60 protein-coding genes and 2 other annotated features (2 of these 62 only partly in view) are annotated in these 57,671 nt (G+C 47.5%); of the genes, 54 read left to right on the top strand and 6 right to left on the bottom strand.

Going from position 1 to position 57,671, the window contains the following annotated elements; genetic code table 11:
- The 5 genes from tig to yihA form a co-directional block, all read left to right on the top strand.
- A protein-coding gene (gene tig, locus ACKTRM_RS12910) for a trigger factor (RefSeq protein WP_003152618.1) crosses the window boundary here: on the top strand, positions 1-105 show its end. Its footprint begins 1,170 nt before the window's first position; the window shows 105 of its 1,275 coding nt (coding positions 1,171-1,275); its start codon lies off the left edge, out of view; the stop codon is at positions 103-105.
- 271 nt (positions 106-376) lie between these two features.
- Complete coding sequence (clpX, locus tag ACKTRM_RS12905) at positions 377-1,639, top strand: ATP-dependent protease ATP-binding subunit ClpX (RefSeq protein ID WP_007408149.1); 1,263 nt, start codon at positions 377-379, stop codon at positions 1,637-1,639.
- Between the two features lie 149 nt (positions 1,640-1,788).
- Entirely contained in the window at positions 1,789-3,447 is a 1,659-nt protein-coding gene (gene lonB, locus ACKTRM_RS12900) for an ATP-dependent protease LonB (protein WP_012118116.1), read from the top strand.
- Positions 3,448-3,646: 199 nt separating this feature from the next.
- A complete protein-coding gene (gene lon, locus ACKTRM_RS12895; RefSeq protein ID WP_007612896.1) occupies positions 3,647-5,971 on the top strand; it encodes an endopeptidase La in 2,325 nt (774 codons plus the stop codon).
- The gene (yihA, locus tag ACKTRM_RS12890) at positions 5,968-6,555 is read left to right on the top strand and encodes a ribosome biogenesis GTP-binding protein YihA/YsxC (protein WP_003152626.1); all 588 of its coding nucleotides are present in this window, start codon (positions 5,968-5,970) and stop codon (positions 6,553-6,555) included. The genes lon and yihA overlap by 4 nt, the downstream gene beginning before the upstream one ends.
- Positions 6,556-6,587: 32 nt before the next feature.
- Here the strand turns inward: yihA and ACKTRM_RS12885 are convergent, their stop codons facing one another.
- Positions 6,588-7,079 carry a hypothetical protein gene (locus tag ACKTRM_RS12885; protein ID WP_007612894.1) on the bottom strand — a complete coding sequence of 164 codons (492 nt, stop codon included), beginning with the start codon at positions 7,077-7,079 and terminating at the stop codon, positions 6,588-6,590.
- 194 nt (positions 7,080-7,273) lie between these two features.
- Here ACKTRM_RS12885 and hemA point away from each other — a divergent pair, with 194 nt between their 5' ends.
- The 8 genes from hemA (at position 7,274) to ysxE (ending at position 16,552) form a co-directional block, all read left to right on the top strand.
- A complete protein-coding gene (gene hemA, locus ACKTRM_RS12880) occupies positions 7,274-8,641 on the top strand; it encodes a glutamyl-tRNA reductase (RefSeq protein ID WP_041482263.1) in 1,368 nt (455 codons plus the stop codon).
- 7 nt (positions 8,642-8,648) lie between these two features.
- Positions 8,649-9,479, top strand: a complete 831-nt coding sequence (locus ACKTRM_RS12875; RefSeq protein WP_007408154.1) for a cytochrome c biogenesis protein — start codon at positions 8,649-8,651, stop codon at positions 9,477-9,479.
- Positions 9,480-9,513: 34 nt separating this feature from the next.
- On the top strand, positions 9,514-10,455 hold the full coding sequence (gene hemC / locus ACKTRM_RS12870; RefSeq protein WP_012118114.1) for a hydroxymethylbilane synthase: 942 nt from the start codon (positions 9,514-9,516) through the stop codon (positions 10,453-10,455).
- Positions 10,445-11,224, top strand: coding sequence for a uroporphyrinogen-III synthase (locus tag ACKTRM_RS12865; RefSeq protein WP_012118113.1), 780 nt, complete (start codon positions 10,445-10,447; stop codon positions 11,222-11,224). Before hemC ends, ACKTRM_RS12865 begins: the two co-directional genes overlap by 11 nt.
- Before the next feature lie 5 nt (positions 11,225-11,229).
- The gene (gene hemB, locus ACKTRM_RS12860) at positions 11,230-12,204 is read left to right on the top strand and encodes a porphobilinogen synthase (RefSeq protein WP_015240312.1); all 975 of its coding nucleotides are present in this window, start codon (positions 11,230-11,232) and stop codon (positions 12,202-12,204) included.
- Between the two features lie 28 nt (positions 12,205-12,232).
- Entirely contained in the window at positions 12,233-13,522 is a 1,290-nt protein-coding gene (gene hemL / locus ACKTRM_RS12855) for a glutamate-1-semialdehyde 2,1-aminomutase (RefSeq protein WP_012118112.1), read from the top strand.
- Between the two features lie 132 nt (positions 13,523-13,654).
- Positions 13,655-15,496, top strand: a complete 1,842-nt coding sequence (locus ACKTRM_RS12850; RefSeq protein WP_012118111.1) for a LysM peptidoglycan-binding domain-containing protein — start codon at positions 13,655-13,657, stop codon at positions 15,494-15,496.
- Between the two features lie 33 nt (positions 15,497-15,529).
- Positions 15,530-16,552, top strand: coding sequence for a spore coat protein YsxE (ysxE, locus tag ACKTRM_RS12845; RefSeq protein ID WP_012118110.1), 1,023 nt, complete (start codon positions 15,530-15,532; stop codon positions 16,550-16,552).
- Between the two features lie 14 nt (positions 16,553-16,566).
- On the opposite strand, the gene ACKTRM_RS12840 is transcribed toward ysxE, so the two are convergent.
- Entirely contained in the window at positions 16,567-16,758 is a 192-nt protein-coding gene (locus ACKTRM_RS12840; RefSeq protein WP_003152639.1) for a hypothetical protein, read from the bottom strand.
- Between the two features lie 172 nt (positions 16,759-16,930).
- Positions 16,931-17,152, top strand: a binding site (T-box leader).
- Between the two features lie 58 nt (positions 17,153-17,210).
- On the opposite strand from ACKTRM_RS12840, the gene ACKTRM_RS12835 reads away from it, so the two are divergent.
- The 20 genes from ACKTRM_RS12835 (at position 17,211) to pheA (ending at position 35,182) form a co-directional block, all read left to right on the top strand.
- Entirely contained in the window at positions 17,211-19,853 is a 2,643-nt protein-coding gene (locus ACKTRM_RS12835; protein WP_012118109.1) for a valine--tRNA ligase, read from the top strand.
- 58 nt (positions 19,854-19,911) lie between these two features.
- Positions 19,912-21,204, top strand: coding sequence for a bifunctional folylpolyglutamate synthase/dihydrofolate synthase (locus tag ACKTRM_RS12830; protein ID WP_012118108.1), 1,293 nt, complete (start codon positions 19,912-19,914; stop codon positions 21,202-21,204).
- Between the two features lie 139 nt (positions 21,205-21,343).
- Positions 21,344-22,096, top strand: coding sequence for a prepilin peptidase (locus tag ACKTRM_RS12825; RefSeq protein ID WP_012118107.1), 753 nt, complete (start codon positions 21,344-21,346; stop codon positions 22,094-22,096).
- A gap of 126 nt (positions 22,097-22,222) precedes the next feature.
- Positions 22,223-23,224: an SPOR domain-containing protein gene (locus tag ACKTRM_RS12820; RefSeq protein WP_012118106.1), complete on the top strand. Its 1,002-nt coding sequence runs from the start codon at positions 22,223-22,225 to the stop codon at positions 23,222-23,224.
- A gap of 140 nt (positions 23,225-23,364) precedes the next feature.
- Complete coding sequence (locus tag ACKTRM_RS12815) at positions 23,365-23,934, top strand: Maf family protein (protein ID WP_012118105.1); 570 nt, start codon at positions 23,365-23,367, stop codon at positions 23,932-23,934.
- 31 nt (positions 23,935-23,965) lie between these two features.
- Positions 23,966-24,661 carry a RadC family protein gene (gene radC, locus ACKTRM_RS12810; protein WP_007408165.1) on the top strand — a complete coding sequence of 232 codons (696 nt, stop codon included), beginning with the start codon at positions 23,966-23,968 and terminating at the stop codon, positions 24,659-24,661.
- Between the two features lie 91 nt (positions 24,662-24,752).
- The gene (mreB, locus tag ACKTRM_RS12805) at positions 24,753-25,766 is read left to right on the top strand and encodes a cell shape-determining protein MreB (protein ID WP_003152647.1); all 1,014 of its coding nucleotides are present in this window, start codon (positions 24,753-24,755) and stop codon (positions 25,764-25,766) included.
- A 30-nt stretch (positions 25,767-25,796) separates the two neighbouring features.
- Positions 25,797-26,660 carry a rod shape-determining protein MreC gene (gene mreC / locus ACKTRM_RS12800; RefSeq protein WP_007408166.1) on the top strand — a complete coding sequence of 288 codons (864 nt, stop codon included), beginning with the start codon at positions 25,797-25,799 and terminating at the stop codon, positions 26,658-26,660.
- Positions 26,657-27,175 carry a rod shape-determining protein MreD gene (gene mreD, locus ACKTRM_RS12795; RefSeq protein ID WP_007408167.1) on the top strand — a complete coding sequence of 173 codons (519 nt, stop codon included), beginning with the start codon at positions 26,657-26,659 and terminating at the stop codon, positions 27,173-27,175. The genes mreC and mreD overlap by 4 nt, the downstream gene beginning before the upstream one ends.
- A gap of 53 nt (positions 27,176-27,228) precedes the next feature.
- Entirely contained in the window at positions 27,229-27,909 is a 681-nt protein-coding gene (gene minC, locus ACKTRM_RS12790) for a septum site-determining protein MinC (RefSeq protein ID WP_012118104.1), read from the top strand.
- Positions 27,910-27,911: 2 nt separating this feature from the next.
- Complete coding sequence (gene minD, locus ACKTRM_RS12785) at positions 27,912-28,715, top strand: septum site-determining protein MinD (RefSeq protein ID WP_016938784.1); 804 nt, start codon at positions 27,912-27,914, stop codon at positions 28,713-28,715.
- A gap of 127 nt (positions 28,716-28,842) precedes the next feature.
- Complete coding sequence (locus ACKTRM_RS12780; protein ID WP_007408168.1) at positions 28,843-29,646, top strand: M23 family metallopeptidase; 804 nt, start codon at positions 28,843-28,845, stop codon at positions 29,644-29,646.
- A complete protein-coding gene (locus ACKTRM_RS12775) occupies positions 29,639-30,505 on the top strand; it encodes a M50 family metallopeptidase (RefSeq protein WP_007408169.1) in 867 nt (288 codons plus the stop codon). The genes ACKTRM_RS12780 and ACKTRM_RS12775 overlap by 8 nt, the downstream gene beginning before the upstream one ends.
- 58 nt (positions 30,506-30,563) lie before the next feature.
- Positions 30,564-30,637, top strand: a sequence feature (ribosomal protein L21 leader region).
- Between the two features lie 13 nt (positions 30,638-30,650).
- Complete coding sequence (rplU, locus tag ACKTRM_RS12770) at positions 30,651-30,959, top strand: 50S ribosomal protein L21 (RefSeq protein WP_003152660.1); 309 nt, start codon at positions 30,651-30,653, stop codon at positions 30,957-30,959.
- Positions 30,960-30,961: 2 nt separating this feature from the next.
- The gene (locus tag ACKTRM_RS12765) at positions 30,962-31,303 is read left to right on the top strand and encodes a ribosomal-processing cysteine protease Prp (protein WP_012118103.1); all 342 of its coding nucleotides are present in this window, start codon (positions 30,962-30,964) and stop codon (positions 31,301-31,303) included.
- A 12-nt stretch (positions 31,304-31,315) separates the two neighbouring features.
- Positions 31,316-31,600: a 50S ribosomal protein L27 gene (gene rpmA / locus ACKTRM_RS12760; protein WP_003152662.1), complete on the top strand. Its 285-nt coding sequence runs from the start codon at positions 31,316-31,318 to the stop codon at positions 31,598-31,600.
- Between the two features lie 317 nt (positions 31,601-31,917).
- Positions 31,918-32,496 (top strand): sporulation initiation phosphotransferase B, encoded by a 579-nt coding sequence (locus ACKTRM_RS12755; RefSeq protein WP_007408171.1) that lies wholly within the window; start codon positions 31,918-31,920, stop codon positions 32,494-32,496.
- Positions 32,497-32,527: 31 nt separating this feature from the next.
- Complete coding sequence (gene obgE, locus ACKTRM_RS12750; RefSeq protein ID WP_007408172.1) at positions 32,528-33,814, top strand: GTPase ObgE; 1,287 nt, start codon at positions 32,528-32,530, stop codon at positions 33,812-33,814.
- Positions 33,815-33,867: 53 nt separating this feature from the next.
- A complete protein-coding gene (gene thrR / locus ACKTRM_RS12745) occupies positions 33,868-34,311 on the top strand; it encodes a transcriptional regulator ThrR (RefSeq protein WP_007408173.1) in 444 nt (147 codons plus the stop codon).
- A gap of 13 nt (positions 34,312-34,324) precedes the next feature.
- Positions 34,325-35,182, top strand: a complete 858-nt coding sequence (pheA, locus tag ACKTRM_RS12740) for a prephenate dehydratase (RefSeq protein ID WP_003152668.1) — start codon at positions 34,325-34,327, stop codon at positions 35,180-35,182.
- 26 nt (positions 35,183-35,208) lie between these two features.
- On the opposite strand, the gene ACKTRM_RS12735 is transcribed toward pheA, so the two are convergent.
- Both ACKTRM_RS12735 and ACKTRM_RS12730 read right to left on the bottom strand, forming a co-directional pair.
- On the bottom strand, positions 35,209-35,751 hold the full coding sequence (locus tag ACKTRM_RS12735; protein WP_012118101.1) for a transcription repressor NadR: 543 nt from the start codon (positions 35,749-35,751) through the stop codon (positions 35,209-35,211).
- Positions 35,748-36,899, bottom strand: coding sequence for an IscS subfamily cysteine desulfurase (locus ACKTRM_RS12730; RefSeq protein WP_012118100.1), 1,152 nt, complete (start codon positions 36,897-36,899; stop codon positions 35,748-35,750). The genes ACKTRM_RS12735 and ACKTRM_RS12730 overlap by 4 nt, the downstream gene beginning before the upstream one ends.
- Positions 36,900-37,004: 105 nt before the next feature.
- On the opposite strand from ACKTRM_RS12730, the gene nadB reads away from it, so the two are divergent.
- The 13 genes from nadB (at position 37,005) to yajC (ending at position 47,953) form a co-directional block, all read left to right on the top strand.
- The gene (gene nadB, locus ACKTRM_RS12725) at positions 37,005-38,570 is read left to right on the top strand and encodes an L-aspartate oxidase (RefSeq protein WP_012118099.1); all 1,566 of its coding nucleotides are present in this window, start codon (positions 37,005-37,007) and stop codon (positions 38,568-38,570) included.
- Positions 38,552-39,400 carry a carboxylating nicotinate-nucleotide diphosphorylase gene (gene nadC / locus ACKTRM_RS12720; protein WP_012118098.1) on the top strand — a complete coding sequence of 283 codons (849 nt, stop codon included), beginning with the start codon at positions 38,552-38,554 and terminating at the stop codon, positions 39,398-39,400. Before nadB ends, nadC begins: the two co-directional genes overlap by 19 nt.
- Before the next feature lies 1 nt (position 39,401).
- A complete protein-coding gene (nadA, locus tag ACKTRM_RS12715; RefSeq protein ID WP_012118097.1) occupies positions 39,402-40,505 on the top strand; it encodes a quinolinate synthase NadA in 1,104 nt (367 codons plus the stop codon).
- A 126-nt stretch (positions 40,506-40,631) separates the two neighbouring features.
- On the top strand, positions 40,632-41,852 hold the full coding sequence (safA, locus tag ACKTRM_RS12710; RefSeq protein WP_012118096.1) for a SafA/ExsA family spore coat assembly protein: 1,221 nt from the start codon (positions 40,632-40,634) through the stop codon (positions 41,850-41,852).
- Positions 41,853-41,999: 147 nt separating this feature from the next.
- Positions 42,000-42,593: a YhcN/YlaJ family sporulation lipoprotein gene (locus tag ACKTRM_RS12705; protein ID WP_014721606.1), complete on the top strand. Its 594-nt coding sequence runs from the start codon at positions 42,000-42,002 to the stop codon at positions 42,591-42,593.
- Between the two features lie 133 nt (positions 42,594-42,726).
- Positions 42,727-42,846 (top strand): hypothetical protein, encoded by a 120-nt coding sequence (locus ACKTRM_RS12700; RefSeq protein ID WP_023357063.1) that lies wholly within the window; start codon positions 42,727-42,729, stop codon positions 42,844-42,846.
- Positions 42,847-42,977: 131 nt separating this feature from the next.
- Positions 42,978-43,487: an intercompartmental signaling factor BofC gene (locus ACKTRM_RS12695; protein WP_012118093.1), complete on the top strand. Its 510-nt coding sequence runs from the start codon at positions 42,978-42,980 to the stop codon at positions 43,485-43,487.
- 134 nt (positions 43,488-43,621) lie between these two features.
- On the top strand, positions 43,622-44,227 hold the full coding sequence (gene ruvA / locus ACKTRM_RS12690) for a Holliday junction branch migration protein RuvA (protein ID WP_003152683.1): 606 nt from the start codon (positions 43,622-43,624) through the stop codon (positions 44,225-44,227).
- 10 nt (positions 44,228-44,237) lie between these two features.
- A complete protein-coding gene (gene ruvB / locus ACKTRM_RS12685; protein ID WP_007408185.1) occupies positions 44,238-45,242 on the top strand; it encodes a Holliday junction branch migration DNA helicase RuvB in 1,005 nt (334 codons plus the stop codon).
- Positions 45,235-45,435, top strand: coding sequence for a DUF2905 domain-containing protein (locus tag ACKTRM_RS12680; protein ID WP_023357061.1), 201 nt, complete (start codon positions 45,235-45,237; stop codon positions 45,433-45,435). The genes ruvB and ACKTRM_RS12680 overlap by 8 nt, the downstream gene beginning before the upstream one ends.
- 25 nt (positions 45,436-45,460) lie before the next feature.
- The gene (queA, locus tag ACKTRM_RS12675; protein ID WP_012118092.1) at positions 45,461-46,489 is read left to right on the top strand and encodes a tRNA preQ1(34) S-adenosylmethionine ribosyltransferase-isomerase QueA; all 1,029 of its coding nucleotides are present in this window, start codon (positions 45,461-45,463) and stop codon (positions 46,487-46,489) included.
- Between the two features lie 27 nt (positions 46,490-46,516).
- The gene (tgt, locus tag ACKTRM_RS12670; RefSeq protein WP_007408186.1) at positions 46,517-47,662 is read left to right on the top strand and encodes a tRNA guanosine(34) transglycosylase Tgt; all 1,146 of its coding nucleotides are present in this window, start codon (positions 46,517-46,519) and stop codon (positions 47,660-47,662) included.
- A gap of 12 nt (positions 47,663-47,674) precedes the next feature.
- Entirely contained in the window at positions 47,675-47,953 is a 279-nt protein-coding gene (yajC, locus tag ACKTRM_RS12665; RefSeq protein WP_041482206.1) for a preprotein translocase subunit YajC, read from the top strand.
- A gap of 51 nt (positions 47,954-48,004) precedes the next feature.
- Here the strand turns inward: yajC and ACKTRM_RS12660 are convergent, their stop codons facing one another.
- Positions 48,005-48,391, bottom strand: a complete 387-nt coding sequence (locus ACKTRM_RS12660; RefSeq protein WP_003152697.1) for a TIGR04086 family membrane protein — start codon at positions 48,389-48,391, stop codon at positions 48,005-48,007.
- Positions 48,392-48,557: 166 nt separating this feature from the next.
- On the opposite strand from ACKTRM_RS12660, the gene ACKTRM_RS12655 reads away from it, so the two are divergent.
- A complete protein-coding gene (locus tag ACKTRM_RS12655) occupies positions 48,558-49,214 on the top strand; it encodes a DUF421 domain-containing protein (protein WP_003152699.1) in 657 nt (218 codons plus the stop codon).
- 7 nt (positions 49,215-49,221) lie between these two features.
- Here the strand turns inward: ACKTRM_RS12655 and spoVB are convergent, their stop codons facing one another.
- Positions 49,222-50,778 carry a stage V sporulation protein B gene (gene spoVB / locus ACKTRM_RS12650; RefSeq protein ID WP_007408188.1) on the bottom strand — a complete coding sequence of 519 codons (1,557 nt, stop codon included), beginning with the start codon at positions 50,776-50,778 and terminating at the stop codon, positions 49,222-49,224.
- Between the two features lie 115 nt (positions 50,779-50,893).
- Here spoVB and ACKTRM_RS12645 point away from each other — a divergent pair, with 115 nt between their 5' ends.
- The 7 genes from ACKTRM_RS12645 to relA form a co-directional block, all read left to right on the top strand.
- Complete coding sequence (locus tag ACKTRM_RS12645; RefSeq protein WP_007408189.1) at positions 50,894-51,190, top strand: post-transcriptional regulator; 297 nt, start codon at positions 50,894-50,896, stop codon at positions 51,188-51,190.
- A gap of 36 nt (positions 51,191-51,226) precedes the next feature.
- On the top strand, positions 51,227-53,446 hold the full coding sequence (gene secDF / locus ACKTRM_RS12640) for a protein translocase subunit SecDF (RefSeq protein ID WP_012118089.1): 2,220 nt from the start codon (positions 51,227-51,229) through the stop codon (positions 53,444-53,446).
- A gap of 131 nt (positions 53,447-53,577) precedes the next feature.
- Positions 53,578-54,075 (top strand): cation:proton antiporter regulatory subunit, encoded by a 498-nt coding sequence (locus ACKTRM_RS12635; protein WP_012118088.1) that lies wholly within the window; start codon positions 53,578-53,580, stop codon positions 54,073-54,075.
- A 63-nt stretch (positions 54,076-54,138) separates the two neighbouring features.
- The gene (locus ACKTRM_RS12630; RefSeq protein ID WP_012118087.1) at positions 54,139-54,465 is read left to right on the top strand and encodes a LapA family protein; all 327 of its coding nucleotides are present in this window, start codon (positions 54,139-54,141) and stop codon (positions 54,463-54,465) included.
- Positions 54,466-54,520: 55 nt separating this feature from the next.
- Positions 54,521-56,881 (top strand): single-stranded-DNA-specific exonuclease RecJ, encoded by a 2,361-nt coding sequence (gene recJ, locus ACKTRM_RS12625; RefSeq protein ID WP_023357060.1) that lies wholly within the window; start codon positions 54,521-54,523, stop codon positions 56,879-56,881.
- A 5-nt stretch (positions 56,882-56,886) separates the two neighbouring features.
- On the top strand, positions 56,887-57,399 hold the full coding sequence (locus tag ACKTRM_RS12620; protein ID WP_003152714.1) for an adenine phosphoribosyltransferase: 513 nt from the start codon (positions 56,887-56,889) through the stop codon (positions 57,397-57,399).
- Between the two features lie 157 nt (positions 57,400-57,556).
- Positions 57,557-57,671: the beginning of a GTP diphosphokinase gene (gene relA / locus ACKTRM_RS12615; RefSeq protein WP_003152716.1), read on the top strand. It continues 2,090 nt past the right edge of the window; the window shows 115 of its 2,205 coding nt (coding positions 1-115); it begins with the start codon at positions 57,557-57,559; its stop codon lies off the right edge, out of view.

Raw genomic sequence — 57,671 nt, 5'->3', positions numbered from 1 at the left:
AACATGCCGGTTGAAAACATCAAGCAGGCAATCGGTTCAACTGACGCGATGAAAGAAGATTTAAAAGTTCGAAAAGCAATTGATTTTCTTGTAGAAAACCGTTAATATGGTTCATAATAATAGACATAATAAAACAGGGCGCGATTAATTCGTGCCTTGTTTTGTACAATTATGATATAACTCTTTTTCTTGGGGCAAGATAGTCATTGCCGGGCTGTTTTTCGTCATACATATAGAATGTGCAAGTGCGAAACACATTGTTACCGTCTTACTGGAAAGTATGGTAAAATGCAATACATACTCGATCGTAGCAAGAACCGTTTTCTTTTGCCCTTCAGGTAAAAGAAAAAGTGAGACAAGATTAAGGGGTGAAAGAATGTTTAAATTCAACGAGGAAAAAGGACAATTGAAATGCTCGTTCTGCGGAAAAACGCAAGATCAGGTTCGTAAGCTGGTTGCAGGACCGGGTGTATATATATGCGACGAATGTATTGAGCTCTGTACAGAAATCGTAGAGGAAGAGCTCGGTACAGAAGAAGAAGTCGAATTTAAAGACGTTCCGAAGCCGCAGGAAATCCGTGAGATTCTGAATGAATATGTCATCGGACAGGATCAGGCGAAGAAATCACTTGCGGTTGCGGTATACAACCATTACAAACGCATCAACTCCAACAGTAAAGTGGATGATGTCGAGCTTTCTAAAAGTAATATTTCTTTAATCGGACCGACTGGAAGCGGGAAAACACTTCTTGCCCAGACGCTTGCGCGTATTCTGAACGTGCCGTTTGCGATCGCGGACGCTACATCTCTGACTGAAGCCGGATATGTCGGTGAGGACGTAGAAAACATCCTCCTCAAGCTGATTCAGGCAGCAGACTATGATGTGGAAAAAGCAGAAAAAGGCATTATTTATATCGATGAAATCGATAAAGTAGCGCGAAAATCTGAAAACCCATCCATTACACGCGACGTATCAGGCGAAGGCGTTCAGCAGGCGTTGCTGAAAATTCTTGAAGGAACGGTTGCAAGCGTGCCGCCTCAAGGAGGACGCAAACATCCTCATCAGGAATTCATCCAGATCGATACGACGAATATTCTGTTCATTTGCGGCGGTGCATTTGACGGCATTGAACAAATTATCAAACGCCGTCTCGGACAAAAAGTCATCGGTTTCGGCTCAGATAATAAAGCGGCAGACCTTGAAAAAGAAGAACTGCTTTCTAAAGTTCTTCCGGAAGACTTGCTCCGTTTCGGTCTGATTCCTGAATTCATCGGCCGTCTTCCTGTCATTGCAAGCCTTGAGCAGCTTGACGAAACGGCACTGGTTGAAATTCTGACTAAACCGAAAAACGCACTCGTCAAACAATACAAGAAAATGTTAGAACTTGATGATGTCGAGCTTGAATTTGAAGACGAGGCATTATCTGAAATTGCGAAAAAAGCGATCGAGCGTAAAACAGGCGCACGCGGCCTGCGTTCTATCATTGAAGGCATCATGCTTGACGTCATGTTTGATCTGCCGTCCCGCGATGATATTGAAAAATGTGTCATTACCGGAGCGACAGTCGCAGACGGTGAAGCACCGCGTCTTGTATTAAAAGACGGCACAGTTGTCGGCCAAGATAAAACATCAGCATAACATGACAAAACCTCCTGACTCGAATCGATCAGGAGGTTTTTTTCTTGTCCTGACCCTTCTGAAAATGTTTATTCCGGGCTTTGCTGGGAGATACTAGCGGACAGAGGAATGAATTGGATACATAAATCGTTTTTTCAGGAGGGACCAGCATGAGTTGGACAGGGATCGCATTATTTGTACAGCTGTTTTTCGGGATAGTCATCGGATTATATTTTTGGAATCTGCTCAAAAACCAGCGTACACAAAAAGTGACGATAGATAAAGAATCAAAAAAAGAAATGGAACAGCTGCGCAAAATGCGCGCCATCAGTTTATCAGAACCTTTATCAGAAAAGGTGCGGCCGAAAAGCTTTCAGGACATTGTCGGCCAGGAAGACGGAATTAAAGCGTTAAAAGCAGCGCTTTGCGGACCGAACCCGCAGCACGTCATTATTTACGGTCCTCCGGGAGTCGGTAAAACGGCTGCGGCGCGGCTGGTATTGGAAGAAGCGAAAAAACATAAACAGTCACCGTTTCAAAAGCAGGCTGTTTTTGTTGAACTTGATGCGACGACCGCGCGGTTTGATGAACGGGGGATTGCCGATCCGCTTATCGGTTCAGTGCATGATCCGATTTATCAGGGAGCGGGTGCGATGGGCCAAGCAGGCATTCCGCAGCCGAAACAGGGGGCTGTGACCCATGCTCACGGCGGGGTATTGTTTATTGATGAAATCGGCGAGCTTCATCCGATTCAGATGAATAAAATGCTGAAGGTGCTTGAAGATCGAAAAGTATTTTTAGACAGTGCGTATTACAGTGAAGAAAATACGCAAATACCGAATCACATTCATGATATTTTTCAAAATGGGCTTCCGGCAGATTTCCGTTTGATCGGAGCGACAACGAGAATGCCGAATGAAATTCCGCCGGCCATCCGTTCGCGCTGTCTTGAAGTATTTTTCCGCGAGCTGGAAAAGGATGAACTTAAAATCGTTGCGAAAAAAGCAGCCGACAAAATTCAGAAAGAGATTTCTGACGAAGCTCTCAGTGTGCTGACCACATATACGAGAAACGGACGTGAAGCCGTCAATATGATCCAGATCGCCGCCGGCATGGCGGTGACTGAGGACAGAAAAGAAATTACGACAGAAGATATAGAATGGGTTGTTCATTCCAGTCAGCTTACACCTAAAAATGAGCAGAAAATCGCCGATGAACCGCAAGTCGGCATCGTGAACGGACTTGCCGTCTACGGGCCGAACAGCGGCGCATTGCTGGAAATCGAAGTGAATGTCACACCTGCGCAGGACAAAGGAAGCCTGAATATCACGGGAATTGCAGAGGAAGAAAGCATCGGCAGCCAATCGAAGTCGATCCGCCGCAAAAGTATGGCGAAGGGATCTGTAGAAAATGTTCTGACGGTTCTGCGCACAATGGGCATCAAACCTTCAGACTATGACATTCACGTCAATTTTCCGGGCGGAGGCCCGATTGACGGACCTTCAGCAGGTATCGCGATGGCCGCGGGGATTTTTTCCGCGATTCACCGCATCCCGATCGACCATACGGTGGCGATGACGGGAGAAATCAGCCTGACGGGGCTTGTCAAACCGATCGGCGGCGTCATTCCGAAAATTAAAGCCGCAAAACAGGCCGGAGCAAAAACGGTCATTATCCCATATGAAAATCAGCAGTCCATTCTGAAACGAATAGACGGAATCACCATTAAAGCGGTAAAAACGTTCCAGGAAGTGCTTGACGTCATATTGGTTGATCCTCCTTCAGAACAAAAACCGTTTGATATCCAAATGAATAAAGAATCCGTATAAACCCCATTTTTATAATGGGGTTTTTTTATGGAGGACATCTTTTCCTTTTTCAGAACAGAAAGAAAGGGTATACTACGAAGAGACTGTTTTATATACAGGGCAGACGGATAAGCCGATTAAAGCCCGATCCCGGAATTGTACAACGATGAAAAAGTTGTATTATAATGGTTCATACTAAAGTCACGGAGGTGTCAGTCACATGGCAGAAGATACAAAACGCAGCATCCCGCTCCTCCCTTTAAGAGGCTTATTGGTATACCCGACAATGGTTTTACATTTAGATGTAGGCCGTGACAAGTCGGTTCAGGCTCTTGAACAGGCAATGATGCATGATCATATGATTTTTTTAGCCACTCAGCAGGATATTTCGATAGACGAACCGGGTGAAGAGGATATTTTCGCCGTCGGCACTTATACAAAAATTAAACAGATGCTGAAGCTGCCCAACGGTACGATCAGAGTGCTTGTAGAAGGAATTCAGCGGGCGCAGATCCTTGAATACACCGAGCTCGAAGATTATACTTCGGTCGATATACAGCTGATGCATGAGGATGATTCAAAAGACGTGGAAGACGAAGCGCTTATGCGGACGCTGCTGGACCATTTTGACCAGTACATAAAAATTTCTAAAAAAATCTCCGCAGAAACGTATGCGGCTGTGACTGATATTGAAGAGCCCGGCAGAATGGCGGATATCGTTGCTTCTCATCTCCCGCTGAAATTAAAGGACAAGCAGGACATTTTAGAAACGGCGGATATTAAAGAACGTCTGAATAAGGTCATCCGTTCCATTCATAATGAAAAAGAAGTGCTGGAGATTGAGAAAAAAATCGGTCAGCGCGTCAAACGTTCGATGGAACGCACTCAAAAGGAATACTACTTGCGTGAACAGATGAAAGCCATTCAGAAGGAGCTTGGCGACAAAGAAGGAAAAACCGGCGAAGTTCAGTCGCTCACGGAAAAGATAGAAGAAGCAGGCATGCCTGAGCGTGTCAAAGAAACGGCGCTTAAGGAATTAAGCCGTTACGAAAAAGTGCCGTCAAGCTCAGCGGAAAGCTCTGTTATCCGCAACTATATTGACTGGCTCATCGCCCTTCCGTGGTCGGATGAAACAGAAGATAAACTTGATATTAAAAAAGCCGGGGAAATCTTAGATAAAGAGCACCACGGCTTAGAGAAAGTGAAAGAGCGGATTTTGGAGTATTTGGCCGTGAAACAGCTGACGAAAACGCTGAAAGGGCCGATTCTTTGTCTGGCCGGACCTCCGGGAGTCGGTAAAACATCTCTTGCAAAATCAATCAGTACGAGCATGGGGCGCCGTTTTGTGAGAATTTCACTGGGCGGAGTGCGCGATGAGTCTGAAATCCGCGGGCACCGGCGTACATACGTCGGAGCGATGCCTGGCCGTATTATACAGGGGATGAAAAAAGCCGGCAAACAAAATCCGGTTTTTCTCCTGGATGAGATCGATAAAATGTCGTCTGATTTCAGAGGCGATCCGTCTTCAGCGATGCTTGAGGTGCTGGATCCGGAACAAAACAGCACATTCAGCGACCACTATATTGAAGAGACATTCGATTTATCGAAAGTGCTGTTTATCGCGACTGCGAATAACCTTGCTTCCATACCGGGACCTCTCAGAGACAGAATGGAGATTATCAGCCTGTCAGGCTACACTGAAAACGAAAAGCTGGAGATCGTGAAGGACCACCTGCTTCCGAAACAAATCAAAGAGCACGGGCTCACAAAGAGCAACCTGCAGATTCGGGATCAGGCGATTACGGACATCATCCGCTACTACACGAGGGAAGCCGGCGTGAGAACGCTTGAACGCCAGATTGCCGCCATTTGCCGAAAGGCTGCAAAAGCCATTGTGTCTGAGGAGAGAAAACGCATTACCGTTACAGAGAAAAATCTGGCCGACTATCTCGGAAAACGGATATTCAGATACGGACAGGCGGAAACCGAAGATCAAATCGGGGTTGTCACGGGGCTCGCGTATACGACGGTCGGCGGAGATACGCTGTCAATCGAAGTGTCATTGTCACCGGGAAAAGGAAAGCTGATTCTGACCGGGAAGCTTGGAGATGTCATGCGGGAATCAGCGCAGGCCGCTTTCAGTTATGTCCGCTCGAAAGCGGAACAGTTCGGAATCGATCCGAAATTCCATGAGAAGTATGACATTCATATCCATGTCCCTGAAGGAGCGGTGCCGAAAGACGGCCCTTCTGCCGGAATTACGATGGCCACGGCGCTCGTTTCAGCATTAACGGACCGTGCGGTAAAACGCGAAGTCGGTATGACGGGAGAAATCACGCTGCGGGGCCGCGTGCTTCCGATCGGCGGACTGAAAGAAAAGGCGCTCGGCGCGCACAGAGCGGGCCTGACCACTATTATTGCGCCTAAAGATAACGAAAAAGATATAGAGGATATTCCAGAAAGCGTCAGAGAAGGACTGAAGTTTATATTCGTTTCTCACCTGGATGACGTTTTGGAACATGCCTTAGTAGGAGAGAAGAAATGAAAGTCACAAAGTCAGAAATCGTGATCAGCGCGGTCAAACCCGAACAGTACCCTGATGGGGGGCTTCCGGAAATCGCGCTGGCGGGAAGATCAAATGTAGGAAAGTCATCTTTTATCAATTCATTAATCAATCGGAAAAACTTGGCCAGAACGTCATCAAAACCGGGGAAAACACAGACCCTAAACTTTTACATCATCAATGATGAATTGCATTTTGTCGACGTTCCCGGGTACGGATTTGCGAAAGTTTCCAAAAGCGAGCGGGAAGCATGGGGGAGAATGATTGAAACCTATATGACGACCCGCGAAGAGCTGAAAGCCTGCGTGCAGATTGTCGACCTCAGGCACGCGCCGTCTGCTGAAGACGTGAACATGTATGAATTCCTGAAGTATTACGGCATTCCCGTCATCGTTATCGCGACAAAAGCGGATAAGATTCCAAAAGGAAAATGGGACAAGCACTTAAAGGTTGTCAAACAGACGCTTGATATGGATCCTGAAGATGAGCTGATTTTATTTTCCTCTGAAACGAAAAAAGGCAAAGATGAAGCATGGGGAGCCATAAAAAAAATGATCAGCCGGTAATGAAAAACCCAAAACGCAGTGCGTTTTGGGTTTTATCGTATAGTTTTGTTCCGCTTGATAAACAATAATAAAAGGCTGATTCCGATGAAAACATACGGCCAGTATGTTTTGAAGTGTTCCGTCGGAATATGGACGGACTCCAGCCACGCCGTAATTTGTTTAAAGAAGTATAAAAAGAGGGAAAAACCAATCATGGCAACCGCTTCGTATACATATTCTTTTCTGGCTGCCGCAAATAAGGAGAATCCGAAGACGAAGAGAATCATTTCAAAATCTCCCGGCCACCATGAGAGCTCAGGTTTGGCGAAAAAGTGTAAACCTATGCCAAAAAGAAGCATGCCGATCAGGACGTGAGGCCCGGCCGCTTCCTTTTTGCCCTGATACAAGAGCACAGCGCCCAAAAGCATAAGGAGCACCGGCCATTCCCCCTGATTCTCAAACAGGTGAACCTGTCCGCTCTGAAGCCATGCGAATAATGAAGCGGCAAGCAGAAGTCCCGGTAATAAAATTGATGTTTTTTTCATCCTGTCACCTACCCGCAGTAAAGGATTTTTAGTATGATGATTACAGTGGAAACGAGCTTTTTATACTATAGCATAACATTTTTGAAATCTGTTCACATTTTCCCGAAGAAACTATGTTATAATCATTATAAATAATAAATTCTATGTTAGAATGATTATAAATAAATTGCGATGTACGGGGGTGCATGAAAGCGATGCATATTCTTGTTGTGGGAGTAGATTATAAATCCGCCCCTATTGAAATACGCGAAAAAATAAGTTTTCAGCCGGATGAGCTTGCAGAAGCGATGCTCCGTTTAAAAGGAGAAAAAAGTGTTCTTGAAAACATTATCGTGTCAACCTGCAACCGCACCGAAATATATGCGGTGGTCGACCAGCTTCATACCGGCCGTTATTATATAAAGACATTTTTATCCGAATGGTTCTCGCTGCCGAAAGAAGAGCTGTCTCCGTTTCTGAAATTTTATGAGAGCGACGCGGCGATCGAGCATTTATTCCGTGTGGCGTGCGGCTTGGATTCCATGGTCATCGGAGAAACGCAAATACTCGGCCAGGTCCGCTCAAGCTTTAAAACGGCGCAGGCAGAAAAGACGATCGGCACCATTTTCAATGAGCTGTTTAAACAGGCGGTGACCGTCGGCAAACGCACGCATGCCGAAACCGATATCGGCGCCAATGCCGTTTCCGTCAGTTACGCCGCCGTTGAACTCGCGAAAAAAATCTTCGGCTCATTGTCAAATAAGCACATTTTGATTCTCGGTGCGGGAAAAATGGGCGAGCTCGCCGCAGAAAACCTGCACGGTCAGGGCATCGGCAAAGTAACGGTCATCAACAGAACGTTTTTGAAGGCAAAAGCGCTTGCTGACCGTTTCTCCGGAGAAGCGCGCAGCTTAAACCAGCTTGAACATGCACTTGCTGAAGCTGATATTTTAATCAGTTCGACAGGCGCAAGTGATTTCGTCGTGTCTAAAGAAATGATGGAGAGAGCGGGCAGACAGCGGAAAGGCCGCCCGTTATTTATGGTGGATATCGCTGTGCCGAGGGACCTCGATCCGGCGCTGAACGATCTTGAAGGTGTTTTTCTGTACGATATTGATGACCTTGAAGGAATCGTTGAAGCCAACTTACAAGAACGCCGTGAAACCGCTGAAAAAGTCGAGCTGTTTATTGAAGCGGCAATTGTTGAGTTTAAGCAGTGGCTTAATACGCTCGGCGTCGTGCCGGTCATTTCGGCGCTGCGTGAAAAGGCGCTGTCCATCCAGTCCGATACGATGCAGAGCATTGAGCGCAAGCTGCCTCATCTGACGGTAAGAGAGAAAAAACTTCTCAGCAAACATACGAAAAGCATCATTAACCAAATGCTGCGCGACCCGATTCTGAAAGCGAAAGAGCTTGCGGCTGAAGCGGATTCGGAAGAAAAGCTGAAGCTGTTTATGCAAATATTCGATATTGAGGAAGAGGCCGGCCGCCAGCTGGACAAAAGCCTGGATAACCGCCAGACGGTTCATTCGTTTCAAAAGGCAGAAGCAAAAACGGGCTTACGTCCGCTTGTAAGTGAGTGAGGGCTGTATGATTGATACAGCAATGGCAAGACTTAATGAAGCGACAATTGTTATTTATGCAGTAAGCGTCCTTTTTTACTTTATAGATTTTCTTCAACACAACCGGAAGGCTGGGAAAATGGCCTTCTGGTTGCTTTCTATTGTCTGGACTCTGCAAACCGTCTATCTTTCTTATTTCATGTGGCAGACGGGCAGATTTCCGGTCTTGAATATTACAGAGGCCCTTTACTTTTATGCGTGGGTGCTTGTCACGCTCTCACTTGTGGTCACGCAGATTCTGCGCGTTGATTTTATCGTGTTTTTCACGAATGTCATCGGTTTCTCGATGATTGCGATCCATACGTTTTCACCGACGGATCAGCATTCGGCCGCTTTTTCCGGCCAGCTGGTCTCAGAGCTTTTGGTCATTCATATTACAATGGCGATTCTGTCTTACGGCGCTTTTTCCCTTTCTTTTGTCTTTTCGCTTCTTTATCAGTTTCAATATTCTTTATTAAAGAAGAAAAAGTGGGGAAAATGGCTGTTGAGAATTGAAGATTTGTCAAAACTTGATTATATGGCTTACGTTTTAAATGTCATCGGGGTTCCGATGCTGCTGTTGAGCCTGATATTAGGCGTGATCTGGGCGTATGTGTCGCTGGAAACGCTGTACTGGTTTGATTCAAAAGTGCTCGGTTCGTTTATTGTGCTGCTTTTATACAGCTACTATTTATATATCAGAATGATTAAGGAACTGCAGGGAAAAGTGGCGGCGTTATGGAATTCAGCATGTTTTCTCGTGCTGATGATTAATTACTTCCTGCTCGGAAGCCTGTCGCAATTCCATTGGTTCAGTTAACGCACGCGCCCAAACAGATTCGGGAGGAAAGAAAATGAGAACGATTAAGGTAGGTTCCAGACGGAGCAAACTGGCTATGACCCAGACAAAATGGGTGATTAACAAATTGAAGGAATTGAACCCTTCCTATAACTTTGAAATCCGGGAGATTGTCACAAAAGGCGACCGCATCCTTGATGTTACACTGTCAAAAGTGGGCGGCAAAGGTTTGTTTGTCAAAGAGATTGAACAGGCGCTGCTGCATCAGGAGATTGATATGGCGGTTCACAGCATGAAAGACATGCCCGCCGTTTTGCCTGAGGGTCTTGTCATAGGCTGCATACCGAAACGTGAGGATCCGCGTGATGCGCTGATTTCAAAGGGGCATCAAAAGCTGGACGGCATAAAAGAAGGAGGCATCATCGGCACCAGCAGTTTAAGAAGAAGCGCCCAGATTCTTGCTGAACGCCCTGATCTTACAATTAAGTGGATCAGAGGCAATATTGATACGAGACTTCAAAAGCTTGAAACGGAAGATTACGATGCTATTATTTTAGCGGCTGCGGGACTTTCGAGAATGGGCTGGAAAGATGATGTTGTATCTGAATTTCTCGAACCGGACCGCTGTCTGCCTGCGGTCGGCCAAGGCGCTCTTGCCATTGAATGCAGAGAGTCGGATGAGGAGCTTTTGAAGCTGTTTGCGCAATTTACCGATGAGTATACGCAGCGCACGGTGGCAGCCGAACGGGCTTTCTTACACGCGATGGAAGGCGGCTGCCAAGTGCCGATAGCCGGGTATGCGTCCGTCAATGACCGGGATGAGGTTGAATTGGTCGGTCTTGTCGCGTCTCCGGACGGAAAGACGATTTATAAAGAAACAGCGGCGGGACATGATCCGGAAGAAATCGGAAAACGCTGTGCGGCGATGATGTCTGAAAAAGGAGCCAAAGCATTAATCGACAGTGTAAAACAGGAGCTCGATCAGGATGGCAAATGACCTTCCTTTACAAGGAAAGACCGTGCTCGTCACCCGGAACAAAAGACAGGCCGCACCGTTCCGAAAAAAAGTGGAGGCGCTCGGCGGAACGGCTGTTTCCGCTTCGCTGATCGCTTTTCAGGAAGCGCTCCCGGATGAATGTGCGGACAGTCTCCGGGAAGACCTTTCTGAGCCGGGATGGCTTGTGTTTACAAGCGTAAACGGTGTCCGGTTCTTTTTTTCCTATCTTGATCGTCACGGTCTTGCGCTTTCGGGACGGAAAAAAATCGCAGCCGTCGGTGAAAAGACTGCGCGCGCCCTGAAAGAGCGGGGAGCCCGGACGGATGCGATGCCTGACGAGTATGTGGCGGAATGTCTGGCTGATACTTTAAAACGGTACGCATCAGCTGCCGAACCCATTTCAGTGATAAAGGGCAATTTATCACGCGATGTCATAAAAGCGGAGCTTGAGCCGCTTGGCTATCAAATAAGGGAATGGGTGTTATACAATACCATTCAGGATGAAAAAGGCATGGACGAGCTGAGACGGGCTGCATCCCGCTCTCATTTTGATTTTATTACGTTTACCAGCTCATCGGCGGTCCATACGTTTATGCACGCGGTCGGAGACGGAGAAAAAGCGTGGGAAAACAGCGGTGCGAGCTATATCAGCATCGGCCCTTTGACAGAGAAAGCGCTCTTGGAATACGGGATCTCATCCCATGTGCCTGACACTTATACGATTGAAGGCATGCTGGACGTCATGTGCAGCATGTCGGGAAAGGATTGATAATGATGAATCAAACATTTAACAGACACCGCCGTTTGCGCGCGAACGCTGCGATGAGAGATTTAGTAAAAGAAACACGTCTTCACCCCTCAGATTTTATTTACCCGTTATTTGTCGTTGAAGGACTCGAAGGAAAAAAAGAAGTTCCTTCCATGCCGGGGGTTTATCATGTATCACTCGATTTGTTAAAGGATGAAATGGCTGAGCTGATATCGCTCGGCATTAAGTCGGTCATCGTTTTCGGCGTGCCGGAAGAAAAAGACGCCTGCGGAACCCAGGCTTTTCACGATCACGGCATTGTGCAGAAAGGGATTGCTGAAATTAAAAAGCATTATCCTGAAATGATCGTCATCGCTGATACGTGTCTCTGTGAATACACGGATCACGGCCATTGCGGGGTCGTGAAAGACGGAGAAATCCTCAATGACGAGTCGCTTGAACTGCTGGCGCAGACAGCCGTCAGCCAGGCCAAAGCCGGCGCTGACATCATCGCTCCTTCAAATATGATGGACGGTTTTGTCACAGTGATCAGGGAAGCGCTCGATAAAGAAGGATTCACGAATATTCCGATCATGTCTTATGCCGTGAAATATTCAAGTGAATTTTACGGTCCGTTCCGCGACGCGGCTGACAGCACGCCGCAGTTCGGAGACCGAAAAACATATCAGATGGATCCGGCCAACCGCTTGGAAGCGCTCCGTGAGGCTGAATCAGACGCGGCAGAAGGCGCTGACTTTTTAATCGTCAAACCGTCTATGTCATACTTAGATATTATGCGTGATGTGAAAAACCGCCATCACCTGCCGCTGGTCGCATATAATGTGAGCGGGGAGTATTCCATGGTGAAAGCGGCAGCCCAAAACGGCTGGATTAAAGAAAAAGAAATGGTGCTGGAAATTTTAACGAGCATGAAACGTGCAGGAGCCGATCTGATTATGACGTATCATGCAAAAGACGCAGCAAAATGGCTTGCTGAGTAACGATTTCATTTGACGGGAGCTGAGGCAGATGAGAAGCTATGAAAAATCAAAAGCCGCTTTTAAAGAAGCGCAGAAACTGATGCCGGGCGGAGTGAACAGCCCAGTGCGCGCGTTTAAATCAGTCGATATGGACCCGATCTTTATGCAGCGCGGAAAAGGATCGAAAATTTTTGATATTGACGGCAATGAATATATCGACTACGTCCTGAGCTGGGGGCCGCTCATTTTGGGCCACACGAACGACCGGGTCGTTGAAAGCCTGAAAAAAGTAGCCGAGAACGGGACAAGTTTCGGGGCATCTACTGAAGTGGAAAACGAACTGGCCAAATTGGTCATTGACCGTGTGCCGTCTGTTGAAATCGTGCGGATGGTCAGCTCCGGCACAGAGGCGACAATGAGCGCCCTGCGTCTGGCAAGAGGATATACCGGCCGAAACAAAATTTTGAAATTCGAAGGCTGTTACCACGGCCATGGTGATTCACTGCTGATCAAAGCGGGATCCGGAGTGGCGACACTCGGCCTTCCGGACAGCCCGGGCGTGCCGGAAGGAATAGCAATGAATACGATTACCGTTCCATACAACGACTTGGAAAGCGTTGCACTCGCATTCCGGGAGTACGGTGAAGATATTGCCGGGGTCATTGTTGAACCGGTAGCAGGCAATATGGGCGTTGTTCCGCCGCAGGAAGGCTTTTTACAAGGACTTCGCGACATGACGGAACAGTATGGCGCGCTGCTCATTTTTGATGAGGTCATGACCGGTTTTCGCGTGGATTATAACTGTGCGCAAGGGTATTTCGGCGTGACGCCTGACTTAACGTGTCTCGGCAAAGTCATCGGCGGCGGTCTTCCTGTCGGTGCGTATGGCGGAAAAGCTGACATTATGGAACGAATCGCGCCGAGCGGTCCGATCTATCAGGCTGGAACATTGTCAGGAAATCCGCTTGCCATGACAGCGGGACTTGAGACGTTACAGCAGCTCACACCTGAATCTTACCAAGAATTTGTGAAAAAAGGCGATATGCTTGAAGAAGGCATTTCAAAAGCAGCTGCAGCACATGGCATTCCGCACACGTTTAACCGGGCGGGTTCAATGATCGGCTTCTTTTTCACAAATGAGCCTGTCATTAACTATGAAGCAGCCAAATCATCTGATTTAAAGCTGTTCGCTAAATATTATAAAGGGATGGCTGACGCAGGCGTATTTCTGCCGCCGTCTCAATTTGAAGGATTGTTTCTCTCCACTGCGCATACAATGGAGGATATTGAAAATACCATTCAAGCCGCTGAGAAAGTGTTCCAGGCGATCAGCCGCTGATACAGAAAAGCCGATGCAAGCAAGACTTGTATCGGCTTTTTTCAATGCCTCCATTATCATATTTTTCCGGATTGCGGCATACACCTTTAGTGACATCTAATTGTATGGATTAGATGAAAGGAGGATATGAACTTGCCGCATAATCACCGATTGCAATTTTCTGTTGAAGAATCAATCTGTTTCCAAAAAGGACAGGAAGTTTCTGAATTACTTTCGATTTCATTAGACCCTGACATCAGGGTGCAGGAAGTAAATGATTATGTCTCAATTAAAGGATCATTAGAACTTACTGGCGAGTACAACATAGATCACAGCAGTCATTTTGAAGAGCTTGATAGGGAGCTGAGGCATGTAGAGGAAGTGAGGGCGAGGGAGGATGGCACGGCCGAGCTCATTCATTGTTTCCCGGTGGACATCACGATTCCGAAAAATAAAGTGAGCCACCTCAATGATGTTTTCGTATTTATCGATGCCTTTGATTATCAGCTGACGGATTCAAGGATCTTAACCATTCAAGCTGATTTGGCAATTGAAGGGCTGCTTGAGGAATCCGAGCCAAAAGAGCCGGAGATCCCTTTGTACGTGGCGCCTGAATTTGCCAGAGAAGAAATGATCAATCTTGCCGGACATCATTCTGAGGACGAAAACGAACCAGAATTAATGATACGCCATGAGCCTGAAATACCTTTGACTGTATCAGAAGAAGCAGCACAAGAAACCAAGAAGAACGAGGAAGAAATCCCGCCTTTAATCAGGCTGGAGGAAGAAGAGCAGGAAGCAGCCCCGATTTTGAGGGAGCGGGAAGAAGAGCAGGAAACTGCCCCGATTTTGAGGGAACGGGAAGAAGAAGAGCAGGAGACTGCCCCGATTCTGAGGGAACGGGAAGAAGAAGAGCAGGAGACTGCCCCGATTTTGAGGGAACGGGAAGAAGAAGAGCAGGAAGCTGCCCCGATTTTGAGGGAGCACAAAGAAGAAGAGGAAGAAACTGCCCCGATTCTGAGAGAGCAGGAAGAAGAAGAGCAGGAAGCAGCCCCGATTCTGAGGGAGCGGGAAGAAGAAGAGCAGGAAACTGCCCCGATTCTGCGGGAGCGGAAAGAAGAAGAGCAGGAGACTGCCCCGATTCTGAGGGAGCAGGAAGAGGTGCCGAAACCTGTTTCCTTTACTGAGCCTCCTCCTCCCGTTTCCTTCCAACACGAAGAAAAGCCGGAAGAAGCTGAGGAGCCTGCAATCATGTCGGCTGTGAGGAATGGACCTGTATTTGAGGATGATTCAGCAGAAGTGCAGGAAGAGCCAAAAGATGATAACGAGCCGGTTTTCCCTGCGTTCACTCTGACTCCGCATGCAGAAAAACCAAAAATTGCGGAACAGCCCTTCCTTCAAAAAGAAGAGCAGCCAGAGGCCGAGCCGCTTCTCCGTCAGAGCGATCATGAGGCGGCAGAAGACGAAGATGAGCCTGCGGTTTTTCAAGAAGAGCAGGCGCCCGTTTATCGCGAGTTCGTTCCGGAACAGCAGGAAGAGGAGTTTTACAGCGCTCCTAAGCTGCTTGAAGAAGAGGCTCAGGATGAAGTAGGGTTCGAAATTGAGGTAAGGAAGATGGCGCCGCCGGAGGAGGAAACCGGGAAGCCTCTCGATTTGTCTTTTCAGTTTTCCAAACTGCCGCCTGAGGAGCCGGCGCAAGCTGAACAGCCTGAGCCGCTTAAGCCTGAAAGAAAGAATGAAGAAGCGGCACCGGGAACCGAGCAGAAGGAAAATGACAACTCTCATTACTTGACAAAATTATTTACAAGGGAAGAAGAAAAGTTTTCAAGAATGAAAATTTGTATCGTACAGCAGCAAGATACTATCGACCGGGTGTGTGAACGATATGACATAACATCCCAGCAGCTCATCAGAACGAATGCTTTATCGTTTGATGACGAGCTTGAAGAAGGTCAGCTTCTGTATATACCTGAATATAATAACAGCCATGCGTAAGCACAAAGAGGCCGTAAAAATGTGGTGAATGGAATGGAAGCAGTCCAATCAGTGCTTCAGGAATACGGGCTGGCGGCTGAGTATATTGAGCCTGTCAGCCCGCATGTTTGGAAGGTCTACTCAAACTACGGCATTTTTGCTTTGAAACAGCTCAAGCCGGCCCGCAGCAGTGAATTTACGGATCTTATGATTGAGATTGAGGAGAAAGGGTACCGATCATTTGTGCCGATCTGCCGCACGTATGCCGGCGATTTTTTTGCGGGAAGACAGACGGAGAATTCTTATTATTTAATGCCTTGGCTTCAGTACGATCAGGAAGAGGAACGGGATCAAAAACATGTTTACCTTTTTAAAGAGGTCGCGAAGCTCCATTCTGCGACTGTGCGGGACATCCAAATCCGGACTGAAGATATCAGCGGCTTTTATGAAGCAACGAAAAGAGATTGGGAAAATGATAAGCTTGTCTATGAACAATTCGCCGACCGGGCGGAAAAAGAGTGGTATCTTTCACCTTTTGAACTGCAGGCTGTTACGTATCTTACAGAAACGGTTTCCGCCGTCAATTTCGCTCTGGAACGTCTGGAAGAATGGTTTGACGCGGCAAAGGATCATGACAAGACGAGAGCGGTGATCAACCACGGCAGCTTATCGAGCCGCCACTTTCTGTATAATGATGCGGGATCGGGCTTTTTCACGAATTTCGAGAAAGCTGCGCTGGGCCCTCCGCAAAACGACCTGCTCGGCTTTTACTCCAGAATGTTCAGAAGCTATCCGAAAGCATGCCCGGAATGTCTGGACTGGTTTTATACGTATCACAAATCATTCCCGCTCCGTGAAGCGGAAATCAGCCTGTTTCTCAGCTATATGGCTTATCCGTCCGCCATGTACAAAGTGCTGAAACGGTATCAGACCGGCCAAAGGGGCTCTGAAAAAGAAGAGTGCACGCAATTATTAAGAGCGTTTTGGCAGATGAAAAATGTTGAGCCTTTTCTCATGAAGGTTCATCAGATTGAGCGGGAGAAAAAAATAAAAGCGGAAAACGAGTCCTCTTCATAACGGGACTCGTTTTTTTATATCCATTCCAAATGCAGGGCGCACGCTAAAAACAGCAGGATGGCAAGCAGCAGGACATCAAAAGTCGTCGGAAAGAAAATCGTCCTGATCCCCTGAAAGATCGTAATCGGGATAATGACTTGCACGGATACAAGGCGGACCTGTCTGGCCCATTGGGGGAGCGAATAAGAATTGAATTTTTTTCTCACGGGCAATTCCTCCTCACATTCGCCTTTCTATGTATCGTATGTAAGGGAAAGGGCGTGGTGCATGCCCATTTATGTATGACGGCAGCGGTTTTTGGAAAAGATGATTGACGAATCAAAAACACTTTTACTATAATAAAGAACATAATAAATAAGATCATGAGCTGATATAAATACACCTGCTTTGAACGGGAAGAGTACAAGAAAGACGCATGAAGAGAGAGAAGCTACTGTGCTGAAAGGCTTCTTATGCCGTCTCATTGGAAGGTCGCCCGGGAGCATAATTTCTTGAACATACAGTAGAGAAATTCGGGCCGCACCCGTTATCCGTTTAAGTGCATGAACAAATCTGTTCATGAAAAAAGGTGGTACCGCGAAAGAGCTTTTCGTCCTTTATCAGGATGAAGGCTCTTTTTTAGTTGCTCAGCCATTTCTAAACATGCTGGAGGGTTATCATGGATACAAATGAACAAACAATGCCGACAAAATATGATCCGTCTGCGATTGAAAAAGGCCGCTATGATTTTTGGCTGAAAGGAAAATATTTTGAAGCGGGCGGCGATCAAACGAAACAGCCGTATTCTGTCGTCATTCCGCCGCCGAACGTGACGGGCAGGCTGCACCTCGGACATGCGTGGGATACGACGCTGCAAGATATCGTTACGCGTATGAAACGCATGCAGGGCTATGACGTGCTCTGGCTTCCGGGCATGGACCACGCCGGCATCGCCACTCAGGCAAAAGTCGAAGCGAAGCTCCGCGAACAGGGCACAAGCCGTTATGACCTCGGCCGTGAAAAGTTTTTAGAAGAAACGTGGAAGTGGAAGGAAGAGTATGCTGATTTCATCCGCAGCCAATGGGCTAAGATGGGACTCGGACTCGATTATTCACGCGAACGTTTTACTCTTGATGAAGGGCTGAACAAAGCCGTGCGGGAAGTATTCGTCAAGCTGTACAAAAAAGGCTTGATTTACAGAGGCGAATATATCATCAACTGGGACCCTGCCACAAAAACGGCTTTATCCGATATTGAAGTGATTTACAAAGACGTACAGGGCGCGTTTTATCATTTGCGCTATCCGTTAGCAGACGGTTCAGGCTCAATTGAAATCGCGACCACCCGTCCGGAAACAATGCTTGGCGACACGGCTGTCGCGGTTCATCCTGAAGATGAGCGCTACAAGCACTTAATCGGCAAAACGGTGATTCTGCCGATTACAAACCGTGAAATTCCGATTGTCGGCGATGATTATGTTGATATGGAATTCGGATCAGGCGCCGTTAAAATCACGCCTGCCCATGACCCGAATGATTTTGAACTCGGAAACCGCCACAATTTAGAGCGGATTCTCGTCATGAATGAAGACGGAACAATGAATGAAAAAGCGCTGCAATATAACGGCATGGACCGGTTTGAATGCCGCAAAAAACTCGTCAAAGATCTTCAGGAATCCGGTGTTCTCTTTAAAATCGAAGACCATATGCATTCTGTCGGACATAGTGAGAGAAGCGGCGCCGTTGTTGAGCCGTACCTGTCCACACAATGGTTTGTCAAAATGCAGCCGCTGGCCGATGCTGCGGTTGACCTTCAGTCAAAAGAAGAGAAAGTTCACTTCGTTCCAGACCGTTTCGAGAAAACGTACCTGCATTGGATGGAAAATATCCGTGATTGGTGTATTTCCCGTCAGCTGTGGTGGGGCCACCGCATCCCGGCTTGGTATCATAAAGAAACAAAAGAAGTGTACGTCGGCCTTGAGGCGCCTGAGGACAGTGAGAATTGGGAACAGGATTCAGACGTGCTTGATACATGGTTCAGCTCCGCGCTTTGGCCGTTTTCTACAATGGGCTGGCCTGATGAAAACGCTGAAGACTTTAAGCGGTATTACTCAACCGATGTTCTTGTAACGGGATATGACATCATTTTCTTCTGGGTATCCCGGATGATTTTCCAAGGTCTTGAGTTTACCGGCGAGCGTCCGTTCAAAGACGTGCTGATTCACGGCTTAATCCGTGACGAGCAGGGCAGAAAAATGAGTAAATCCCTTGGGAACGGCGTGGACCCGATGGATGTCATCGACAAGTACGGAGCGGATTCCCTGCGCTATTTCCTGGCAACCGGAAGTTCACCGGGACAGGATCTCCGTTTCAGCTATGAAAAAGTGGAATCCACATGGAATTTCGCAAATAAAATTTGGAACGCCTCCCGTTTTGCATTAATGAACATGGACGGCATGACGTATGACGAGCTTGATCTGTCCGGTGAAAAATCAGTTGCTGATAAGTGGATCCTCACAAGACTGAATGAAACGATAGAAGACGTAACCCAGCTTGCGGATCGTTATGAATTCGGTGAAGTCGGACGCCACCTGTACAACTTTATCTGGGACGATGTGTGCGACTGGTATATCGAAATGGCGAAGCTTCCGCTGTACGGGGAAGATGAAGCGGCGAAGAAAACAACCCGTTCTGTTCTGGCATACGTGCTTGACCAGACGATGCGTCTTCTTCACCCGTTTATGCCATTCTTAACGGAAGAAATCTGGCAGCACCTTCCTCATGAAGGCGAGTCAATCACGATCAGCTCTTGGCCGGTTCCGGTGCCGGAGCATACGGATAAAGAGGCAGCGGCGGATATGAAACTGCTCGTTGAATTAATCCGTTCTGTCCGCAATATCCGGAGCGAAGTCAACACGCCGATGAGCAAGCAGGTTGAACTTTACATTAAAACATCTACCGAAGACATTGCCGGCCGCCTTGAGAAGAACCGTTCTTACGTTGAACGCTTTACGAATCCGAGCACGCTGAAAATCGGGACGGATATCACTGCGGCAGACAAAGCGATGACAGCGGTCGTCACCGGAGCGGAAGTCATTCTGCCGCTTGAAGGGCTGATTAACATTGATGAGGAGATCGCCCGTCTGCAAAAAGAATTCGACAAGCTGACAAAAGAGGTCGAACGCGTTCAGAAAAAACTCGGCAACGAAGGATTCATTAAAAAAGCTCCTGAGCATGTCATTGAAGAAGAACGCGGAAAAGAGAAAGACTACACGGCAAAACGCGAAGCTGTCCGGCAGCGGATTGCAGAGCTGAAAGGCTGATAAAACAGCGGGGCGGTTTCCTAAGAAACCGCCTTGTCGTATAAAAGAGGGGATTTCATTGTTTAATACGTACAAAGAAGCGATCAGCTGGATTCACGGCAGACTCAAGTTCGGCGTTAAGCCGGGCCTTCTCCGTATGGAAAAGCTGATGGAAAAACTGGAACACCCGGAAAAGAACATTCGCGCCATTCATGTGGCGGGCACAAACGGCAAAGGATCGACTGTCGCTTTTATCCGTTCCGTGCTTCAAGAATCCGGTTATACGGTCGGCACGTTCACATCGCCTTACATTATTACGTTTAATGAGCGTATCAGCGTCAACGGCACGCCGATTTCTGATGAGGAATGGAGAACGCTCGTTAATGACATAAAACCGATAGTCGATGAGCTTGATAAGACCGATGCCGGAACGGTGACAGAATTTGAAATCATTACAGCGTGTGCATTTTTATATTTTGCGAAGCGGGCTGATATCGATTTTGTCATTTTTGAAGCGGGGCTCGGCGGCACATTTGATTCAACCAATATTGTGAATCCGCTCCTGTCGGTCATTACAAGTATCGGACATGACCATATGGCGATTTTAGGCAATACCATCGAGGAGATCGCCGGGCAGAAAGCCGGTATCATTAAAAATTCCATTCCGGTTATTACGGGCGTCAATCAGCCGGAAGCACTCGGCGTTATTGAAGCGGAAGCCGAAAAAAAGCAGGCTCCGTATCAGTCACTATATAAAACGTGCAGACTGTTTAATGAAGCGGCGCTTCCGTCCGGTGAAAGCTTTTCGCTGGAAACGGAAACGAAATGCTATGAAAACATTCAAACGTCGCTGATCGGCATTCACCAAAGGCAGAATGCGGCATTGGCGATATTGGCCGCTGAATGGGTGAATCGTCTGGGAGCCGCAGCCATTTCTGAAGAAGCGATGCGAAACGGCCTGAAAAAAGCATCGTGGCCGGGCCGGTTTGAACGTCTTCAAAGCCGCCCTTTAGTGTTTGCGGACGGCGCGCATAACGAAGAGGGCGTTGAAACGCTGACAGAAACGATCCGCCAGCGCTTTGCCGGTAAAAACGTCCATGTCGTATTCAGCGCATTAAAAGACAAACCGTATCAGGAAATGATTAAAAAGCTTGAAACCGAAGCGGATTCCATTCACTTTGTATCATTTGACTTTCCGCGTGCTTCAAGCGCCGAAGCCCTTTATAACGCAAGCAGTCTAGCGGATAAGAGCTTCGATGAGAACCCGGACAGTGTGAAAGAGTGGATTGAACAAAAAGATGGTGCGGATGATGTCATCATCATTACCGGCTCCTTATACTTTATTTCAGAAATGAGAAAGCGGCTTATCTGACAGCCCCTCGGATGCCCGACGGACCATTTTCCGGTTTTGCCGGGTGTTTTTATGCTGAAAATATATTTTCAGCCATTTTAGTCATGGTGTTTTTCTTTGCTATAATCTGAGCCAGATTGATAGTAAAGGTGTGGTCTGAGTGCTTTTGATTCTGTTTTTTCTAGGCTTGATTTTCGGTTCTTTTTTTTATACAGCAGCGTGCCGTATCCCGCTGCGAATCTCGGTTATTTCGCCGCGTTCAGCCTGTTCGTTTTGCCGCTTGCCGCTCTCCTGGGGGGAGCTTGTGCCCGTCGTTTCCTATATTCTGCAAAGAGGCAGATGCAGAAACTGCCGTGCGAAGCTGTCGGTTATGTATCCGGCGGCGGAATGCTGGACGGCATGTTTATTCACGGCTGCAGGCATTCATTTCGGTTTCTCAAAAGAACTGTTAGTCGCGCTGTTATTTCTGTCTCTGCTCATGATTGTTACTATGACGGATCTGCAATATATGCTGATTCCTGACAAAGTTCTGCTGTTTTTTCTTCCGCTTTTCATCGCCGGGCGTATGTTTTCTCCGCTGGATTCATGGTATGCAGGGTTTGCCGGAGCCGTTTGCGGATTTTTTCTGCTTGTTTTTATCATGTTTGTCAGTAAAGGAGGCATCGGCGCAGGTGATGTGAAACTGTTTGGGGTGATCGGCCTGACGCTCGGCGTAAAGCTCGTGCTCATTGCATTCTTTCTTTCCGTTATGATCGGAGCCGTATACGGTATGTGCGCCGCAGCCCGGGGCAGGCTTGGTAAAAAGCAGCCATTTCCGTTTGCGCCGGCCATCTCAGCCGGGAGCGCTTTGAGTTATTTATACGGTGAAGAGCTGTTTTCGTTTTACATCAAGCTCGCTTCAGGAGGGGCTTGAAAAATTTGGCGAACGTTTTTTGGACAAGACGACAAAAGTCTTGTTCTTTTTTTTTTCGCCTATGCTAAAGTGTGAACCATGATCAGTTCAAGGTACGGCCAAGACGAATGCAAGGGGGAAGAGACGTTGAAAAAAAGGAAGAGCAAAAAGCACAGCAAAGCCAAAAACAATGCCCTTAAAGTAACCATTAACGGACAAGAAGAAACGATGTATGGACAAGAAGATGTGAAAGAAGGCGGGGAGAAAACCGTCACATTTTCAAATTGGGAAGAAACAAAAAAGGCGGAGCAGGAGACCGCCGCATCCCATGAAGATCCGAAAGAAGAAGATTTCAATTGGGATCATGAGAAGAATTCTGAGGTATTTGAAGATGACCCGAAAGTCGTTCCGCCATACCAGAAGAAAAAAAACGGCCCTCATTTTCCGAAAAAAAAGCAGCCGTCTTCTCCAGTTAAAAAAGCGGTCACGACAATTGCCGTTGCGGCTGTTTTAGGCACCGGGCTCGGCCTTGTCGCCTTAAATATGTCGGGAAGTAAAGAAGCCTCCGCTCCAGCATCAGCTGACAAAGGTTCACAAGGGCAGACGGCGAAAGCGGGAGATGTTTCTAAAGACAAATCGGAAACAGCCGGCACAGGAGATGCGGAATCTTCAGAGGGAAATTATAAAACATATGCGGTGCAGGCCGGAAAATTTTCATCAGAAAAAGGAGCGCAAACCCTTGTTGACCAGCTGACTGAAAAAGGATACTCGGCCGTCTCTCTGGCTAAAGAAGACGGATACACATACGTGATCGCCGGGCTTGCAGCGGAAAAAAGCTTATCACAGCAATTGGGTCAGACACTGATAGACCATGATTTTGAGGCTTGGGGCGGAAAAGAGCTCAGCTTTGCTGTCGATTCAGGACTGGAAGACTCTTTTAAACAAGCATCTGAGCTCTCCGCCAAAGCGATTACCGGCAAAGATCTTTCAAAAACGGAAGTGGCTGAAGCAGCAAAAGCGGCAGACGGTGCAGACGCCGCTGACAAAAAGCAGAAAGAGGCCGTGCTTCAAGCGCTGAAAGAACTGGAAACGTCGGGTTCGGAATCCGGCTGGAAAGCCCAAAAAGAGCTTTTAAGTGTTGTAAAATAGTATCTCATTTCCCGTCATCCGGCGGGATTTTTTATTTTGTCATCAAAAAGTTATTTTTCTGAAATTGTGGTTGCCCGTTTGATTTGGTAGGATAGACAAGTATCTTTTTTTCTTAAGCAAACCCTGAAAGGATGACAATCATGACAAAACGCTTAATACTCGCATCACAATCTCCGCGAAGAAAAGAACTCCTTAATCTTCTTCAGATTCCTTACAGCATTATTGCAAGCCGCACAGAAGAAAAATTAAATCGAAACCTTTCGCCGGAAGAAAACGTCCAATGTTTGGCCGAGCAAAAAGCCGGTGCTGTATTGGCCGAAAATCCCGATGCAGTCGTTATCGGGGCTGACACGATGGTGTGCATAGACGGCGAATGCCTCGGCAAACCGCATGACAGAGAAGAAGCGGCACACATGCTGCGGAGGCTTTCCGGCCGAAGCCATCAAGTCATTACGGCGGTCAGCATTCAGACGCATGACCGGAAAGAAACGTTCTGTGACACGACGGAAGTGACGTTTTGGCCGCTCAGTGAAGACGACATACAGCTCTACATTGAAACAAAAGAACCGATGGATAAAGCAGGTGCATACGGCATCCAAGGAAAAGGCGCGCTTTTAGTGAAAAAAATAGACGGTGATTTTTATTCTGTCGTCGGGCTTCCTGTCGCTAAAACAATGAGAGCCTTGAAAGAATTTAATATAAAAGCTTGATGTTCAAACCGGGAAGGGGAACAAGGAGGGGTTGATCATCCGTGATCTGCCGTTAAAATTAAGAGATTTCCCCGAAAAAGAAAAACCGAGAGAGCGGCTTCTGCACTTCGGAGCCGAACATCTCTCTAACAATGAATTGCTCGCCATCCTGCTGCGGACGGGAACGAAACATGAGTCCGTCATGAACCTCGCTCACCGGCTGCTGCGGACGTTTGACGGGCTGCGACTGTTAAAAGGCGCCTCTGCCCAGGAGCTTTCCAGCATTCCGGGAATCGGCACGGTGAAAGCCGTTCAGATTCTTGCCGCAATTGAGCTGGGGAGCCGCATTCATAAGACATCCGCCGGGGAGCATTGCGTCATCCGCTCTCCGGAAGACGGGGCGAAGTATGTGATGGAGGATATGCGCTTTTTATCCCAGGAGCATTTTGTCTGTTTATATTTAAATACCAAAAATCAAGTCATTCATAAACGCACCGTTTTTATCGGAAGTCTGAATTCATCTATTGTCCACCCGCGGGAGGTGTTTAAAGAAGCTTTCAAACGATCCGCCGCGTCCTTCATTTGTGTTCACAATCATCCTTCAGGAGATCCTACACCGAGCAGGGAAGATATAGAGGTAACCAGGCGGCTTTTTGAGTGCGGAAATTTAATCGGCATCGAGCTGCTGGATCATTTGGTCATTGGTGACAAAAAATTTGTGAGTTTAAAGGAAAAAGGATATTTGTAACACTTTTTTTTTCGTTGATTTAAGATATAATAGATTTTATGAGTTTTTCCCTTTAGGGTATTTTTGCTTTAAGAAAGGAAGATACATACATATGTTCGGAATTGGTACAAGAGACCTTGGTATAGATTTGGGAACCGCGAATACGCTTGTGTTTGTTAAAGGAAAAGGAATCGTAGTGAGAGAGCCGTCTGTCGTTGCTCTGCAAACGGATACGAAGTCCATCGTTGCGGTCGGTAACGATGCGAAAAACATGATCGGAAGAACTCCGGGCAACGTGGTCGCGCTCCGTCCGATGAAAGACGGCGTTATCGCTGACTATGAAACAACTGCGACAATGATGAAATACTACATTAATCAGGCTGTGAAAAATAAAGGATTGTTTGCGAGAAAGCCTTACGTTATGGTGTGTGTGCCGTCAGGTATTACGGCCGTTGAAGAACGGGCGGTCATCGACGCGACAAGACAAGCGGGCGCACGTGACGCTTATCCGATTGAAGAACCGTTTGCAGCAGCAATCGGCGCGAATCTTCCGGTATGGGAGCCGACGGGCAGCATGGTCGTTGATATCGGCGGCGGAACAACTGAAGTGGCGATCATTTCTTTAGGCGGCATTGTCACATCTCAGTCAATCCGCGTAGCCGGTGACGAAATGGACGACTCAATCATCAGCTATATCAGAAAAACATATAATCTGATGATCGGTGACCGTACGGCGGAAGCTATTAAAATGGAAATCGGTTCAGCAGAAACCGGTGAAGAAAATGCGTCAATGGAAATCCGCGGCCGCGATCTTCTGACAGGTCTGCCGAAAACGATCGAAATCACGGGAACGGAAATTGCAAATGCACTGCGTGATACAGTTCTCTCAATCGTTGACGCGGTGAAGAGCACGCTTGAAAAAACACCGCCTGAGCTGGCCGCTGATATTATGGACAGAGGTATTGTATTAACAGGGGGAGGCGCCCTGCTCCGCAATCTCGACAAAGTCATCAGCGACGAAACGAAAATGCCTGTTCTTATCGCTGAAGATCCGCTGGATTGTGTTGCGATCGGCACTGGAAAAGCACTGGAGCACATCCATCTTTTCAAAGGAAAAACAAGATAATCAGGAGTTAAATAGAAGAGGTGTATCACGATGCCGAACAAACGGTTAATGCTATTACTTCTGTGTATTATCATATTGGTGGCTATGATTGGATTCTCGCTGAAGAACGGCCGTAATACCACCTGGCCTGAAAAGCTGATCGGTGATACGACGGGAGTATTTCAAAACATTTTTCACACGCCTGCCGAATATTTTGCAGGGTTCTTCGGGGACATAAAAGACCTGAAAAACACGTACAAGGAAAACGAACGCTTAAGACAAAAGCTGGACGGACAGACACAATATGAAGCGAAGCTCCAAGAACTCAAAGATGAAAACAAGAAGCTGCGTGATGAACTCGGGCATGTCAAATCAATTTCCGACTATGATCCGATTTTAGCGACCGTTATCGCCAGAAACCCTGATCAATGGTACAAGCAGATCATGATCAATAAGGGAACGAAGCAGAAAGTGGCCAAAGACATGGCTGTCACGAACGAAAAGGGTGCGCTGGTCGGGAAGATCAAAAGCAGCGGACTCAACAGTTTCACATCCGCCGTTCAGCTGCTGAGCGATGTTGACCGCAATAACAGAGTGGCCACCAAAATCTCCGGCAAAAAGGGAAGCAAAGGCTACGGTTTAATTGAAGGGTATGATAAAAAGAAACAGACTCTGAAAATGACCATCCTTGAGCCGGATGAAAAACGTGAAGTGAAAAAAGGTGACCTCGTGGAGACATCCGGAACGGGCGGCGTATTTCCTCAAGGGCTGACGGTCGGGGAAGTGACCGATGTAGAATCAGATGCTTACGGCCTGACGAAAATCGCTTACGTGAAACCGGCTGCCGATCTGTACGATCTTGACCATGTCATCGTCGTGAACCGAAGCGTAGCAACAGGGGAGGAAGGATCGTGAAACGTTTCCTTCTCCCTTTGATTATGATTTTGGTCTTTTGTGCGGAAAGCATCTATACCGATCTGGTGCGTTTTCCTTTCGTTTCCGTCGAGCAGCAGGTCGTTCCGCATTTTCTTTTGCTTGCGCTGATTTTTATGTCCGCTTATATCAACCAAAAGCATGCGGTGATCTACGGTTTGATTTTCGGATTTCTTTATGACATCAATTATACGGGTGTTTTAGGCGTTTATATGTTTGGTTTTGCCGGTTTATGCTATCTGGCGGCCAAAGCGTTTAAAGTGCTGCAGACAAACGCCCTGATGGTCATTCTGGTTGCGGTGCTGAGCGTATGTGTGCTTGAATTTTACGTCTACGGCATCCAGACGTTAATCCGCAGCGGCACAATGACATTTAACGATTTTGTCATTCAGAGGTTCTTGCCGACCGCTTTGCTGAATATTGCGGGAGCCGTTATATTAGTCCTGCCCTTCAGGCTGTTTTATATAAGTCTGAAGAAAGAATTAAGAGATGAGTAAAAAGGATTTTATCTTTTTTTGACGAAAAGAGTATGTTGTTGAGGTGAACATTGATGAAGACCAAAAAGCAGCAATATGTAACAATAAAAGGAACAAAAAACGGCTTAACATTGCATCTGGATGATGCGTGTTCTTTTGATGAGCTTCTCGATGGTCTTCAAAACATGCTGTCGATTGAACAATATACTGATGGCAAAGGCCAAAAAATCAGTGTTCATATTAAACTCGGGCATCGGTATCTGTATCAGGAACAGGCAGAGAAGCTGACTGATCTGATCGCGTCAAAGAAAGATTTAGTCGTGCATTCAATTGACAGTGAAGTCATCGCCAAAGAAGAAGCGCAGCGGATGAAAGAGGAGCAGGAAATTGTTTCTGTTTCCAAAATCGTCCGTTCGGGCCAGGTGCTTCACGTGACGGGAGATTTGCTTTTAATCGGAGATGTGAATCCCGGCGGTACGATCAGAGCCGGAGGAAATATATTTGTTCTCGGTTCATTAAAAGGGATTGCCCACGCGGGTTATAACGGAAATAACCGGGCTGTGATCGCCGCATCAGAAATGATGCCGACACAATTGAGGATCAATCACGTGTTAAATCGCTCCCCAGACCACATTCAAAAAGGGAACGACATGGAATGTGCTTATTTAGATACTGACGGAAATATGGTCATTGAACGCCTTCAGCAATTGGCTCATTTAAGACCTGATCTAACAAGGCTTGAGGGAGGAATGTGAAATTGGGTGAGGCTATCGTAATAACTTCGGGAAAAGGCGGAGTAGGTAAAACAACAACATCTGCAAACCTCGGTACCGCCTTAGCCATTTTAGGGAAGCGCGTCTGTTTGGTAGACACAGATATCGGACTGCGCAACCTTGATGTCGTAATGGGTCTTGAAAACAGAATTATTTACGACTTAGTAGATGTAATTGAAGGCAGATGCAAGACGCATCAGGCGCTTGTCAAAGACAAACGTTTTGATGATCTGCTTCATTTAATGCCGGCTGCCCAGACAAGCGACAAGACGGCTGTTGTCCCTGAGCAGATCAAATCGCTTGTGCAGGAGCTTAAGCAGGAATTTGATTATGTCATTATTGATTGTCCGGCCGGAATTGAACAAGGCTATAAAAATGCCGTCTCCGGAGCTGATAAGGCGATTGTTGTGACGACGCCGGAAATATCAGCGGTGCGGGACGCTGACCGCATTATCGGACTTTTGGAGCAGGAAGATATCGAACCGCCGCGCCTTATCGTGAACCGCATCAGAAATCACCTGATGAAAAACGGTGACACGATGGATGTGGATGAAGTTGTTCATCATCTGTCTATTGATCTCCTCGGAATCGTTGCTGACGATGATGAAGTGATCAGGGCTTCAAATATCGGCGAACCGATTGCCATGAATTCCAAAAACCGCGCCAGCATTGCGTACCGCAATATCGCCCGGCGCATTTTAGGAGAATCCGTTCCTTTGCAGGTGCTTGAAGAGCAGCAAAAAGGGATGATGGCGAAAATCAAGTCATTTTTCGGCGTGCGTTCATAATATATACCAGAATACAAAGATCTGATGAAGCCCAGCTTATCAGGTCTTTTTTGTTTTTCAAGAGCGCATATTTGCAATGGACAAGACATAGGATGTACAAACCCAACGATTGCAAAGGATGATGGCGATGAGTCACAGAGCTGATGAAATTAGAAAAAGACTGGCCAAAAGAAGAAAACAGCGGCCTGAATCAAAACGGACTTTCGTTCAAAACGCCCAAACGCAGAATTTTCCCGCGTGGCAGACGGTCAAGGAGCAGGAAAAGCACAAACTTCTTCCGGACTACGAATATCAAACGGAACACCCGCCCGAATTTAACGGACGGCATCCATTGATCAGCGCTCATTCTATTATTTTAAAATGCCTGCTGGCCGCCTGTCTCGTACTGATCTCCGCTATTGCCTATAAAACTGACAAACAGCCGCTGAGTCAGATCAAACCGGCGATCGCACAAACCTTTCAAAAAGAATTTCAGTTTGCTGCCGTAAGCAATTGGTTCGTATCTTCCTTCGGAAACCCGCTCGCTTTTCTTACGCCGGGAACGAAAAAGAAGGACGGTCAGGTGGCGGTCAGTCAGGATATGGCCGTTCCTGCCGCGGGGAAAATCCAGCAGGACTTTCAAAATAACGGAGAAGGCGTCGTCGTCGAAACCGCCAGCGAAGCCATTGACAGCGTAAAAGAAGGCTACATTATGGAAGTGAGCAAAGATAAAAAAACAGGGCTGACGGTGAAGGTGCAGCACGCCGACAATACCAGCAGCATTTACGGCCGGCTAAAAGATGTTAACGTTTCATTGTACGACTTTGTCGATAAAGGGAAAAAGATCGGTTCGATCAAGCTCAACGATAAAAGTAAAGGCCAGTACTATTTCGCGATCCAGGATGGCGATAAATTCATAGATCCGATCCAGGTGATCACATTTGATGAATAAATGGCTCATCCTCCTTTTTAAAATTCATGTCCATCCTTTTCTTTGGATTATCATGGGGCTTGGTCTTATGACGGGGCACATCAAAGCGCTGCTGTGTCTTTTGCTGGTCGTATCCGTTCATGAGCTGGGGCATGCTGCTCTGGCTGTGTTTTTTTCGTGGCGCATTAAACGAATCTTTCTGCTCCCTTTCGGCGGGACGGTTGAGGTGGAGGAGCACGGAAACCGGCCGCTTAAAGAGGAATTCGCGGTCATTCTGGCGGGCCCGCTTCAGCATGTGTGGCTTCAGGCGGCAGCCTGGCTCTTTTTCATGTCAGGCTTTGCAAGTGAGCAGACATTTGAGATGTTTACCTTTTATAATCTCTCCATTCTTTTCATCAATCTTTTGCCGATCTGGCCGCTTGACGGCGGAAAGTTCGTGTTTTTATACTTCTCTAAACAAATGGCTTTTCAAAAAGCGCATCTCCTCAGCCTGCAGACATCAGCCGTTTCCGCGCTTTTGCTCTGCTGCTGGATTGTGCTGGCCGTCCCCCTTCAGGTCAGCGCATGGGTGCTGTTCGTCTTTCTCGCCGCTTCTTTATGGGATGAATACCGGAAGCGGCATTATATTCAGCTGAGGTTTCTTTTGGAGAGATACTACGGCAAAAACCGCGATGTCGCCATGCTGCATCCTTTGACGGTCGCGGCCGATGCCAAAGTAAAGCATGTCATGGCCGAATTCAAACGGGGATGCAAGCACCCCATTATCGTTGAAAAAGCCGGCGAAAAGCTCAGCCAGCTCGATGAAAATGAAGTGCTTCATGCGTATTTTGCCGATAAACGGACAGATTCCTCTATGGAAGACCTGCTGCTGCCTTACTAGAAATAGATTGACATATCCTTTTGGTTCTGATATATTTTTTAATGTTATGGATGTAGCACCAATGCTACAACCGCTCGGGACAGGTGATAAGAGCTTTAAAGCCCCCTGTTGCTGGCGAGTCTTAGTCTAATAGGAGGTGCAGAGAATGTACGCAATCATTAAAACAGGCGGAAAACAAATCAAAGTTGAAGAAGGTCAAACTGTTTACATCGAAAAACTTGCTGCTGAAGCAGGTGAAACAGTGACGTTTGAAGACGTATTGTTTGTTGGCGGAGACAGCGTGAAAGTCGGCAACCCAACAGTTGCAGGCGCGACAGTTACAGCTAAAGTTGAAAAACAAGGCCGTGCGAAAAAAATCACTGTTTTCCGTTACAAGCCAAAGAAAAATGTTCATAAAAAACAAGGTCATCGTCAGCCTTATACTAAATTGACAATCGAAAAAATCAACGCGTAAGCATGATTGAGGCAACAATTCGAAGATCCCGGAATGACGGGGGCATTTTGTCCTTTGAAATGACGGGACATGCCGATTTTGCTGAACATGGACGAGATCTCGTATGCGCCGGGGTCACGGCTGTCGTTTTCGGAGCGGTCAATGCGGTTATCGCGCTGGCTCCTCTCGAACCGATTCTTGATATAGGCGAGGACGGGGGTTATTTCTACTTTGAATTCCCTGAAGCCGCTGATCAGGAAGCTTTGCAAAAAGCGCAGCTGCTGATTGAAGGCATGATTGTTTCTCTTGAAACGATCGAGCGGGATTACAGTGAACACTTACGGTTGACTGCAAACCAAATATAGGAGGTGAGTTACATGCTTAGATTAGATCTTCAGTTTTTCGCTTCTAAAAAAGGTGTAGGTTCTACAAAGAACGGACGTGACTCTGAATCTAAACGTTTAGGCGCTAAACGTGCAGACGGTCAATTCGTAACAGGCGGATCTATCCTTTACCGTCAACGCGGAACGAAAATCTACCCAGGTGAAAACGTGGGCCGCGGAGGAGATGACACTCTTTTTGCTAAAATCGACGGAACTGTTAAATTCGAACGTTTCGGCCGTGACCGCAAAAAAGTGAGCGTATATCCTGTAGCTCAATAATGACACAAAAAACTCCGGTCGTTGACTGGAGTTTTTTTTGCAGTAAGCGGAGTAACATCAAGAATGAAAAGCAGAGGATGCGTGAGTGAACCCCGCCTTGAATGAGGACATCAGCTTCCCATACCCACTGGATATGTTCCCCAAGCAGTGATACCAAAAATGTTTCTGCCTGGCATCCGCATTGTATGCGATCCGAAAAAGGAACATGATGAACCAGGAAAAACAAGTGTTTTTTTAACAAAGCCTTCTCTGTTATAATTCATAGTACACACTTATCAAGACTCCTAAAAAGAAATTAAACGATTGGGAGTGCGAAAATGAAGGATGTATCGAAGAAACAAGAAGAACCTGTAAGCGATGCGGCTCTGATCAATGAGCTGATCCAATTAATGGGCCATTTCCGTCATGATTGGATGAATAAGCTGCAGCTGATAAAAGGAAACTTAAGTTTGCAGAAGTATGACAGGGTCGTTGAAATTATTGACGAAATGGTCATAGATGCAAAGCACGAATCAAAGCTCTCAAACCTGAAAACCCCGCACTTGGCGTTTGACTTTCTTACATTTAATTGGAAGTCCCGTTATATGAGGCTCGAATACGAAGTGCTCGGAGAAATTAAAGATTTATCGGCATATGATCAAAAGCTGTCGAACCTGATGAGAAAACTGTTTCATCTGTTCGGTCTGGCGGTAAATAATGAAAGTGAAAATCATCTGACCGTATCGCTGCAGACGGATCACCCTGACAGACAGCTTATTGTATATCTCGATTTTCATGGAACGATTGCAAATGCAGATGTGTTTGATGAATTTCGCAAATCCCGGCATGAGGACTTTGATGTCATGCAATTTGAGCTGACCGGCCATGAATGTGTGGCCGAAATTGGAATGAACTAGCGGTTTTTTACGGTTTAGAACGGAGGATATTATGTTTGTAGATCAGGTGAAAGTATATGTAAAAGGCGGCGACGGCGGTAACGGAATGGTTGCGTTCCGCCGTGAAAAATATGTGCCGAAAGGCGGGCCTGCCGGCGGTGACGGAGGTAATGGAGGCGACGTCGTTTTTGAGGTTGATGAAGGACTGCGCACGCTCATGGACTTCCGGTACCAGCGGCATTTCAAAGCGATACGCGGCGAGCACGGCATGTCTAAAAACCAGCACGGCAGAAATGCGGACGATATGGTTGTTAAAGTTCCGCCCGGCACAGTCGTAACGGATGACGATACAAAACAGGTCATTGCCGATCTGACTGAGCATGGGCAGCGTGCCGTCATCGCAAAAGGCGGACGCGGCGGACGCGGAAATACCCGCTTTGCGACACCGGCCAACCCGGCACCGCAGCTGTCAGAGCACGGAGAGCCCGGAAAAGAGCGCTATATCGTGCTTGAACTGAAAGTGCTTGCAGACGTAGGTCTCGTCGGCTTCCCGAGCGTCGGAAAATCTACGCTTCTGTCTGTCGTTTCATCGGCAAAGCCGAAAATCGCCGATTATCATTTTACAACGCTTGTTCCGAATCTGGGCATGGTGGAAACGGATGACGGAAGAAGCTTCGTCATGGCGGATCTGCCCGGTTTGATTGAAGGAGCGCATGAAGGAGTCGGCTTAGGCCACCAATTTCTCCGCCATATCGAACGGACGCGCGTCATCGTTCACGTCATTGACATGTCAGCGATGGAAGGCCGTGATCCGTATGAGGATTATGTCACCATTAATCAGGAGCTCAGTGAATATAATCTGCGGCTGACGGAGCGTCCGCAAATTATCGTTGCGAATAAAATGGACATGCCCGAAGCGGCTGAAAATCTTAAAGCGTTTAAAGAAAAGCTTCAGGATGACCATCCTGTCTTCCCGATCAGCGCGGTGACGAGAGAAGGGCTCCGCGATCTTCTGTTTGAAGTCGCCAACCAGCTGGAAACAACGCCTGAATTCCCGCTGTATGATGAAGAAGAACTGGCGGAAAACCGCGTAATGTACACGATGGAAGACGAAGAAATTCCATTTAACATTACCCGTGATCCGGACGGTGCGTTTGTGCTTTCAGGTGACAGTCTGGAACGCCTCTTTAAAATGACTGATTTCTCCCGTGACGAATCCGTCAAGCGTTTTGCAAGACAGATGCGCGGTATGGGCGTTGATGAAGCGCTCAGAGAACGCGGTGCTAAAGACGGCGATATCATCCGGCTTCTGGAATTTGAATTTGAATTTATTGATTAAAAAAACGGAGAGCTTGCAATGCAGGCTCTCTGATGTAAAAGGGAGGGGTGCAGGTGAAAGAAGAGACATTTTATTTAGTGCGTGAAGACGTTCTGCCTGATGCGATGCGGAAAACCCTTGAAGTCAAAAAGCTGCTGGACAGAAAAAAGGCTGAATCGGTTGCAGATGCCGTGCAGAAAGTTGATTTAAGCAGAAGCGCTTTTTACAAATACCGAGATGCGGTTTTCCCTTTTTACACGATGGTTAAAGAACAAATAATCACACTTTTCTTTCATTTGGAGGATCGGTCAGGCGCGTTATCCCAGCTTTTGCAGGCGGTGGCTGACTCAGGAAGCAACGTGCTTTCCATTCACCAGACGATTCCGCTTCAGGGCAGGGCGAATGTCACGCTCTCAATCAGTACGTCCGCAATGGAAGAAAACATTCATACGTTAATGAATAAACTGAGAAAATTTGATTTTATAGAAAAAGTTGAGATCTTAGGGTCAGGCGCGTAAGGAGAGAAGAGACATGAAAGTCGGTTATTTAGGGCCAGAAGCCACATTTACACATCTAGCAGTCAGTTCCTGCTTTCAAAACAGCGTGACACAAGCACCTTATCAAACAATACCGGCATGCATGGATGCGGCGGTTGCGGGAGAAGTTGATCTTGCATTTGTTCCTTTGGAAAACGCGCTGGAAGGCTCGGTTAACTTAACGATTGACTATTTGATTCATGAGCAGCCTCTTGCGATCGTGGGGGAAATGACGCTGCCGATTCACCAGCATCTGCTCGTTCACCCTTCGAGAGAAAATGAGTGGAAAAAGCTTGAGAAAATTTATTCTCATTCCCATGCGATTGCGCAATGCCACAAATTTCTTCACCGGCATTTTTCGTCCGTTCCTTATGAGTATGCGAAGTCAACAGGTGCGGCTGCCAAGTATGTCAGTGAGCATTCGGACCTTCCGATCGGCGTGATTGCAAATGAAATGGCCGCCGCTACATACGGATTGAGCATCGTGAAGCGGGATATTCAGGATTATCAGGACAACCACACGAGATTTGTCATTCTTTCGCCTGAAAAAGACGTCTCATTCGAAGTGAATGCGAAACTGTCTTCACGGCCGAAAACGACGATGATGGTAACGCTTCCCCAAGATGACCAATCAGGTGCGCTGCACAGGGTGCTGTCCGCTTTTTCATGGAGAAACCTGAATTTATCAAAGATCGAATCGCGCCCGACAAAAACGGGTCTCGGCAACTATTTCTTTATTATTGATATTGAACAGGCGATGGATCAGGTTCTCATTCCCGGTGCCGTTCAAGAGATGGAAGCCCTCGGCTGCCGGGTCAAGCTTCTGGGAACATATCAATCCTATTCGATATAAAAAAAGCCCTTCAGGGGGCTTTTTTTTTAATCTTTTATTAAAATACCCGCGTCGTCCAGCGCTTGGCAGGCTTGGTCAATCCGCTCTTTTGTCGGGGCGCTTAACGTATGGAGGTGCACGCCTCCGGTCAGCTGTGAAAGGTAAGCGGCATTTGTCGAGTTAATGTGATCCATGAATTGTTTGACTTCTTTCCGTGTACTGACTCTTATGGCGGCGGTTAAATCGCCGTATACGGGGTGTTCAATTATGACGTCCTTTATGGTGACGCCTTCATCGACAATGAGTGCAAGCTCTTCTTCCGTCCGCTCCGGTCCGTGCAGACAGGCGACAATCCGTTCGGCATTTTTTTCGCCGCCGGCATTCATGCTGATGTATAAGTAGCCTTGGCTCGTCGCGATAATCGGCTCGTTTTTTGCTTTCAAAAGCGATATGTCCTGCACGATCACCTGTCTTGAGACATTTGCTTTTTTGGCCAATTCGCCTCCTGTTAATGGCGAGCCGGCTTCTTTCAGCCAATGAAGCAGCATGTCGCGTCTTTTCTCCCCAGTAAGCTTCGTTCCTTCTGTCAAATTCCTGATTCTCCTTTCTTTTGCTCCCATAGCGCCGTAAATGTATGTATCAGCATATCGAGCTGTTCACATGTTGTTTCGTTTCCGAATGAGATCCGGAAAAACTGCCGCGCTTCCCGTTCGGTTTTTCTCAGCGCCTTCATAGCTGAAGAAGGGCCGTGGCTGCCGGCGGAACATGCGCTCCCGGTTGAGATGCAAATATCGTTACGATTACATTCTAACATAATATATTGTCCTTCAAAGGAGTGAAAAAAACACCCGACAATGTGGGGCAGGCATTCACCGCCGGTTTCTTCCTCTGAAAATGAAATGGGGAGGCCTTGACGCCGAATTTGGTCATACAAATAATTCCTCAGCCTGTCAGCATGCTCACGGTGTTCCTCCATATGTTTCACTGCATACTCCGCAGCAGCGGTAAAAGCGCCGATGGCCGGCACATTCACCGTACCGGGCCTGAACCCGTTTTCATGCACGGTATGCGGATAAACCGGGTTCCAGCTGACACCGGGCCGAATGTAAACAGCCCCGGTGCCTTTCGGGCCGTATACTTTATGACCGGAGACGGAAAGGGCGTCGATTCCCTCCTGATCCGCATCAATCGGCAGTTTGCCGAAACTTTGAACACAATCGCAATGCAGCAAAATGTTTCTCTGGTGAAGAAAAGCGGCCAGACGATTCACAGGCTGGATGAGGCCGGTTTCTGAATTCGCGTGCTGTATGGAAACGAGCCCCGTGTCAGGACGGATATGAGCCGCCAGTATGTCCTCGGTTATAAGGCCGTTTTCGTCGGGATATATGATGGTGACATCAATTCCACGGTCAGCTAAAAACGCCGCGGCATTATGGATCGAATGGTGTTCCATTGCGGTCGTAATAAAATGTTTTTTGTGATCGGGCAGACCCTGCAGCAATGATTGGACGGCCAGGATGTTCGCTTCCGTTCCGCCGCTTGTAAAGTAAATGCCGTCTGCCGCTCCGCCGATCAATTTGCCTGCAGAATGTCTGCAATATTCCAGCACGTCCGCCGCTCTTCCTCCGGCGTCATGAAGGCTGCTTGCATTGCCGTATACCTCTGTGCTGAGATGCTGAAAGACTTTCGCGGCTTCTTTGCTTAAAGGCGCTCCCGCCGCGTAATCAAGATAAATCATACAGCCCGTCTCCTATCCGTTTATGTTAAAAAAAGCTTGAGTTTATTTTATCGTTGTGTAAATATAGGTGTCAAGACAGGTGTAAATATAACAGGAGGGTGATGTATGTCTGAAAAAACAATTATCGTCATTGGTTCGGGGACGGCGGCCCTTGCCTGTGCTTCCTCATTTCCTCCGTCATACCAAGTGACCGTCATCACGAAGAGAAACGTAACGAACAGCAATTCGCATTATGCTCAAGGCGGGATTGCTGTTTCATACGCAAAAGATGACTCGATAGAATCCCATGTGAACGATACACTGTATGCGGGGTGCGGACACAATGACGTGACAGCCGTGCGGCATTTGCTGAAAAGCGGACAGAGCATGATAAACAGGCTGATAGAAGGCCATTTCCCTTTTGATACGAAGTCGGACGGAACGTTTTGTCTCGGCAGGGAAGGCGCTCATTCCAAAAGGAGGATTCTGCACGCCGGGGGAGATGCGACCGGACGGATGTTAGTTGAGTTTCTGGTTCAGCAGCTGAGGGACGGCATACGGATCATTGAACACGAGACGGTTGTTGATCTGCTGATTGAACACGGACGATGCGCAGGTGTTGCCGTAAAGGATGCTTCAGGCGCTGTTTCTTACAGAAGAGCGGATTGTGTAGTGCTTGCATCAGGCGGCTGCGGCAGTCTGTACCAATATCACACAAATGATTCCGCCATAACGGGAGACGGCATCGCTCTTGCCTTCCGCGCGGGAGCTGAGATCACGGATATGGAGTTCACCCAGTTCCACCCGACCCTCCTTGTGAAAAACGGGACTGTGTACGGCCTGATTTCTGAAGCAGTGAGAGGAGAAGGCGGATATTTAGCGGATCGCTTCGGGCGCAGGATCATGGCTGGCAGACACGCGCTTGAAGATTTGGCGCCCCGGGATGTGGTTTCACGGGCGATTTATGAAGAAATGATGAAAGAAAATCCTGTTTTTATAAATTGCAGCCGAATAGCCGATTTTAAGAAACGTTTTCCGACCATAACAGGTATTTGTCAAACAGCCGGTGTTGATCTTGAAAGCGGGATTCCAGTAGCACCCGGAATGCATTTTTTAATGGGCGGAGTAAAAGCCGATACATGGGGGAAAACGTCCGTGCCTGATTTGTACGCCATAGGCGAGACCGCCTGCACAGGATTGCACGGGGCGAACCGCCTTGCGAGCAACTCACTGCTGGAAGCGCTGGCAAGCGGGAAACGATGTGCTGAACATATCACTCAAACACCGTTAAACGGAAGATATAAAAAAACCCCGAAGAAATCTGACGTCATCTTACAAGTGCCGGACACAACGCTTCATGTGCTCCAAGCCAAAATGACAACCGGAGCGGGCATTGTCAGGGAAAAAGAAAACATGCAGGCGCTGGCATCCTGGCTTAACAACGTATCTGTGCGTCATATAAATGTGAAGGAAATCACAATAGAACAAGCCGAGCTATCCTGCCTATGGAAGACTGCGCAACTTGTTGTGACCTCAGCCCTTATTCGGGAAGAAAGCAGGGGGGCTCATTTTCGCGCTGATTTTCCCGGGACGGAGAAAGAGTGGCACGGAAAACAAATCATTCATTCAACATCTGGAACAGCTATCAGAAAAAACGAAAGGATTGGGGAACTATGGACATTCTGCAGCTGAAACAAATGCTGACTCATTTTTTTCAGGAAGATATCGGAACGGGTGATGTCACGTCACAAGCGATTTTTTCTGATCAGCAATGTAAAGCGCGAATCATCACAAAAACAGACGGCGTGTTTGCCGGAGAAGCCGTTATCCGTGAAGGATGGAAGCTTTTACACGATGACATCCGCATCCGCTCCCTGAAAAAAGACGGAGAACGGATGAAAAAAGGAGACGTGCTCGCTGAAATAGAAGGCCAGGCGGCGGCTCTTCTTACGGGGGAGCGGGTCATTCTGAATCTCATACAAAGAATGTCAGGCATTGCGACAATGACGGATGAGGCCAAAAGGCGTCTTGATGATCCGTCCATCAAGCTTTGTGATACGAGAAAAACGACACCCGGGCTCAGAATGCTGGAAAAATACGCCGTTCGGGTCGGAGGCGGCTTTAATCATCGCTTCGGCTTATATGACGGCATCATGATAAAAGATAATCATATTGCCGCCTGCGGATCGATAAGGGCGGCCATGGAGCGGGCAAGAAAAACGGCGGGGCAGATGCTTGCGGTGGAAGTCGAAATCGAATCCGAACAGCAGCTGCTCGAGGCAATAGAAGCGGGTGCAGACGTTATTATGTTTGACAACTGTCCGCCTGAGTCCGTCCGGCGTTTTGCAGGTATGACACCGGGCCATATCAAAACGGAAGCATCCGGAGGCATAACGCTCGACACGTTGCCCGCTTATAAAGGAACGGGGGTCCAATATATTTCACTCGGATTTCTGACTCATTCAGTAAAAAGCGCCGACATCAGCATGGATGTTGAGGCAGCGGAACAGGGGGATTTTTAAGATGTCTATTTTTGACGTGCTAACTGCATCAGCCGAAATGATGCCGAGCCATTATAAAGACATGAGCACTGGAGAAATGGAAAAGCGGGTCGCCGCCATTAAACGGGCTTTCGGAAAGCGCCTGTTCATTCCGGGGCATCACTATCAAAAAGACGAAGTAATACAATTCGCCGATACGGCAGGTGACTCCCTGCAGCTTGCTCAAGTGGCAGAAAAAAATAAAGAGGCGGAATATATTGTGTTTTGCGGCGTGCATTTTATGGCGGAAACCGCTGATATGCTGACTGATGATAACCAAACCGTCATTTTGCCCGACATGCGCGCCGGATGCTCGATGGCTGATATGGCAGATATTCAGCAGACGGACAAAGCATGGCAAGAGCTTCAAGAACTGTACGGTAACACCATCATTCCGTTAACATATGTTAACTCGACGGCGGAAATTAAAGCATTCGTCGGACGGCACGGGGGAGCGACCGTCACCTCTTCGAATGCCCGGAGTGTGCTGAAATGGGCTTTTAAACAAAAAGAGAGAATTTTATTTTTGCCGGATCAGCATTTAGGCAGAAATACGGCCTATGACCTCGGCATTCCGCTGACAGAAATGGCTGTATGGGACCCGGTGCAGAACCGATTGCTTACTGACCATCCGGAAAACATTAAGGTTATCCTTTGGAAAGGGCATTGCTCCGTACACGAAAAGTTTACAGCGGAAAATATTTCTCAGCTGCGGCAGCGGGATTCCGGCATCCGCATTATCGTTCATCCGGAATGTTCGCGGGAAGTGGTCTCGCTCAGTGACGACAGCGGGTCTACCAAATACATTATTGATACGATCGAACAGGCTGAACCGGGAAGCAAGTGGGCGATCGGCACGGAAATGAATCTTGTCCAGCGCCTCATTCACTCGCATCCGGATAAACAGATTGAATCATTGAATCCCGATATGTGTCCGTGTCTGACAATGAACAGAATCGACCTGCCGCATTTATTGTGGTCGCTTGAGCAGCTTGAAAAAGGCGAGCCGAAGGGTGTCATTAAAGTTCCGGAAGCGGTTCGGACAGAAGCGCTTCGTGCTTTGAACAGAATGCTGAGTCATACGTAATTATAAAAATTTCCCCTCCTTCCCAAATTTTTTATCATCATGCCCAGTCCATCGGCATATAGTGTGAAGAAACGTATTGTAATGACAAATGTACCGTTCACGTTTTGTGCATAGGAGGGGAAAACGTTGAAAATTCATATCGTTCAAAAAGGCGATTCGCTCTGGAAAATAGCTGAAAAATACGGAGTTGATCTTGAAGAGTTAAAAAAACTGAATCATCAGCTTAGCAATCCAGACTTAATTATGCCTGGAATGAAGATAAAGGTGCCTTCAGAAGCCGTTCCGGTCAGAAAAGAACCTAAGGCCGGCTTCGGAACGTCTGCGCATAAGCATGAGCATCCATATGCCAAAGAAAAACCGAAATCAGTTGTGGACATTGAAGACACCATACCGGAAGAACCAAAGCCGTCAATTCCGTATGTGCCGCCAATCCCTGAAAAGCATGAAAATGTGCTGCCGGAAGCTGATATGAACCAATATTACCCGTCCAATCAGCTGTTTCAGCCGTGGTCGCCTCCTAAGCCGGAGGAACCGGTGACACATTTTGTCGAGCCGAAAGAAAAAGAGCATGACAATAACATTCCACAACAGGAGGAAATGATCAACATGGAAAACGCGAATTACCCGAATATGCCAAAGGCGCCTGAAGCCGGAAAGATGGAAGAAGAAAACGCCGCTTATCATCTGCCGAACATGCCAAACATTCCGAATGTCCCGTTTCCGAATATGCCGGCCGTTGAACCGTCTTTTATGCATTACCCGATGCCGTGCATGCCTTGTCCTTGTCCGGTTCCGGTGACACCGATGCTGCCGGGTTCGGGACTATGCCATCCATGCTTCCCGGTAGGCGGAGGTTTCGGCGGTTTTGGAGGAGGTTTTGGAGGCTTTCCGGTCATGCCGATGCCGTTACCGTACGGATTCCATCATCCGGGATTTGGGCCGCAAGCGGGTTACGGTGAATATGAAAACCAGGCCCATGAAAATGCAGAGCATTATGATGGTTCTGCATCTGGTTTCGGCGGTGCTCCGTACGGTCAAATGCCGTATTACGGCGGATATTCGTCACATTACGCAAACGCGCCTCATCATGATGGAAAATATAAGGATGATGATTGCGGCTGCCATGATTCACATCACCACCACCATCATCACCACGGTTCACATCATCATGGTTCACATCATCATGGTTCACATCATCATCACGCAAATATGCCTGTGCAGCCGTATCCGAATATGGGCGCAAGTGCCGGATATTTTATGCCTTATGGCGGAGCAAATCCCAATGCCGCGCCGAATCAGCCGAGTCCAAATCAAGTATTCGGACGGCCGGAAGAAGAAGAAGATTAATGTTTCGGGACGATGTATGTCGTTCCTTTTTTTATGTCCAACTGAGGAATGGACATAACTGACAAGCTTAAACCCGCCGCCCGCCGCACATCCTAAACATGAGCGGAAAACGCTCAAACAGCGATGAATCCACGGGGGGTTTTTCCATTGGGTAAAAAACTGATGACGATCGCGGGCGTTTTAGCCGTGACGGCAAGCTTAACGGCATGCGGAGCAAATAATGCCATGAATGACGGACGCTACAATCAGTCAACACGTCCGGTCGGATATTATTCGAATGATAATGGTAACGGCAGAGGCCAGTACGGAATGGACCATCAAGGACCCGTTTCTGAAATGATGGAAAACCGAAACGGCCGTCATAATACGACAAATGTGTCCGACCAGTACGCGCCTAATGACGGGGTTCCGTTAACGACGGACGGCACATATAACGGCCGAAATGTCAATACGCCGCCGGCAGCAATGTCTTATAATGGGTATGACAACGCCGAAAACATCAGGTTGGCGGCAAAAGTTGCAAACCGCGTGAAAAAAGTAAAAGGCGTACAGGATAGTCAGGTCATCGTGACTGACACGAGAGTCGTCATTGCCGTCAGAACAAATCATCCTTTTACGAAAAATGATGATAAACATGTCAAACATGCGGCCAAAAAGTTCGCGGACGGCCGTACAATTCAAGTGTTTACCGACAACGCTACTTTTACAAAGCTGCAAGACATGAACAGAAACAGCCGTTAAACGGGACTGCCGGATGATTTCATCCGGCAGTATTTTTATGGATAAAGCTTCATCATTTCTTTACATATTCTTAAAACACTCTTTATATTGCGGTGTTAACATAAAAGTAATAAAACGTAACGGAGGGGCCGGGATGAAAAAAACGGAGCGTGACAAAAGCCGCGGAGCAAAAACTGTGTATCTGACCGTAAGGGGATACCGGCTCAAACTGACGCCCGGACAAATGAAACTGATTTCAGCCGGCCGGGCATAATCATCGCAGCAGCCCTCATTTAGAGAGCTGCTTTTTTCGGCTGAAACAGACAAATGAAAGAAAACGGTTAAGCACCGGCATCTTTGGTCAAACTAGCATCAAGAGTTTGATTGAATAAAGAGGTGTTATTGGTGAAACGAATTTGCGGTGCTCGTCTATTGTTTATGCTTATCTTATCGGCTGCAGTCCTGATTTGCGGAGGAAAAGGCGCATACGGGGCGGAGGTCGAGCATTACGGGCCGCTTCGGGTGCACGTCCAGCTGGAAAAGGTCTATCTGGACGGTGATGTCGGCATCGAACATACGGATGAAACCGTTTTGGCGATGGAGGATTTTTGGGCCGCATATGCGGGCTGGACGCTCGTTGAGCAGAAAAAAGGCTTCGTCCTTTTCCGTAAGCATGTTGATGACATTTCTCCGCTCAGTAAGGTTAACGGTTATATCGGCGTCACGGACGGGGGCGTCATCTCCACTTTTCACGGCCGTCCCGGATCGCTGGCCGAGCCGATTCAATCTTTCTTCCAGATTGATATAGAAAGACTGGAAAGCCGATTGCAAAAGCACTTGGAACACGGCATACCGTACAGGACAAAAGCGGAGTTTGAGAGCGTGATCGATCATATTAAGACTTACAGCGGCTGACTTTGACGCAAGACATGTGACACATGTCTTTTTTTTCTGAATGGAAGGTGTCAAAGCGAACATACGTTAACTTTTCTATAAGACTTTGGCTGTTTTTGTGTTACAATGATAAGCAGTCAAAGAGGTGAATAGGTGTGATTGAATTCGTGAAGGGGACGATTGATTATGTATCTCCCCAATACATCGTGATTGAAAACGGCGGAATCGGCTATCAGGTCTTCACTCCGAATCCGTTTATTTATAAGGTAAGCAATCAAGAGACCATTTTTACGTATCATCATATAAAAGAAGATGCCTTTTCTTTGTACGGTTTTTCAACCCGGGAAGAAAAAGCGCTTTTCACAAAGCTGCTGAACGTCACCGGCATCGGGCCGAAAGGGGCGCTCGCCATCCTCGGTTCCGGTGATCCCGGAGCCGTCATCGAAGCGATCGAACAGGAAGATGAAGCCTTTTTGGTGAAATTTCCGGGTGTGGGCAAAAAAACGGCGCGGCAGATTATTCTTGATTTGAAAGGCAAACTGGCCGACGTCGTGCCTGAAATGATTGACAACCTGTTCAATCATGAAGCGCGCATTGAAAAACAAGAGGCTGAAACGGCGCTTGACGAGGCGCTTGAAGCGCTCCGGGTTCTCGGCTACGCCGAAAAAGAAATTAAAAAAGTGCTTCCTCACTTAAAAGAGGAAACGGCGCTTTCAACAGATCAATATGTGAAAAAAGCATTGCAAAAATTATTAAAGTAAGGTGATGTTCATGGATGAACGGCTCGTTTCAAGTGAAGCAGACAGCCATGAATCAATAATCGAGCAAAGCCTCAGGCCGCAGAATCTCGCCCAGTATATCGGCCAAAAGAAGGTGAAAGAAAATCTGCGCGTGTTTATCGATGCGGCGAAAATGAGGCAGGAAACGCTGGACCACGTTCTTTTATACGGGCCTCCGGGTCTCGGGAAAACAACGCTTGCGTCTATCGTGGCCAATGAGATGGGTGTGGAGATGCGGACGACATCAGGTCCCGCCATCGAAAGACCGGGAGATTTGGCAGCCATTTTGACGGCGCTCGAACCAGGGGATGTGCTGTTTATAGACGAAATTCACAGGCTGAACCGCTCAATTGAGGAAGTGCTGTACCCGGCGATGGAGGATTTCTGCCTTGATATCGTCATTGGAAAAGGCCCGTCCGCCCGCTCCGTCCGTCTCGACCTTCCCCCTTTTACGCTTGTAGGAGCAACGACAAGGGTCGGATTATTGACCGCACCGCTCAGAGACCGGTTCGGGGTGCTGTCGCGCCTTGAATACTATACGCAGGAAGAGCTGACAGATATCGTGTCAAGAACGGCTGACGTTTTTGAAGTGGATATCGAAAAAGCACCGGCTCTGGAAATCGCCAGACGGTCAAGGGGAACGCCGCGGGTTGCAAACCGGCTTCTCAGAAGGGTGAGAGATTTTGCCCAGGTGCTCGGCGACAGCCGCATCACGGAAGAAATCGCTCACGACGCGCTCGAACGTCTTCAAGTCGATGCGCTCGGCCTTGACCATATCGACCATAAGCTGCTGATGGGCATGATCGAAAAATTCAGCGGCGGTCCCGTCGGCCTTGATACGATTTCCGCGACAATCGGCGAAGAACCGCATACAATAGAGGATGTGTACGAACCGTATCTGCTGCAGATCGGATTTCTTCAGAGGACGCCGAGGGGACGGGTCGTGACTCCGGCTGTGTATGAACATTTTCGATTGGAGGCGCCCGCCCGTGACTGACTTTCCGAAGGTTCTCATGGTTCTCGGTGCCGTTTTGCTTATTGTCGGCGCAGTCTGGCACTTTGTCGGAAGGCTGCCCGGAGATATTTTCGTTAAGAAGGGAAATGTTACATTTTTCTTTCCCGTTGTCACTTGTATTGTGATCAGTGTGATACTATCCATTCTGCTTAATTTTTTCGGCAGAATGAAATAACAATAGACAGAATTAAGGTGAAATGATGAAAGTCGATTTATTTGATTTTGAACTGCCTGAACGCCTCATTGCCCAAGTGCCGCTTAAAGAGCGTGACGCATCGCGGCTGATGGTGCTCGACAAACAGACGGGCGGGCTGACGGACAGTTCATTTAAAGAGATTGTAAGCTTTTTTAATGAAGGGGATTGCCTCGTCTTGAACAATACCCGTGTGCTGCCTGCAAGATTATTCGGCACAAAAGAAGATACGGGAGCGAAAGTGGAGCTTCTGTTATTAAAACAGGAAGAAAATGATACATGGGAAACGCTCGTAAAGCCGGCGAAACGCGTAAAAAAAGGAACGGTCCTGACATTTGGCGACGGCCGGCTGACAGCGGTCTGCACGGAGGAGCTTGATCACGGAGGCAGAAAAATAGAATTCCGGTATGACGGGATTTTTTACGAAGTGCTTGAATCACTCGGTGAAATGCCTCTGCCCCCTTATATTAAAGAGCAGCTTGATGATAAAGAACGGTATCAGACCGTCTTTTCAAAAGAAATCGGATCTGCGGCAGCTCCGACGGCCGGACTTCATTTTACGGAAGAGATTCTGGACGAGCTGAAGCAAAAGGGTGTGCGGATTGAATTTATCACACTTCATGTGGGACTCGGCACATTCCGCCCGGTCAGTGCGGATGATGTGGAAGAGCATAACATGCACGCGGAATTTTATGAAATGACGGAAGAAACCGCCGCCTCTTTAAACGAGGTCAGAAAGGCGGGAGGGCGCATTGTGTCGGTCGGGACGACATCCACGCGCACCCTGGAAACCATTGCCGGCGAGCATGACGGCGAATTTACAGCTTCAAGCGGCTGGACGTCCATCTTCATTTATCCGGGATATGAATTTAAGGCGATTGACGGCATGATCACCAATTTTCATCTGCCGAAATCTTCCCTTATCATGCTCGTTTCTGCGCTTGCCGGCAGAGAGCATGTTCTTTCCGCCTACCGTCATGCGGTAGAAGAGGAATATCGTTTCTTCAGCTTTGGCGACGCCATGCTGATTATCTAATTTGAATGACAGGAGGCCTCATACAAAGTGGCTGAACAACCGATACGTTATGAATTTATAAAGGAATGCAAACAAACGGGAGCGCGCCTGGGCAGAGTCCATACGCCCCACGGCTCCTTTGAGACGCCTGTATTTATGCCGGTCGGCACGCTTGCTACGGTAAAGACGATGTCTCCGGACGAGCTGAAATCTATGGATGCGGGCATTATTTTAAGCAATACGTACCATTTATGGCTCCGCCCGGGACATGACATTGTAAAAGAAGCGGGCGGGCTTCATAAGTTTATGAACTGGGACCGCGCGATTTTAACGGATTCCGGCGGTTTTCAGGTCTTTTCATTGAGCAAGTTTCGTAATATAGAAGAAGAAGGCGTTCATTTCCGCAATCACTTAAACGGAGACAAGCTGTTTTTATCTCCGGAAAAAGCGATGGAAATTCAAAACGCCCTCGGCTCTGATATCATGATGGCGTTTGATGAGTGTCCGCCGTATCCGGCAGAGTATGATTACATGAAACGCTCTGTGGAACGGACCAGCCGCTGGGCGGAACGCTGCCTGGAGGCGCACGGGCGCTCAGATGAGCAGGGGCTGTTCGGAATCGTACAGGGCGGAGAATACGAAGACCTGCGGACACAAAGTGCAAAAGACTTGGTTTCGCTTGATTTTCCGGGGTATGCCATAGGCGGGTTATCTGTCGGCGAGCCGAAGCACGTCATGAACCGAGTGCTTGAGTTTACAACTCCGCTTCTACCGAAGGACAAGCCGAGATATTTAATGGGTGTGGGTTCACCGGATGCCTTAATTGACGGCGCCATCCGCGGCGTGGATATGTTTGACTGCGTACTGCCGACCCGGATTGCCCGAAACGGCACGGTGTTTACGAATGAAGGGCGTCTGAATATGAAAAACGCCAAATATGAGCGTGATTTCCGTCCGATTGATGAAGAGTGCAGCTGCCATACATGCAAAAATTACTCCCGCGCTTACATCAGACATTTGATCCGCTGTAATGAAACGTTTGGAATTCGATTAACAACTTACCATAACCTTCATTTTCTGTTACACTTAATGGAGCAGGTCAGACAAGCCATCCGGGAGGATCGTCTTGGTGATTTCCGAGAAGAGTTCTTTGAGCGTTACGGCTATAATAAGCCAAATGCGAAAAGCTTCTAAATAAAACCATTCATGAAAGGAGGGAAACAGTTGGGTACTTTAGGCACAATCGTTCCTATTATTTTAATGTTTGCAGTGCTTTATTTCCTGCTCATCCGTCCGCAGCAAAAGCAGCAGAAGGCCGTACGCCAGATGCAGGAAGAGCTGAAAAAAGGGGATTCAGTGGTGACAATCGGAGGATTGCACGGCACTGTTGAGTCAATTGATGAAAGCAAGGTCGTCATTAAAACAGGTGATAACACCCGTTTAACATTTGACCGCCGCGCAATCAGAGAAGCTTCCGCTGAATAACAGCGAAGCTCATACATACAAAAAAAGAGCGGAGAATCCGCTCTTTTTTTATTACGCTGATCTGCTTCCTTTCAAATTCACTCCGAAAATGCCGCCCAGCATACTGACTCCCAAAAAGCCGAGATGAAACAAAAGCTGACCGGATGTAAACGTTTTTCCGAACCCTAAATATTGAAACAGCAAGATGATTAATGAAAAACAGACGGCGGTTAACGCTCCGATCATCCAGCCTTTTTCCTTCGCTTTGCCGCCCGATATAAAACCTCCCGCAAATAAAGAAAGAAAAGAAAGCGCGGTGATCAGCCAGCTGAAAGATGATTCTTCCATTGAGGTAACTGTCAGTAAAAGCGAAATCGCCAAACTCGTAAGAAGCATCACCGCAAAGATAGCCACTAAGCCGTACAAGACGCCTCTTCCCACTTGTTTCGTTTCTTCCATTTTTATCTCCTCTCCGCCCTGCGGCCTGATATATGACAAGCCGGAGCCCGTCTTTTTCTAAATGTATTCTCTGAATGTTCGAATTAGACGTAAATGCATGATGTTCAGCCCGTTTCTTACATAATTCAGAGCCGATGGCAAATGCTATGACCGTTGGAGGTGCGATATGGAAGATATTTTCATTATTACGTTTCGTACGATTGTGCTTTATTTTATCATTCTTGTGATTTTCAGACTGATGGGAAAACGGGAAATCGGAGAACTGAGCATTTTAGACCTTGTCGTCTCCATTATGATTGCCGAGATTGCCGTATTGGCAATTGAAAATGTAAAAGATAAGCTTTTGCATACGATTGTGCCGATTGTCGTTTTAATGATTATTCAAGTAAGCCTTGCTTTTATTTCGCTCAAAAGCCAAAAAATACGGCAGCTGCTTGACGGAAAACCCACCATTATTATAAAACAGGGAAAAATTGATGAACGGGCGATGAGATCACAGCGCTACAATTTTGACGATCTTCTTATGCAGCTGAGGGAGAATAACATCGATAGAATCTCTGACGTGTCATATGCCATTTTGGAGTCTTCAGGCAAACTGTCGATCGTCAAAAAGAAAAACAATAAGGATAAGCAGATGGAAACATCGCTTATCGTTGACGGGGTCATTCAGAACGAGCATCTGGACAGAATCGGGAAAGATAAACACTGGCTCGAAAAAAATTTAGCAAAAAGAGGATATCGCGATCTTTCGGTTATATCATTCTGCACGTTTACGGACGGCGCTTTTTTTATTGATCTTAAAGATGAAAAAGGGGAGCCGTGAATCGGTTTCACCGCGTCACGAACTTGCCGATGACCGGAATCCGGATCAGCTCTTCCCTTTTAATCAGCCTGAATAACAGAAGAAGCGCTATATACAAAATCGCGGTCATTGCAATCCAGCCTGTGAGATTAACAGCCTCTGACCCTGAAAAATGAACGGCGTGTTTGATGATGCGGCTGACATAGCCGCAAATGAATATGACGGCAAAACAGAGCGCGTATTCTTTTATTTTAATGCTGATCGGAAGCACCTTGCTTACGGTGGCCGCATGCAGCAGGGTGACAAGGACCATCCCCGTTACAATCGCAAGTGCGGCGCCCATGATGCCCAAGGAAGGCCTGGTCGCCAAAACAAAAATTAGGCCAGTTTTGACAGCGGCGCCGATAAAACTGTTCATCATGGCGGCCCCGGCTAAATTGAGAGCCTGCAGCACCGCCTGAAGGGGCCCCTGAAAATAGTAAAGCAGAAAAAACGGCGCCATCACTTTAACAAATACCGCCGCATTAGTTGATCCGTACATGACGGACATCAGTTCATCAGCGAAAGAGAATAAAATAACCACCGAAATGCCTCCGCTTAAAAGACACAGCCTCATCGCCTGTTCCAGACGGTATTCGACAACTTGCAGCTTTTTTTGCTCCATTCCTTCACTGATCGCAGGAACAAGCGCCGTTGACAGAGAATAGGTTATAAAGCTGGGCAGCGTCAAAACCGTCATGGCAAATCCGGTCAGCTCCCCGTACTGGCTGGTGGCGGCAGCGGTGGCCACTCCTGCAATCGCAAGGCTCTGCGCGACGACAATAGGTTCAAAAAACCAAGATAAATTTCCGATGAAGCGGCTTCCGGTTGTCGGGAGCGACACGCTCATCAGCTGGCGGAAGGTTTCTTTTCCATTTGCAATCGACTTGAAAAATTGTTTTCTGATTCTGATTGTTTTATTTGCTTTAAAACAAATGAATAAATAAATAAGAGAGGCAAGCTCCCCGATGACAGACGAAATCATAGCTCCGGCTGCGGCATATTCAATCCCGTACGGCAGAAACACCGTCGTGCAGACCGCGACAAGTGAAATCCGCACGATCTGCTCAAGCACTTGGGAAAACGCCAGCGGGTTCATATTCTGCCTGCCCTGAAAGTAACCGCGCAGCACGCTGGAGATCGCGATAATCGGCACGACGGGCGTAATCGCCAGAAGCGGGTAAACCGTGCGCTGATCCGTCAGCATCGTTTCGGACATAATCGGCGCAAAGCATAAAAACAGCGGCGTGAAGATGAGACTTAATATCCCGGTGACGGTAAGCGACATCACTAAAATGTGTTTCATTTTCTGCCGGTCCCCCCGCGCGCTCGCTTCAGCGACAAGTTTGCTGATGGCAACGGGGAGGCCGAATTGAGTCAAAGTGGTGGCCAAGAAAAATGTCGGGGCAGCCATCATGTATAAACCGACCCCTTCTTCACCGATAAACCGGGCGATAACCACCCGGTTGACAAAGCCGAGCATTCTCGTAATCATCCCGGCTGCGATGAGAATAAGAGTGCCTCTTAAAAAAGTCTGTTTTGCCATTTTATAAACCCCTGCCTTCTCAAACTACCTGGAATCATATACAATAAAGATATGCGCCGATGTCGTCCGAGCATGACAAGTCTTCGAGAAAAATGGAAAAAGGAGCGAGCGCCCAGTGGAGAAACATCCCGCCGAAATGTACAAAGATCATTTGCGGCCTTTCTTGTACAGTAAACTTGAAGAGTTCAAAATCCTCGGATACGATGATGTTGAGCACGAGAGTTTATGGTCATACTTAATACATAAAAAGTGGAAACAGAAAAAGGAACTGCCGCTGCATGAATTGGCCGGTCATATTTTATCAGTTAAAATTGGCGATTTTATGAACTATGCAACCGTTGAAGCTTTTAAGTCGTCTAATTGGCTGGAAAGCGATGAGGGTCAGGAAGCTTTAGATGAACTGCTGAGATAATGATTTGACGGCATAGGTTTAAGGAGGAAATACATAATGAAAAAAGGACGCTTGATTGCGTTTTTCCTGATCGTATTATTGATCGGCACAGGGCTGGGGTATTTTACAAAACCGGCTGCCAATAATATTACGTTAGGATTGGATTTACGCGGCGGGTTTGAAGTTCTGTACGATGTGCAGCCCGTCAAAAAAGGCGATAAAATCACAAAAGACGTGCTCGTCAGCACGGTGCAGGCGCTGAACCGCCGGGCTAACGTTCTCGGCGTAAGCGAGCCGAACATTCAGATTGAAGGAAATAACCGCATCCGCGTACAGCTGGCGGGCGTCACGAATCAGAACAGGGCGCGCGAAATTCTGTCAACGGAAGCGCAGCTCTCGTTCAGGGATACGAATGATAAAGAGCTGTTAAACGGCTCTGATCTCGTGGAAAACGGCGCGAAGCAAACCTTTGATCCGACGACGAACGAACCGATTGTCAGCGTTAAGCTGAAGGATGCGGATAAGTTCGGCGAAGTGACGAAAAAAGTCAAGAAAATGGCGCCTAATAATCAGCTTGTGATCTGGCTTGATTACCAAAAAGGCGATTCATTTAAAAAAGAAGTCGGCAAAAAACATCCGAAATATGTATCCGCTCCGAATGTGAGCCAGGAATTAAACACGAAGGATGTCACAATTGAAGGCCAGTTTACCGTTCAAAAAGCGAAGGATTTGGCCAATATTTTAAACGCGGGCGCGCTGCCTGTGAAACTGACCGAAAAATACTCTACTTCAGTAGGGGCGCAATTCGGACAGCAGGCTTTGCATGATACGGTAGAGGCCGGCATCATCGGTATTGCAATTGTTTTCTTATTTATGCTGCTTTATTACAGACTGCCTGGACTCATAGCGGTAATTACGCTTTCTGTATACGTATATATTACGCTTCAAGTGTTTGACTGGATGCAGGCGGTGCTGACGCTTCCGGGTATTGCGGCGCTCATTTTGGGTGTCGGGATGGCGGTTGACGCCAACATCATCACCTATGAACGGATAAAAGAAGAACTGAAACTCGGCAAATCCGTCCGCTCAGCTTTCCGTTCAGGGAACAGACGGTCATTCGCGACGATTTTCGATGCGAACATTACAACGATCATCGCAGCGGTCGTGCTCTTTATTTTCGGGACAAGCTCTGTAAAAGGGTTTGCGACGATGCTGATTCTGTCAATTCTGACAAGCTTTATTACAGCTGTCTTCCTTTCAAGATTCCTGCTCGCCCTTCTTGTGGAAAGCAGATGGCTTGACCGGAAAAAAAGCTGGTTCGGCGTCAAGAAAAAACACATTATGGATATTCAGAAGACCGACGAAAATACTGAACCGCATACGGCATTCCAAAAATGGGATTTCACGAGCAAGCGAAAATATTTCTTTATTTTCTCAAGCGCTGTAACCATTGCGGGGATTATCATCTTGCTGGTCTTTAAACTCAACCTGGGAATCGATTTTGCAAGCGGCGCGCGGATTGACGTGCAGAGCAATCATTCTTTGACGGCACATCAGGTTGAAAAAGATTTTGATTCTCTCGGCATGGAACCGGAAAACATCGTGCTTTCTGGTAAAGAGAACCATGTTGCCGCGGCCCGGTTTGTCGGAGAGCCATCTAAAGAAAAAATCGCTGAAATCAAAACGTACTTTAAGGACAAATACGGGTCTGAACCAAACGTCAGCACGGTATCGCCGACAGTCGGAAAAGAACTGGCCCGTAATGCTTTATATGCTGTCGCCATTGCATCAATCGGCATCATTATTTACGTGTCAATCCGCTTCGAGTACAGAATGGCTGTCGCCGCAATTGTATCCCTGCTGTATGACGCTTTCTTTATCATCGCGTTTTTCAGCATTACAAGGCTGGAGGTCGATGTCACCTTTATCGCCGCTATTCTCACCATAATCGGTTACTCGATAAATGATACGATCGTTACATTTGACCGGATACGCGAGCAGATGAAAAAACGTAAGCCGAAGTCATTTGCCGATCTGGAATATATCGTGAATCTGAGCTTGCAGCAAACCTTTACACGTTCGATCAATACGGTCTTGACTGTTGTGATTGTTGTCGTCGTGCTGCTCATTTTGGGCTCATCGTCAATTACAAACTTCTCCGTCGCTTTATTGGTCGGTTTATTGACGGGCGTTTATTCCTCTCTTTACATCGCCGCACAGCTGTGGCTTGTATGGAAAGGTAAAGAATTTAAAGGGAAAAAATCAATCGAAGAGTAAAATGGGAACAGGCTGTCTTCCGGAAGGCAGCCTGTTTTTTTAGGCCGCATTGAACTTAAAACCTGCATTTGCTATAATGACATACGCTTACATAATCAATCATCATTGTAAAAACATGTAGGAGGGTTCTTATGAACGTTCGTGAGTCGGAGCTTCCGGGCATCGGACAGAAAGTAGAAGTCATTACGAAAAATCACGATAAAATCAGTATTATTCTTCATGATGACGGCAGAAAAGAGCTCTATTACTTCGATGAGAATGATCATGACGAATGCTTGGCATCCGTTGAATTTAACGACGAAGAGGCGAGGCAGATTTCCGCAATTTTAGGCGGGATGACGTATAAGCCGAAAGCGCTGGAATCTGTGGAAGTCGCGCTTGATGACCTCGTCATTGAGTGGTTTAAAGCCGAATCTCATGCACCGGCTGTCAGCCGTACAATCGGAGATTTGGAGATCAAGAAACATTACAACGTCCAGATTATTGCGATCGTAAAGAAAAACCGGCAAAAACAGCTGAGCCCCGGCATTGATACCGTAATTGAAGAAGGGGACACCCTCGTCATATCGGGAGAAAGAAGCGGACTGAAAAAGCTGGTCCGCGAGCAATTAACGGCCCGGATTTCCTGAGACCGGGGTTTACTCCCGGGAAAATGGGGGAAAAGATAAGAATGAACAATTGGGGGCAGACGCATGAATAAACAATGGACTATTATATTCGCTTTACTATTTACTTTGATTGTCGCCATCTTTGCTGTCATTAACGTGCGGGCGGTTGAGGTTGATTATCTGTTCGGAACCGCTGAATGGCCGCTGATTTTAGTCATTTTAGGCTCTGTGTTAATGGGAGCGCTGATCGTGTTTTCAGCCGGTATCTTTCAAGTGATGAAGCTGAAGCGCGAAATTAAAATCCTGCGGAAAGAAAACAGATCTGCGGCTGAATTGACGGCTGATTCGGACGGCAAAAAAACAGCCGCGCCGCCGGAAGAAATGCTTGAAGAGAAAAAAGGATCAGAATAACATTTGAAACCCCTCAGTCCGCTCTAGTATAATAGGGTGGTTGAGGGGTGAATTTATGTTAGCGTCAAAAATGCGCTGGGAAATCCAGCAGCCGGATCAGGAAAAAGTCAAATCACTCACAGAACAATTGGACATAACACCTCTTGTGGCATCACTGCTTGTAAAAAGAGGTTTTGATACTGCCGAAAGCGCAAGGCTGTTTTTACATACAAAGGATGCAGACTTTTATGACCCGTATGAATTAAAGGGAATGCGGGAAGCAGTTGATCGGATAAAACTGGCGGTTTCTCAAGGGGAACCGATTATGATTTACGGAGATTACGATGCAGACGGCGTTACAAGCACGTCAGTGATGCTGACGGCACTCAGACAGCTGTCGGCGGACGTTGACTTTTATATTCCCGACCGTTTCACAGAAGGCTACGGCCCGAATGAACAAGCTTTCCGCTCCATAAAAGAGCGGGGATTTTCGCTGATCATTACAGTGGATACGGGAATCGCCGCCGTCCAAGAAGCTGAAGTCGCAAAAGAGCTGGGCTTAGACGTCATTATTACCGACCACCATGAGCCGGGACCCGAGCTTCCTGACGTATTTGCGATCATCCACCCGAAGCAGCCGGGCTGCGGCTATCCGTTTAAAGAATTGGCCGGCGTCGGTGTGGCGTTTAAGCTTGCCCACGCGCTTACGGGTTCTTTGCCGGAAGCTATGCTGGACTTGGCGGCAATCGGTACGGTTGCAGATCTGGTGCCTCTTCATGACGAAAACAGATTAATTGCGTCACTCGGAATCGAAAGGCTTCGGACGACAAATCGGCCGGGCCTCAAAGCCCTGATTAAGCTTTCCGGCGGAGATATCGGACAAGCTGATGAGGAAACGATCGGATTTCAGGTCGCGCCAAGGCTCAATGCCGTCGGAAGAATAGAACAGGCCGATCCCGCCGTCCATCTGCTGATGACCGAAGATCAGTTTGAAGCGGAGGAACTGGCTTCGGATATTGACCGGCTGAATAAAGAGCGGCAGAAAATGGTGAAAACCATGACCGAAGAGGCTGTTGAAATGGTTCAGCAGCAAGGCGGAAACCCGTCTGCCATTGTAGTGGCAAAAGCCGGCTGGAATCCGGGAGTCGTCGGTATTGTCGCATCGAAGCTGGCTGAACGTTTTTACCGGCCCGCTGTTGTGCTTGGGATAGATGAGGAGCAGGGAATCGCTAAAGGGTCGGCGCGAAGCATCAGAGGCTTCAACCTGTTTACGAGCCTTTCACAGTGCAGAGACATTCTTCCTCATTTCGGCGGGCATCCGATGGCGGCAGGAATGACGTTGAAGGCTGAAGATGTGGCGGAATTAAGGGACAGGCTGAATCAAATGGCTGAAGAAACCCTTACGGAAGAGGATTTTATTCCCGTTCAGGAGGTTGATCTTGTCTGCGGCGTTGAAGACATAACCGTTGAAAGCATTACAGAATTGAATATGCTGTCGCCGTTCGGCATGCTTAACCCTAAACCGCATGTGATGGTGAAAAATGCTGTGCTTGAAGATGTGCGCCTGATCGGAGCGAATAAAAATCACGTGAAAATGACGGTGAAAAGTGATTCCGCCGTCCTTGACTGCGTCGGCTTTAACAAAGGAGAGCTTGAAGCCGGAGTTGTCCCCGGATCAACGATTTCCATTGTCGGCGAGATGTCCATTAATGAATGGAACAACAGAAAGAAACCCCAGCTGATGATTAAAGATGCTGCGGTGCCGGAATGGCAGCTTTTTGATATCAGGGGCAAGCGGACGTGGGAAGACACGGTCACCGCGCTGCCGAAGGAAAAACGGGTGCTCATCAGCTTTAACGAAAAAACCGCTCATCAGCTCCGTGAAAAAGAGCTGTCGGGCGAGCTTGCCGAGATCACTTCGGAATCCGAGGCAGAAGCTCTCCAGCTTGACGGAAAATATGCCGTTTTTCTGGATGTGCCGCCGTCAGCGGATCGTCTGCAGCATTTGCTTGACGGAAAGAAGCCGGAACGGATTTATTTTGTTTTTATCAATCATGAAGAACATTTCCTGTCCTCATTTCCATCGCGGAATGATTTCAAGTGGTTTTACGCATTTCTCTTGAAAAGGGGCGCTTTTGACTTCGGCAAGCATGGTTCAGAGCTTGCGAGACACAGAGGATGGTCAATTGACACAATCAATTTCATGACAAAGGTGTTTTTTGATCTCGGTTTTGTTAAAATAGAAGATGGTGTGCTGTCTGTCGTGAGCGGCGCGAAAAAACGCGACCTGGCAGATTCGCAAACCTATCAGGTAAAACAGCAGCTGATGGAATTAGACCAGAAGCTCAATTATTCCGCAGCCCATGAGCTGAAGGAATGGCTGAATAAGCTGATGAACCAAGGTTCAGAAGCTTATGAAAGTACGAGGAGGACATAGAACAGATGGATCTTAAAAAATACGTAACAATTGTGCCCGATTACCCGAAAGAAGGCGTACAATTTAAAGATATTACGACATTGATGGACAAAGGCGACGTATACCGTTACGCCACTGACCAAATTGTTGAATATGCAAAAGAAAAAGAAATTGATTTAGTTGTCGGGCCTGAAGCGCGCGGCTTTATTATCGGCTGTCCGGTTGCATACGCTCTCGGAGTGGGCTTTGCGCCGGTTCGGAAAGAAGGAAAACTTCCGCGTGAGGTCATTAAAGTCGATTACGGTTTGGAGTACGGAAAAGACGTACTGACGATTCATAAAGATGCGATTCTGCCGGGACAGCGCGTGCTGATTACTGATGACTTGCTTGCAACAGGCGGCACGATCGAAGCAACAATTAAGCTGGTCGAAGAACTGGGCGGCGTTGTAGCCGGTATTGCGTTCTTAATCGAGCTTTCTTACCTTGACGGCAGAGACAAGCTTGACGATTACGATATTTTAACATTAATGAAATATTAACCGCATATGGAAAAAAGCACTCGTGTCAGGGTGCTTTTTTCCTATTATTTCATCATCCTGACAGATTCTTTAGGTGTTTTGAACTTCTGCCCTTTACATCTCTCGTTTTTTTCTTGATAATAAACTAATACAGTTTACATTTAAAAAAGGTGATTCCATGGCGAACGAACAAGTATTGACTGCCGAGCAAGTAATAGATAAAGCGCGCACTTATCTGCCGGAGGAGCAGATTGCGTTTGTTGAGAAAGCTTACCTGTATGCGCAAAACGCGC

Origin of the sequence: Bacillus sp. D7-8, assembly GCF_052055895.1 — a bacterium.
GTDB classification, from domain to species: domain Bacteria; phylum Bacillota; class Bacilli; order Bacillales; family Bacillaceae; genus Bacillus; species Bacillus velezensis.
The sequence above is the reverse complement of the archived record's forward strand: the minus strand, read 5'-3'. Positions and strand labels throughout refer to the sequence as shown.

Excerpts from the sequence above, each read along its gene's own strand:
- ACKTRM_RS12875 (WP_007408154.1), top strand. The coding sequence starts at position 8,649 with ATGATTGATACAGCAATGGCAAGACTTAATGAAGCGACAATTGTTATT.
- ACKTRM_RS12635 (WP_012118088.1), top strand. The coding sequence starts at position 53,578 with ATGAACGTTCGTGAGTCGGAGCTTCCGGGCATCGGACAGAAAGTAGAA.
- nadA (WP_012118097.1), top strand. The coding sequence starts at position 39,402 with ATGTCTATTTTTGACGTGCTAACTGCATCAGCCGAAATGATGCCGAGC.
- ACKTRM_RS12885 (WP_007612894.1), bottom strand. The coding sequence starts at position 7,079 with ATGAAAAAAACATCAATTTTATTACCGGGACTTCTGCTTGCCGCTTCA.
- lonB (WP_012118116.1), top strand. The coding sequence starts at position 1,789 with ATGAGTTGGACAGGGATCGCATTATTTGTACAGCTGTTTTTCGGGATA.
- rplU (WP_003152660.1), top strand. The coding sequence starts at position 30,651 with ATGTACGCAATCATTAAAACAGGCGGAAAACAAATCAAAGTTGAAGAA.
- minC (WP_012118104.1), top strand. The coding sequence starts at position 27,229 with ATGAAGACCAAAAAGCAGCAATATGTAACAATAAAAGGAACAAAAAAC.
- hemB (WP_015240312.1), top strand. The coding sequence starts at position 11,230 with ATGAATCAAACATTTAACAGACACCGCCGTTTGCGCGCGAACGCTGCG.
- mreB (WP_003152647.1), top strand. The coding sequence starts at position 24,753 with ATGTTCGGAATTGGTACAAGAGACCTTGGTATAGATTTGGGAACCGCG.
- ACKTRM_RS12775 (WP_007408169.1), top strand. The coding sequence starts at position 29,639 with ATGAATAAATGGCTCATCCTCCTTTTTAAAATTCATGTCCATCCTTTT.
- hemC (WP_012118114.1), top strand. The coding sequence starts at position 9,514 with ATGAGAACGATTAAGGTAGGTTCCAGACGGAGCAAACTGGCTATGACC.
- ACKTRM_RS12630 (WP_012118087.1), top strand. The coding sequence starts at position 54,139 with ATGAATAAACAATGGACTATTATATTCGCTTTACTATTTACTTTGATT.
- spoVB (WP_007408188.1), bottom strand. The coding sequence starts at position 50,778 with ATGGCAAAACAGACTTTTTTAAGAGGCACTCTTATTCTCATCGCAGCC.
- queA (WP_012118092.1), top strand. The coding sequence starts at position 45,461 with ATGAAAGTCGATTTATTTGATTTTGAACTGCCTGAACGCCTCATTGCC.
- yihA (WP_003152626.1), top strand. The coding sequence starts at position 5,968 with ATGAAAGTCACAAAGTCAGAAATCGTGATCAGCGCGGTCAAACCCGAA.
- nadB (WP_012118099.1), top strand. The coding sequence starts at position 37,005 with ATGTCTGAAAAAACAATTATCGTCATTGGTTCGGGGACGGCGGCCCTT.
- clpX (WP_007408149.1), top strand. The coding sequence starts at position 377 with ATGTTTAAATTCAACGAGGAAAAAGGACAATTGAAATGCTCGTTCTGC.
- secDF (WP_012118089.1), top strand. The coding sequence starts at position 51,227 with ATGAAAAAAGGACGCTTGATTGCGTTTTTCCTGATCGTATTATTGATC.
- ACKTRM_RS12660 (WP_003152697.1), bottom strand. The coding sequence starts at position 48,391 with ATGGAAGAAACGAAACAAGTGGGAAGAGGCGTCTTGTACGGCTTAGTG.
- ruvB (WP_007408185.1), top strand. The coding sequence starts at position 44,238 with ATGGATGAACGGCTCGTTTCAAGTGAAGCAGACAGCCATGAATCAATA.
- ACKTRM_RS12730 (WP_012118100.1), bottom strand. The coding sequence starts at position 36,899 with ATGATTTATCTTGATTACGCGGCGGGAGCGCCTTTAAGCAAAGAAGCC.
- ACKTRM_RS12835 (WP_012118109.1), top strand. The coding sequence starts at position 17,211 with ATGGATACAAATGAACAAACAATGCCGACAAAATATGATCCGTCTGCG.
- ACKTRM_RS12655 (WP_003152699.1), top strand. The coding sequence starts at position 48,558 with ATGGAAGATATTTTCATTATTACGTTTCGTACGATTGTGCTTTATTTT.
- pheA (WP_003152668.1), top strand. The coding sequence starts at position 34,325 with ATGAAAGTCGGTTATTTAGGGCCAGAAGCCACATTTACACATCTAGCA.
- ACKTRM_RS12780 (WP_007408168.1), top strand. The coding sequence starts at position 28,843 with ATGAGTCACAGAGCTGATGAAATTAGAAAAAGACTGGCCAAAAGAAGA.
- ysxE (WP_012118110.1), top strand. The coding sequence starts at position 15,530 with ATGGAAGCAGTCCAATCAGTGCTTCAGGAATACGGGCTGGCGGCTGAG.
- lon (WP_007612896.1), top strand. The coding sequence starts at position 3,647 with ATGGCAGAAGATACAAAACGCAGCATCCCGCTCCTCCCTTTAAGAGGC.
- mreC (WP_007408166.1), top strand. The coding sequence starts at position 25,797 with ATGCCGAACAAACGGTTAATGCTATTACTTCTGTGTATTATCATATTG.
- ACKTRM_RS12765 (WP_012118103.1), top strand. The coding sequence starts at position 30,962 with ATGATTGAGGCAACAATTCGAAGATCCCGGAATGACGGGGGCATTTTG.
- ACKTRM_RS12865 (WP_012118113.1), top strand. The coding sequence starts at position 10,445 with ATGGCAAATGACCTTCCTTTACAAGGAAAGACCGTGCTCGTCACCCGG.
- yajC (WP_041482206.1), top strand. The coding sequence starts at position 47,675 with ATGAAAGGAGGGAAACAGTTGGGTACTTTAGGCACAATCGTTCCTATT.
- hemA (WP_041482263.1), top strand. The coding sequence starts at position 7,274 with ATGCATATTCTTGTTGTGGGAGTAGATTATAAATCCGCCCCTATTGAA.
- ACKTRM_RS12700 (WP_023357063.1), top strand. The coding sequence starts at position 42,727 with ATGAAAAAAACGGAGCGTGACAAAAGCCGCGGAGCAAAAACTGTGTAT.
- nadC (WP_012118098.1), top strand. The coding sequence starts at position 38,552 with ATGGACATTCTGCAGCTGAAACAAATGCTGACTCATTTTTTTCAGGAA.
- ACKTRM_RS12815 (WP_012118105.1), top strand. The coding sequence starts at position 23,365 with ATGACAAAACGCTTAATACTCGCATCACAATCTCCGCGAAGAAAAGAA.
- hemL (WP_012118112.1), top strand. The coding sequence starts at position 12,233 with ATGAGAAGCTATGAAAAATCAAAAGCCGCTTTTAAAGAAGCGCAGAAA.
- rpmA (WP_003152662.1), top strand. The coding sequence starts at position 31,316 with ATGCTTAGATTAGATCTTCAGTTTTTCGCTTCTAAAAAAGGTGTAGGT.
- recJ (WP_023357060.1), top strand. The coding sequence starts at position 54,521 with ATGTTAGCGTCAAAAATGCGCTGGGAAATCCAGCAGCCGGATCAGGAA.
- ACKTRM_RS12620 (WP_003152714.1), top strand. The coding sequence starts at position 56,887 with ATGGATCTTAAAAAATACGTAACAATTGTGCCCGATTACCCGAAAGAA.
- obgE (WP_007408172.1), top strand. The coding sequence starts at position 32,528 with ATGTTTGTAGATCAGGTGAAAGTATATGTAAAAGGCGGCGACGGCGGT.
- ACKTRM_RS12755 (WP_007408171.1), top strand. The coding sequence starts at position 31,918 with ATGAAGGATGTATCGAAGAAACAAGAAGAACCTGTAAGCGATGCGGCT.